At 63.6% G+C, this 57,671-nt stretch carries 46 protein-coding genes and 1 tRNA gene (1 of these 47 running past the window's edge); 23 read left to right on the top strand and 24 right to left on the bottom strand.

Translation table 11 applies throughout. From position 1 onward, the window contains the following. The 4 genes from ACFZAI_RS02870 to ACFZAI_RS02855 all read right to left on the bottom strand — a co-directional run. Positions 1 to 1,139, bottom strand: the 5' portion of a protein-coding gene (locus tag ACFZAI_RS02870; protein ID WP_391565489.1) for a type II toxin-antitoxin system HipA family toxin. Its footprint begins 115 nt before the window's first position; only the first 1,139 of its 1,254 coding nucleotides appear in the window; it begins with the start codon at positions 1,137 to 1,139; the stop codon falls past the left edge of the window. Continuing rightward, positions 1,136 to 1,393, bottom strand: coding sequence for a helix-turn-helix domain-containing protein (locus ACFZAI_RS02865; RefSeq protein WP_391565488.1), 258 nt, complete (start codon positions 1,391 to 1,393; stop codon positions 1,136 to 1,138). The genes ACFZAI_RS02870 and ACFZAI_RS02865 overlap by 4 nt, the downstream gene beginning before the upstream one ends. Before the next feature lie 204 nt (positions 1,394 to 1,597). After that, entirely contained in the window at positions 1,598 to 3,496 is a 1,899-nt protein-coding gene (gene htpG, locus ACFZAI_RS02860; RefSeq protein ID WP_391565487.1) for a molecular chaperone HtpG, read from the bottom strand. A 187-nt stretch (positions 3,497 to 3,683) separates the two neighbouring features. After that, positions 3,684 to 5,051 (bottom strand): DKNYY domain-containing protein, encoded by a 1,368-nt coding sequence (locus ACFZAI_RS02855; protein WP_391565486.1) that lies wholly within the window; start codon positions 5,049 to 5,051, stop codon positions 3,684 to 3,686. A gap of 185 nt (positions 5,052 to 5,236) precedes the next feature. Here ACFZAI_RS02855 and ACFZAI_RS02850 point away from each other — a divergent pair, with 185 nt between their 5' ends. The 6 genes from ACFZAI_RS02850 to ACFZAI_RS02825 all read left to right on the top strand — a co-directional run bounded on the left by ACFZAI_RS02850 (position 5,237) and on the right by ACFZAI_RS02825 (position 9,318). Further along, positions 5,237 to 6,625 carry a uracil-xanthine permease family protein gene (locus ACFZAI_RS02850; RefSeq protein ID WP_391565485.1) on the top strand — a complete coding sequence of 463 codons (1,389 nt, stop codon included), beginning with the start codon at positions 5,237 to 5,239 and terminating at the stop codon, positions 6,623 to 6,625. A 173-nt stretch (positions 6,626 to 6,798) separates the two neighbouring features. After that, a tRNA-Leu gene (locus ACFZAI_RS02845) sits at positions 6,799 to 6,883 on the top strand. Between the two features lie 192 nt (positions 6,884 to 7,075). After that, positions 7,076 to 7,789 (top strand): transcriptional regulator, encoded by a 714-nt coding sequence (locus ACFZAI_RS02840; protein ID WP_391565484.1) that lies wholly within the window; start codon positions 7,076 to 7,078, stop codon positions 7,787 to 7,789. Beyond that, a complete protein-coding gene (locus ACFZAI_RS02835) occupies positions 7,773 to 8,219 on the top strand; it encodes a hypothetical protein (RefSeq protein ID WP_391565483.1) in 447 nt (148 codons plus the stop codon). The genes ACFZAI_RS02840 and ACFZAI_RS02835 overlap by 17 nt, the downstream gene beginning before the upstream one ends. Before the next feature lie 135 nt (positions 8,220 to 8,354). After that, positions 8,355 to 8,810 (top strand): hypothetical protein, encoded by a 456-nt coding sequence (locus ACFZAI_RS02830; RefSeq protein ID WP_391565482.1) that lies wholly within the window; start codon positions 8,355 to 8,357, stop codon positions 8,808 to 8,810. Positions 8,811 to 8,850: 40 nt separating this feature from the next. Continuing rightward, complete coding sequence (locus tag ACFZAI_RS02825; RefSeq protein ID WP_391565481.1) at positions 8,851 to 9,318, top strand: MarR family winged helix-turn-helix transcriptional regulator; 468 nt, start codon at positions 8,851 to 8,853, stop codon at positions 9,316 to 9,318. Between the two features lie 89 nt (positions 9,319 to 9,407). On the opposite strand, the gene ACFZAI_RS02820 is transcribed toward ACFZAI_RS02825, so the two are convergent. From ACFZAI_RS02820 to ACFZAI_RS02805, 4 genes are all read right to left on the bottom strand, one after another. Beyond that, entirely contained in the window at positions 9,408 to 10,724 is a 1,317-nt protein-coding gene (locus ACFZAI_RS02820; protein WP_391565480.1) for an MFS transporter, read from the bottom strand. Positions 10,725 to 10,782: 58 nt separating this feature from the next. Further along, positions 10,783 to 13,929: a c-type cytochrome gene (locus ACFZAI_RS02815; RefSeq protein WP_391565479.1), complete on the bottom strand. Its 3,147-nt coding sequence runs from the start codon at positions 13,927 to 13,929 to the stop codon at positions 10,783 to 10,785. Beyond that, complete coding sequence (locus ACFZAI_RS02810) at positions 13,926 to 14,441, bottom strand: (2Fe-2S)-binding protein (RefSeq protein WP_391565478.1); 516 nt, start codon at positions 14,439 to 14,441, stop codon at positions 13,926 to 13,928. The genes ACFZAI_RS02815 and ACFZAI_RS02810 overlap by 4 nt, the downstream gene beginning before the upstream one ends. Before the next feature lie 94 nt (positions 14,442 to 14,535). Beyond that, the gene (locus ACFZAI_RS02805; protein ID WP_391565477.1) at positions 14,536 to 15,693 is read right to left on the bottom strand and encodes an FAD-dependent monooxygenase; all 1,158 of its coding nucleotides are present in this window, start codon (positions 15,691 to 15,693) and stop codon (positions 14,536 to 14,538) included. A 272-nt stretch (positions 15,694 to 15,965) separates the two neighbouring features. Between ACFZAI_RS02805 and ACFZAI_RS02800 the strand changes: the two genes are divergently transcribed. Genes ACFZAI_RS02800 through ACFZAI_RS02775 form a run of 6 tightly spaced genes read left to right on the top strand, consistent with a single transcriptional unit; the run spans position 15,966 to position 22,721 of the window. Beyond that, positions 15,966 to 16,742, top strand: coding sequence for an Asp/Glu racemase (locus ACFZAI_RS02800; RefSeq protein WP_054427517.1), 777 nt, complete (start codon positions 15,966 to 15,968; stop codon positions 16,740 to 16,742). Further along, entirely contained in the window at positions 16,739 to 17,569 is an 831-nt protein-coding gene (locus ACFZAI_RS02795) for an alpha/beta fold hydrolase (protein WP_391565476.1), read from the top strand. The genes ACFZAI_RS02800 and ACFZAI_RS02795 overlap by 4 nt, the downstream gene beginning before the upstream one ends. A 42-nt stretch (positions 17,570 to 17,611) precedes the next feature. After that, entirely contained in the window at positions 17,612 to 18,685 is a 1,074-nt protein-coding gene (locus ACFZAI_RS02790) for a 2,5-dihydroxypyridine 5,6-dioxygenase (RefSeq protein WP_346551725.1), read from the top strand. Then, positions 18,682 to 19,368 carry an isochorismatase family protein gene (locus tag ACFZAI_RS02785; protein WP_391565475.1) on the top strand — a complete coding sequence of 229 codons (687 nt, stop codon included), beginning with the start codon at positions 18,682 to 18,684 and terminating at the stop codon, positions 19,366 to 19,368. Before ACFZAI_RS02790 ends, ACFZAI_RS02785 begins: the two co-directional genes overlap by 4 nt. A gap of 37 nt (positions 19,369 to 19,405) precedes the next feature. Continuing rightward, a complete protein-coding gene (locus ACFZAI_RS02780) occupies positions 19,406 to 21,694 on the top strand; it encodes a molybdopterin cofactor-binding domain-containing protein (RefSeq protein ID WP_391565474.1) in 2,289 nt (762 codons plus the stop codon). Between the two features lie 22 nt (positions 21,695 to 21,716). Continuing rightward, positions 21,717 to 22,721, top strand: a complete 1,005-nt coding sequence (locus ACFZAI_RS02775) for an XdhC family protein (protein ID WP_391565473.1) — start codon at positions 21,717 to 21,719, stop codon at positions 22,719 to 22,721. Here the strand turns inward: ACFZAI_RS02775 and ACFZAI_RS02770 are convergent. The 3 genes from ACFZAI_RS02770 to ACFZAI_RS02760 all read right to left on the bottom strand — a co-directional run bounded on the left by ACFZAI_RS02770 (position 22,718) and on the right by ACFZAI_RS02760 (position 25,954). Continuing rightward, a complete protein-coding gene (locus ACFZAI_RS02770; RefSeq protein ID WP_391565472.1) occupies positions 22,718 to 23,263 on the bottom strand; it encodes a GAF domain-containing protein in 546 nt (181 codons plus the stop codon). The two genes, ACFZAI_RS02775 and ACFZAI_RS02770, sit on opposite strands and share 4 nt — an antisense overlap. Further along, on the bottom strand, positions 23,263 to 24,615 hold the full coding sequence (locus tag ACFZAI_RS02765; protein ID WP_391565471.1) for an MFS transporter: 1,353 nt from the start codon (positions 24,613 to 24,615) through the stop codon (positions 23,263 to 23,265). Before ACFZAI_RS02765 ends, ACFZAI_RS02770 begins: the two co-directional genes overlap by 1 nt. A gap of 106 nt (positions 24,616 to 24,721) precedes the next feature. Beyond that, complete coding sequence (locus ACFZAI_RS02760; RefSeq protein WP_391565470.1) at positions 24,722 to 25,954, bottom strand: amidohydrolase family protein; 1,233 nt, start codon at positions 25,952 to 25,954, stop codon at positions 24,722 to 24,724. A gap of 248 nt (positions 25,955 to 26,202) precedes the next feature. Here ACFZAI_RS02760 and ACFZAI_RS02755 point away from each other — a divergent pair, with 248 nt between their 5' ends. Next, complete coding sequence (locus tag ACFZAI_RS02755) at positions 26,203 to 27,126, top strand: LysR substrate-binding domain-containing protein (RefSeq protein WP_391566252.1); 924 nt, start codon at positions 26,203 to 26,205, stop codon at positions 27,124 to 27,126. A gap of 49 nt (positions 27,127 to 27,175) precedes the next feature. Here the strand turns inward: ACFZAI_RS02755 and ACFZAI_RS02750 are convergent, their stop codons facing one another. Further along, positions 27,176 to 28,315 carry an FUSC family protein gene (locus ACFZAI_RS02750; protein ID WP_391565469.1) on the bottom strand — a complete coding sequence of 380 codons (1,140 nt, stop codon included), beginning with the start codon at positions 28,313 to 28,315 and terminating at the stop codon, positions 27,176 to 27,178. A 162-nt stretch (positions 28,316 to 28,477) separates the two neighbouring features. Here ACFZAI_RS02750 and ACFZAI_RS02745 point away from each other — a divergent pair, with 162 nt between their 5' ends. From ACFZAI_RS02745 to ACFZAI_RS02735, 3 genes are all read left to right on the top strand, one after another. Next, on the top strand, positions 28,478 to 29,494 hold the full coding sequence (locus tag ACFZAI_RS02745) for an amino acid ABC transporter substrate-binding protein (protein ID WP_391565468.1): 1,017 nt from the start codon (positions 28,478 to 28,480) through the stop codon (positions 29,492 to 29,494). Between the two features lie 124 nt (positions 29,495 to 29,618). Further along, a complete protein-coding gene (locus ACFZAI_RS02740; protein WP_391565467.1) occupies positions 29,619 to 31,754 on the top strand; it encodes a UvrD-helicase domain-containing protein in 2,136 nt (711 codons plus the stop codon). A 150-nt stretch (positions 31,755 to 31,904) separates the two neighbouring features. Beyond that, on the top strand, positions 31,905 to 32,186 hold the full coding sequence (locus ACFZAI_RS02735) for a peptidylprolyl isomerase (RefSeq protein ID WP_006222441.1): 282 nt from the start codon (positions 31,905 to 31,907) through the stop codon (positions 32,184 to 32,186). Between the two features lie 214 nt (positions 32,187 to 32,400). On the opposite strand, the gene ACFZAI_RS02730 is transcribed toward ACFZAI_RS02735, so the two are convergent. The 4 genes from ACFZAI_RS02730 to ACFZAI_RS02715 form a co-directional block, all read right to left on the bottom strand. Then, a complete protein-coding gene (locus ACFZAI_RS02730; RefSeq protein WP_391566251.1) occupies positions 32,401 to 33,144 on the bottom strand; it encodes an ATP-binding cassette domain-containing protein in 744 nt (247 codons plus the stop codon). 22 nt (positions 33,145 to 33,166) lie between these two features. Beyond that, positions 33,167 to 34,129: a sugar ABC transporter substrate-binding protein gene (locus tag ACFZAI_RS02725; RefSeq protein ID WP_391565466.1), complete on the bottom strand. Its 963-nt coding sequence runs from the start codon at positions 34,127 to 34,129 to the stop codon at positions 33,167 to 33,169. Between the two features lie 19 nt (positions 34,130 to 34,148). Continuing rightward, positions 34,149 to 35,090 (bottom strand): ABC transporter permease, encoded by a 942-nt coding sequence (locus ACFZAI_RS02720; protein ID WP_391565465.1) that lies wholly within the window; start codon positions 35,088 to 35,090, stop codon positions 34,149 to 34,151. A 134-nt stretch (positions 35,091 to 35,224) separates the two neighbouring features. After that, on the bottom strand, positions 35,225 to 36,793 hold the full coding sequence (locus ACFZAI_RS02715; protein ID WP_391565464.1) for an FGGY-family carbohydrate kinase: 1,569 nt from the start codon (positions 36,791 to 36,793) through the stop codon (positions 35,225 to 35,227). 207 nt (positions 36,794 to 37,000) lie between these two features. On the opposite strand from ACFZAI_RS02715, the gene ACFZAI_RS02710 reads away from it, so the two are divergent. From ACFZAI_RS02710 to ACFZAI_RS02700, 3 genes are all read left to right on the top strand, one after another. Next, the gene (locus tag ACFZAI_RS02710) at positions 37,001 to 37,936 is read left to right on the top strand and encodes a 3-keto-5-aminohexanoate cleavage protein (RefSeq protein WP_391565463.1); all 936 of its coding nucleotides are present in this window, start codon (positions 37,001 to 37,003) and stop codon (positions 37,934 to 37,936) included. A gap of 44 nt (positions 37,937 to 37,980) precedes the next feature. Continuing rightward, entirely contained in the window at positions 37,981 to 39,180 is a 1,200-nt protein-coding gene (locus tag ACFZAI_RS02705) for an ABC transporter substrate-binding protein (RefSeq protein WP_391565462.1), read from the top strand. Positions 39,181 to 39,256: 76 nt separating this feature from the next. Beyond that, positions 39,257 to 40,060: an SDR family oxidoreductase gene (locus ACFZAI_RS02700; RefSeq protein ID WP_391565461.1), complete on the top strand. Its 804-nt coding sequence runs from the start codon at positions 39,257 to 39,259 to the stop codon at positions 40,058 to 40,060. A gap of 27 nt (positions 40,061 to 40,087) precedes the next feature. Here ACFZAI_RS02700 and ACFZAI_RS02695 read toward each other — a convergent pair whose 3' ends face one another. Together ACFZAI_RS02695 and ACFZAI_RS02690 are read right to left on the bottom strand one after the other, a co-directional pair. Next, complete coding sequence (locus tag ACFZAI_RS02695; protein WP_391565460.1) at positions 40,088 to 41,017, bottom strand: LysR family transcriptional regulator; 930 nt, start codon at positions 41,015 to 41,017, stop codon at positions 40,088 to 40,090. Between the two features lie 4 nt (positions 41,018 to 41,021). Beyond that, entirely contained in the window at positions 41,022 to 42,515 is a 1,494-nt protein-coding gene (locus tag ACFZAI_RS02690) for a DUF1254 domain-containing protein (protein ID WP_391565459.1), read from the bottom strand. A gap of 201 nt (positions 42,516 to 42,716) precedes the next feature. On the opposite strand from ACFZAI_RS02690, the gene ACFZAI_RS02685 reads away from it, so the two are divergent. Beyond that, positions 42,717 to 43,304 carry a hypothetical protein gene (locus tag ACFZAI_RS02685; protein WP_391565458.1) on the top strand — a complete coding sequence of 196 codons (588 nt, stop codon included), beginning with the start codon at positions 42,717 to 42,719 and terminating at the stop codon, positions 43,302 to 43,304. Between the two features lie 53 nt (positions 43,305 to 43,357). Here the strand turns inward: ACFZAI_RS02685 and ACFZAI_RS02680 are convergent, their stop codons facing one another. The 4 genes from ACFZAI_RS02680 to ACFZAI_RS02665 all read right to left on the bottom strand — a co-directional run bounded on the left by ACFZAI_RS02680 (position 43,358) and on the right by ACFZAI_RS02665 (position 48,460). Beyond that, complete coding sequence (locus ACFZAI_RS02680) at positions 43,358 to 43,921, bottom strand: ureidoglycolate lyase (RefSeq protein ID WP_391565457.1); 564 nt, start codon at positions 43,919 to 43,921, stop codon at positions 43,358 to 43,360. Then, on the bottom strand, positions 43,918 to 44,157 hold the full coding sequence (locus tag ACFZAI_RS02675) for an Arm DNA-binding domain-containing protein (RefSeq protein ID WP_391565456.1): 240 nt from the start codon (positions 44,155 to 44,157) through the stop codon (positions 43,918 to 43,920). Before ACFZAI_RS02675 ends, ACFZAI_RS02680 begins: the two co-directional genes overlap by 4 nt. 74 nt (positions 44,158 to 44,231) lie before the next feature. Next, the gene (locus ACFZAI_RS02670; protein ID WP_391565455.1) at positions 44,232 to 44,765 is read right to left on the bottom strand and encodes a DUF6708 domain-containing protein; all 534 of its coding nucleotides are present in this window, start codon (positions 44,763 to 44,765) and stop codon (positions 44,232 to 44,234) included. A 260-nt stretch (positions 44,766 to 45,025) separates the two neighbouring features. Then, complete coding sequence (locus ACFZAI_RS02665; RefSeq protein WP_391565454.1) at positions 45,026 to 48,460, bottom strand: T6SS effector BTH_I2691 family protein; 3,435 nt, start codon at positions 48,458 to 48,460, stop codon at positions 45,026 to 45,028. A 271-nt stretch (positions 48,461 to 48,731) separates the two neighbouring features. Between ACFZAI_RS02665 and ACFZAI_RS02660 the strand changes: the two genes are divergently transcribed. Then, on the top strand, positions 48,732 to 49,112 hold the full coding sequence (locus ACFZAI_RS02660; RefSeq protein ID WP_391565453.1) for a cupin domain-containing protein: 381 nt from the start codon (positions 48,732 to 48,734) through the stop codon (positions 49,110 to 49,112). Positions 49,113 to 49,117: 5 nt separating this feature from the next. Here the strand turns inward: ACFZAI_RS02660 and ACFZAI_RS02655 are convergent, their stop codons facing one another. Next, entirely contained in the window at positions 49,118 to 50,353 is a 1,236-nt protein-coding gene (locus ACFZAI_RS02655) for an MFS transporter (RefSeq protein WP_391565452.1), read from the bottom strand. 356 nt (positions 50,354 to 50,709) lie between these two features. Between ACFZAI_RS02655 and ACFZAI_RS02650 the strand changes: the two genes are divergently transcribed. Together ACFZAI_RS02650 and ACFZAI_RS02645 are read left to right on the top strand one after the other, a co-directional pair. Further along, positions 50,710 to 53,757, top strand: coding sequence for a WG repeat-containing protein (locus ACFZAI_RS02650; protein WP_391565451.1), 3,048 nt, complete (start codon positions 50,710 to 50,712; stop codon positions 53,755 to 53,757). A 2-nt stretch (positions 53,758 to 53,759) separates the two neighbouring features. Then, positions 53,760 to 56,660, top strand: coding sequence for a WG repeat-containing protein (locus tag ACFZAI_RS02645; protein ID WP_391565450.1), 2,901 nt, complete (start codon positions 53,760 to 53,762; stop codon positions 56,658 to 56,660). Between the two features lie 133 nt (positions 56,661 to 56,793). On the opposite strand, the gene ACFZAI_RS02640 is transcribed toward ACFZAI_RS02645, so the two are convergent. Then, positions 56,794 to 57,654 (bottom strand): oxaloacetate decarboxylase, encoded by an 861-nt coding sequence (locus ACFZAI_RS02640; protein ID WP_391565449.1) that lies wholly within the window; start codon positions 57,652 to 57,654, stop codon positions 56,794 to 56,796. Positions 57,655 to 57,671: the final 17 nt, after the last annotated feature.

Genomic DNA, 57,671 nt, shown 5'->3' with positions numbered 1-57,671 from the left:
TGATCCAATGCGGCGGGCAACGCCGTCATCAATGCTCGCGTAACCGTCAAAACATAACGGGGATGGAAACCCAGGTCTGTCGCCATCGCCTCGATCTGGCCGCGCGCGATGCGGCCCGGCAGCCTCTCGCCGCCAATCGACAACGCAAACTTACGCGACAGCCCGGGATACATCGCCGTGCACATCAAGTCATAGAACGGCGCCAGCCGATACCTTCCGTCGGGCAATTGCAGCACCGACAGATTCTTTGCGTGACTATCGTTGTTGCCCACGCACAGATTAAAAATCACCCACTGCAAAAAGCGCTTCAGGTCCGCTGCCCCAACGCTCACCTGTTTGAGCAAGCGAAGGCAGTCAAGCAACGACGGGCCACCATCCGCTTCGTACTTCACATCAGATGGCTTGCCCGCCAATTGGCACAAGTCCAGTTGATGCAAGCGCTGCAAGCCGCCTTGGCCATCCGGCACGCGGTCATAGCGTTTGATCAGGCAGGCCCGCGTATCGGACTGATAATGAGCCTCTGCCACGCCCAAGCCGAGTTGGGCTGCCAATTGCATCACCAAGGTTTCATTCAACGCCGACGCCCATACTCCCTTCAATCCCCCGATATCCGGCTTCAGGATATGGGATGACGGTGCGGAGCCTGCGGGTATCGCGGGCGATCCGTCAGCCAGAACCGTCAACAACAACTTGTCTTGCGCGCCAGCCAAAGAGATACGCGCGCCTTCTGCATTCTCGGCAACCAGCGCTGGCGTGGCGGCGTCCTTCAGCCGTGCGGCAACAGCTTGCCAAGTCGTGGCGCGGTAATGCGGTGGCGCGGGGCGCTCGCCCTGCGACAGAATCGTCAAGCCACTCGCGGTGTCGCCCCCCACGCTGCGCAATAGCCCGAACACGGTCGTCGCATGTCGGCTGATTTGCAGGAACTTGCGAATATGCCCTTCTGGCAGCAGGTTTTCGAAGAAGGCATGCACGGCATCGCTTGCGTGATCACCGCTTGCGAGTGGGATCGCAGGTGAAATCGTACGTGCGTCTGGCAGACTCAACCAGGATTCGTCATACACGAACCGAAGCGGCCGCTCGTCAAACAAGCGGCCCACTTTCCGCTCTGCTTGATACAGATCCAAGGCGCCCATCGTCATGACAGCCTCGGGCGTTTCGGCACCACCTGAACTTCCAGGCCGAGCAGGTCCAACATGTCCAGCACCTTCTGCAATTGCAGCGTCGGCTTGCCGCGTTCGAGTTCGCCGACAAAGCGGTTGCCAGTGCCTGACAAACCGGCCAGATCGGTTTGCAGCAGCCCCTGGGCGCGGCGCACTTCCTTGACCAGTTCGCCGAGCTCGGCGGCCGTGTGGATGGACACGGGAGACGAAAAGCTCACAGGCTCAGTAGACATCGTGGCGCTCCAAAATTACCGTTCGGGAATTTTAGGGCGTTTGAGGGGCGAAATCCATTAAAAATTACCGATCGGTATTTTTATACGCTAAAGAGGGTTCTCCGGAGAAAAACTTACCGATCGGGAATATTCCATCTCCCAGCCCCGCCGACCCCAAAAAAAAGGGTGCCCTCTCAGGCACCCTTCCCTTTAAACCCCTGCCGCTTACTTCAGCAACAAGGCATTCAAGCGCTTCACGAACGCGGCCGGGTCGGCGATTTGCGCGCCTTCGGCCAGCAGGGCCTGGTCCAGCAGCAGGCGCGCCCACTGGTCGAACTCGCTGTCATCCGCCGCGCGGATGCGGGCCAGCAGCGGGTGTTCCGGGTTGATTTCCAGCACCGGCTTCACGTTGGGCGCTTCCTGGCCGGCGGCCTTCAGCATGCGCAGCAGGTGCGGGCTGAGTTCGTTCTGGCCCACCACCACGCACGCCGGCGAATCCACCAGACGCAGCGTGACGCGCACTTCCTTGACCTGCTCTTCCAGCGTCTTTTGCAGGCGTTCGACCAGCGGCTTGAAGTCTTCAGCCACTTCGGCCTGATGCTTCTTTTCTTCTTCGTCGGCCAGTTCGGCCAAGTCCAGGCCACCCTTGGCCACCGACACCAGCGACTTGCCGTCGAATTCGCGCAGGTAGGACAGCATCCATTCGTCCACGCGGTCAGACAGCAGCAGCACTTCGATGCCCTTCTTGCGGAAGATTTCCAGATGCGGGCTGTTGCTGGCCGCGGCGAACGTGTCGGCCGTGACGTAGTAGATCTTGTCCTGGCCTTCCTTCATGCGCGACACGTAGTCGGCGAACGACACCGTCTGCGCCTGGTCGCCTGACTGCGTGGACGCAAAGCGCATCAGCTTGGCGATGCGTTCCAGATTGGCCGAATCTTCGCCCGCGCCTTCCTTCAGCACCTGGCCGAATTCCGACCAGAACGTGGCGTAATCTTCCGGCTTGTTTTCCGCCAGGTCTTCCAAGAGCGACAGGATGCGCTTGGCCGAGCCTTCGCGAATCGCGCGCACATCGCGGCTTTCCTGCAAGATTTCGCGCGACACGTTCAACGGCAGGTCGGCCGAATCGATCACGCCGCGCACAAAACGCAGGTACGACGGCAGCAGCTGGTCGGCGTCGTCCATGATGAACACGCGCTTCACATACAGCTTCACGCCATGACGGCCGTCGCGGTCCCACATGTCCATGGGCGCGTGCTTGGGCACATACAGCAGCTGCGTGTATTCGCTGCGGCCTTCGACGCGGTTATGCGTCCAGGCGAGCGGGTCGTCGTAGTCGTGCGAGACGGTCTTGTAGAACTCGCGGTACTGCTCGTCCGTGACGTCAGACTTGCTGCGGGCCCACAGGGCGCTGGCCTGGTTCACCGTTTCCAGTTCTTCGGTCTTGACCTGCTCGCCCTTCTCTTGGTCCCACTCTTCCTTGGCCATGCGGATCGGCAAGGAGATGTGGTCGGAATAGCGGCGCAGAATCTCGCGCAGCTTCCAGCCGTTCAAGAGGTCGTCTTCGTCGGCGCGCAGGTGCAGCGTCACGTCGGTGCCGCGCGTGGCCTTCTCGGCGGCGGCAATCGTGAACTCGCCCTGGCCGTCGGATTCCCACTGGATGGCGTCAGTGGCGCCAGCGCGGCGGCTCACCACCGTGACCTTGTCCGCCACGATGAACGACGAATAAAAGCCCACGCCAAACTGGCCGATCAGCTGCGCGTCTTTTTGCTTGTCGCCCGTCAGCTGCGAGAAGAATTCCCGCGTGCCGGAGCGCGCGATCGTGCCCAGATTCGCCACGGCTTCTTCACGCGACAGGCCGATGCCGTTGTCGGAAATCGTGATCGTGCGGGCGGCCTTGTCATAGCTGACCGTAATGGCCAGTTCGCCATTGCCTTCCAGCAACTCGGGCTGGTCGATGGCTTCAAAGCGCAGCTTGTCGCAAGCGTCCGATGCGTTCGACACCAGCTCGCGCAGGAAAATTTCCTTGTTGCTGTACAGCGAATGGATCATCAGGTGCAGCAGTTGCTTCACCTCGGCCTGGAACCCCAGGGTTTCGGACGTGGAAGACGTGGCGGTTTGGCTCATAGTTTTACGAGAAGGTCGAAAAAATTAGGGACGAATATCAGGAACAAATATCAGGGACAAACAATGGCGCAATGCCCGGGCGCAACGGCGCTTGCAGTTGCGCTTGCAGTTGCGCTTGCAGTCGCACTACCCGGCAGCCGGGAAACCCTACTGTAGTGGGGGCTATCGCGCACTTTTCAAGGGTTCCTCAAAACAGTGACAGAAAGCCGCGATACCGGGTCTTAGCCTCAAGCAGCTCCTGGCCCGCAGGCGCCTGAAGCTTTCCGCTGCGAATCAGCTTGCGGATATCGTCCATTCTGATGTCCAGCGTCTGCTGCGACCGCAACAGAAAATCTGCCGTCGCGCAGTCCATAATCCGATAGATGGGGCTGGACACCAATTGGTTGTTGCCCGTTTCATCAAAATAATAAAGCCGCTCACCGTTCTGCCAGACCGAGCCGAAGCGGTGATAAACGTCACCCCGTTTTTTCCACTCGCCCGCGGGCGGGTCGTTCAGCCGCATGATCAGCGTAGACCGGGAAATCAAGCCGCCCCCGCCGCCCCGCGACGAACCCCACGACTCTTCCCCCTTTAGATACAGCACCTGCTTGCCATCCGTGTATACAAACGGAGACATCGCCGTAAACCGCCCGGACGCAAACGGATCATCGCCTGCCCGCTCCATGCGCCGCTTTTGGTTGTTGAAGAAATAAATGCCGTCCTTGCCGGCAAACAGCACCTGATAGATATGCTCGCCGCGCTCGCTCAAGAGCCGGTACGGCGCATGCGCCGCATCAAAGGGCTGCGCGCCCACGTAAACCATGCCGTCGCGCGGGTCGTGCAAATAGGCTTCGCGGTCCAGATCGCCCACCTTGAAGGTATTGAGCGCCGGATCATCCGACAGCGGCAGCATCGTGTCATGAAAATACACGCGCTGCCCATCCGCAAAGAAATCATCGCTGGTCTGCTTGCGGCTATCCCGCGTAGCCGGCAAACGCCGCAACGTCGCCGGCTGCGCCTGCGGCATCTCGCGGCCTTCGTAAAAAACACGCGACCCATCCGTTGCCAAATCCCGATCCAGCAACGCCCGATAGGGTTGTGAGCTGGCGGGCAAGGCGGTGAACGGATGCAGATAGGTTTGCGGCTTGGGGCCGTGTCCGGTTCTGAACAGAAGGGTCTGCCAGACCTCGCGCACCGCGCCCAGCTCGCGATTGATCGTGGTGAACAGCGCGCAGTAATACGTGGCGCCGCCGTCGCTGAAATAACTATTGCCCAGAAACTGCGTCGACGCGGGTTTCAGGCCCGGCAAGATCAGATTGCCGCAATAGACATGGCGGCTATCCCTGGCGGCCTGGCGGCCATCATAGGTGGGCGTGTCAAATGCCTTGAAACTGGCCGGGTCGGCCTCATCCATCCGGTAATAGCCATTGCTGGGCACGGCGGCGTAAATCGCGCCTTCATAACGCTTGTAGATGCTGCCCTGATACGATTCCCCGTTATCCGCGGCGGCGTAATCATCGTTGTCCAGCACCAGCAACAACAGGGTCATCGGCAAACCGGCGATAACCAAGGCCAAGATAATTCCGATCCATCTCGTGCGATTCAGCATTGGGCGTTTTTGAATTCCCCGTGGCGGCCCAAAATTCTAGCAAGCCCATGCCGCCATTGCCGGCGGCAATGACTCCCCAGGCAAACCCAGGCCTTCCCCGCTAAAATCCCGCACTTTCCTCTCCACCCCCCTACCTGGCCGGCCTTCCGCCCATGCAACCCGCCTCCCTTTCCCAACCCGCCCCCCACAGCGCCGACGACGACGCGCCTAGCCCTGATCTGGTCTATGGCCCCAACGACCGCCCCGCGCTGCCCGTCGCCTTCGTCGCCGCGTTGCAGCACTTGCTGGCCATCCTGGTTCCCATCGTCACCCCTGGCCTCTTGATCTGCCAGGCGCTTGGCGTCAGCAGCCGCGACACCACGCTGATCGTGTCGATGTCGCTGGTCATCTCCGGCATCGCCACCTACGTGCAGTGCAAGCGCTTCGGCCCCCTGGGCGCCGGGCTGCTCATCGTGCAAGGCACGAGCTTCAACTTCGTGGGGCCACTGATCGCGGGCGGCTCGGTCATGGTCAAGCAAGGCACGCCTGTTGAAGCCGTGATGGCCGCGATCTTCGGCGTCGTCATCGCCGGCTCGTTCGTCGAGATGGGCATCAGCCGCATCCTGCCGTTCATCAAACGCCTGATCACGCCGCTAGTCACCGGCATCGTCGTGCTGTTGATCGGCCTGACCCTGATCAAGGTCGGCCTGATCAGCATGGGCGGCGGCTTCGGCGCCATGGCCAACGGCACCTTCGCCAGCGCGGAAAACCTGACGCTGTCCGGACTGGTGCTGGGCACGATCATCCTGCTGAACCGCGTGCCGGTCGTGTGGATTCGCAGCACCGCGCTGGTCCTGGCGCTGGCCATCGGTTACATCGCCGCCGCCTATATGGGCCGCCTGGACTTCACCGGCGCGCGCGAAGCCGCCCTGTTCCAGATTCCCGTGCCGCTGCACTTCGGCCTGGGCTTCTCGTGGGCATTGTTCGTGCCGATGCTGATCATCTATCTGGTCACGTCGCTGGAAGCCATCGGCGACGTCACCGCCACCAGCAAGGTGTCCAAGCAGCCCGTTGAAGGCCCGCTGTGGATGCAGCGCATCAAGGGCGGCGTGCTCGTCAACGGCGCGAATTCGCTGTTGGCCGGCGTGTTCAACACCTTCCCAAGCTCGGTCTTCGCGCAAAACAACGGCGTGATCCAGCTGACCGGCATCGCCAGCCGCCACGTCGGCGTGTGGATTGCCGGCATGCTGATCCTGCTGGGCCTGTTCCCGGGCGTGGCTGGCGTGCTGCAAGCCGTACCCGAGCCCGTGCTGGGCGGCGCCGCCATGGTGATGTTCGGCGCGGTCGCCGCATCCGGCATCAACATCCTGGCCGGCATCCAGCTGGACCGCCGCGCGCTGCTGATCATCGCCGTGTCGCTGGCCTTGGGCCTGGGCGTGTCGCAAGTGCCGGAAATCCTGTCGCACCTGCCGCACGCCGTAAAAAGCGTGCTGGAATCGGGCGTGGCTACCGGCGGCATCTGCGCGCTGGTGATGAACTGGTTCCTGCCGGAAAAGAAGTAATTGCGGGCTGGGGTGGAGGGGGGTTGCCGGTGGATTGTGATGTTGGTGACGCCCTGATCCACTCCCGTCAGCCCGCCCAAAAAACAGGCCGCCTGACAATTTTCAAAAGTCCGCATATAATCGCTGTCTTCGTTCTCCCGCAGCCGTCATCTGGACGTGTTCGCGACCCCCTTGCCCGGGTGGTGAAATTGGTAGACGCAGGGGACTCAAAATCCCCCGCCGCAAGGCGTGCCGGTTCGATTCCGGCCCCGGGCACCAGAAAGCTCTCAAGTATTCATTCGCCGGTTTTGCTCTGACTGCGCAACGCTAGTTTCCCAGCATTGATTCCGCCCTACGTTCCGCCTTTTACCGGCGTAGAACGATGCGCTTGGACTCGACTAGTTCGTTGTACGAATCGAGAATGCTCTACAGAAAATTTAATGGCCTCTGCGCACGCAGAGGCCATTTTCATTGCTGCATCAGCGCTGCGCATCCAAGCCGCATGTTGAAACATTGAAGATATGCCTTCTTCCCAACATTCCCAATATGGGTACAATCACACCCAATATGGGTATATCAACCAAAGCCCCTTCTTCGCACAGCAGCCTCGCCGATGCGCTTTTTCCTGGCACCAAACAACGTGTGCTGGGATTGTTGTTCGGCCAGCCGGATCGCAGCTTCTACGCCACCGAAGTGATCGGGCGGGTTGCTAGCGGATCGGGAGCGGTGCAGCGCGAATTAGCCACCCTCGCCCAGACCGGCTTGGTCACGGTGAAGGCGGTCGGCAATCAGAAGCACTACCAAGCCAATCCAGACTCGCCCATCTTCGCGGAACTCTGCGCCATCGTGCAAAAGACGATCGGCTTGGCGGAGCCGCTACGCGAGGCGCTCGCCCCCATGGCGCCGAAGATCCACGCGGCTTTCGTCTACGGCTCGATTGCAAAAAACACCGACACCGCTCGCAGCGATATCGATCTGATGCTGCTTAGTGACGACATCAGCTACGGTGATGTATTCGCGGCACTGGAGACTGCGGGTAATACGCTTGGCAGGCCGGTGAATCCGACCATACTGACGCACAAGGAATTCACCAAACGGGTGAAGGCGCAAGAGTCTTTCCTGACTCGAGTGCTGGCGCAGCCCAAGATCTGGATCATAGGAGGAGACGGTGACCTCCCCATTTGAAACGCTTAGCGGCCCAGGAAAACCACTGAAGCCCGAGCCTCCCGACCTCAAGGAATTTGAAGGCCTGAAACGCTCAGGGCATGCAAGGCTGCGCGACGCATGCAATGTGTCGCTCTCGATCGAAAGCCGCTTCGACTTGGCCTATAACGCAGCCCATGCGCTGTGCCTGGCAGCGCTGCGTAGAACAGGTTATCGCTGCACCAATCGCTATCTTGTGTTTCAGCTCTTGCCATACACGCTCGGCCTTGGGCCCGAGGTGTGGCGCGTTTTGTCGAAATGCCATGACATCCGCAACCTGGGCGAGTACGAGGGCGATCTGAACATTGATGAGCGTATCGTCACTGACTTACTGGCCGCATGCCAGATTGTCGCCGCGAAGGTCGATGCACTCGCACCGCTAGAAGCGGGGAATGCAGGCGGCACCGCATAGGGAACACAGCCCCTGAAAGAGGTCACGCCCGTCATCGTCATATACCGCCAAGAGCGCCCGGAGGCCCATCGGCAAACCATGAAGTTCTCACACCACCTATGGGCAGTAGCCGTCAGCGTCATGGCGTCTTCAAGCATGGCGGAACCGTCCGCTCCGGGTGGGCTGGCCGGCGCACCCCGTGCATCGACGCAAGCGGCACCCCATAAGCCGCCAGCTGACAACGCCGCTTCACTCCCCGAGCCCATCCGCATCTACGCCCCATCCCCGCCCTGCCGGGTCCAAACTGTCCGGCCGGGCGCCAAGACGGTTGAACTCTATTGGACAAATGGCCCCGATGGCGCGCGGGTAACGGCCGAAGAAGTTGATCACTACGTGGATCTGAACCTGGTGGTCAGAACGGCGGGCTATCGGTATGGCGACTGCATCGAAGTCAAATTCCATTCTTCGGACGGCGAAGATATTGCCGTGGGGGAAAAGGAGATCGTGGTGCGCGGCAAAGTGAATGAAAGCGGCATCGCCTACTTCAAAGAACCCTTCAGAAACCATACCCTCTGGCTACAGGCACACCCCCCTCAAAGCGTGTACCGTTGACAAAAATCATCATGACCCTTGCATCGCTTCGGATAGGCTTATGCGCAACGTAAAAGGTAAGTCCTCGTCCACCACGGATGGCTATTTGTTTTCTGATCAGATCGGTCACCTGCTGCGGCGGGTTTACCAACGGCACACCGCGCTGTTTCAGCAATACATTCCCGATTCCCAACTCACGGCCGCGCAATTCGTGGTGCTGTGTTCGGTGCGGGACAATGGCGCGAGCTCGTTGGCCGACCTAGTCAAGGCCACGGTTATTGATCAGGCTACGGTGCGCGGCGTGGTGGACCGGCTCAAGCAGCGTGAGTTGGTGCAGGTGGACCACGACCCGGTCGACCGCCGCAAAGTTGTGATCAACCTGACGCCCATCGGGCAGGCGCTGGTTCAAGAAATGGAACCCTTCGCCAAGCAGATCACCGAAAGCACCTACGGCAATCTGAACCCCGCCGAACGTCTGGCGCTGGATTTTCTGCTGACCAAAATGCTGAACGGCGACGAACAGGACTGACCTGTTCATCGCCATTCGTCGTCATTCGTCGTCATTCATCCCCACACTCCGCGGCCCACCGCGGCGTGTGACGAATGATTAAACCAAGCTCAATCCAGCGCCCGGTTGCGTGACTCCACATCCACGGACCAGATTGCGACGGCGCCCGCCACCAGCATGCTCGACAGCACCACCAGCGACATCGTGAAGTGGCTGGTCATGATGGGTGCGATGATGGCCGGCGCGAACAGCCCGCCAAAGCGCGCGACCGCCCCCGCCATGCCCATACCGCTTGCGCGCAGGTCTGTGGGGTAGACCTCGGGCGTGAACGCGTACAGCGCGCCCCACGTGCCCAAGAGCGAGAAGCTCATCAGCAAGGTCGAGCCGATCACCACCGCAGGCGACGTGCCCAGGCTGTACAGCATGCATCCCACCGCGCTCAGGATCAGGAAGCCTATCAGCGTGGGCTTGCGGCCCCAGCGTTCAACGCCATAGGCCGACAGCGCGAAGCCGGGCAGTTGCACCAGCGCCAGCAGCACCAGGAATTCCTGCCCGCGCATGAAGGCGAAGCCTTCGGTGCTGAGCTTGACCGGCAGGTAGACGAAGACGCCGTAGTAGGCGATGGAGATCAGCGCCCATGCCAGGAACAGGCCCAGGCTGCGGCGGCGGTAGCTGGCCGAGAACAGCGCGAACATGGATTTGTGCACCGGCGTTTCGGGTTGCAGCGCGGGCATTTCCACATCACGGCGGTTGACGCGTGCGACACGCTCCAGCACCTTGCGCGCCTGGTCTGACTTGCCGTTCCGATTCAAGTACATCGGCGACTCGGGGATGTAGAAGCGCAGCACCACGCCGATCAACGCAGGCAGGCCGGTGACGAAGAAGATCACGCGCCAGGCGTCATCGCCCCACGACACGGCAGCCAGCGCCAGCAGCGCCAGGAAGATCGTGCCCACGGCCCAGAACGATTCCAGCAGCACCAGCCAGCGGCCACGGCGATCACTGGGCAGAAATTCCGCCATCATCGTGTAGTCCACCGGCAGCGTGCCGCCCACGCCGATGCCCGTCAGGAAACGCAGGAACAGCAGCCACGTGAATTCCGGCGCGAAGGCCGAGGCCACGCCCGCGCAGGCATCGATGACCACGGCGATCATCAGGACCGGACGCCGCCCAATGCGGTCGGCCATCCGGCCGAACACGAACGCGCCAATCAGCATGCCGATAAAGAAGAACGTGCCGCTCTGAAGCGCTTGCGGCACGGTGATGCCGAAGGTCTTCGCGATGGACGGCGCGGAGAATCCGATGGACAGCACTTGCATGGCGTCGGCCATCCAGACCAATCCGAATATCACGAAGAGCCGGTACTGGAACTTGCCGACGCCCGCCACCTGAATGGCTTTGTCCACTGAAACCAATGAAGCTGACATAAATGAAACCCCTTGATGTGATCATCGCTAAAACTGCACGCGTTATGTCCGCGTTTCCTTAGTGCAGCTCCGCATGCTCGCGTAGCCGCTTAATCGTTGCCGTGGGATCGGGCCATGCCGGTTCTTGCGGCGCATGGCGTTCCCGCAAATAGCCGACCAAGTCGGCGACCTGCTGGTCGTTCAGGCTGTCCTTGAATCCCGGCATGTACCCCAGCGCGTCATCGGCGGGCTCCTGAATGCCGTTCAAGATCACCTGGATCAGGTTGTCGGGCGTGGCGGCATGCACGTTGGTGTTTGCGCTTAGCAACGGCCTTGCGCCAAACAACGTGGGGCCGCTGCCTGCGTCATGACAAGCCGCGCAGGCGTTCTGATAGATGCGTTCACCATTGGCGCGGCGGCCCTGAAGGGCATGTATCGTCGCGGCGGCGGGTATCTCGGCGGAGGCAGTGGGTATCTCGGTGGAGGCGGCGGGCATCTTGGCAGAAGCGCCCGGTATCTCGGCGGAGGCCGTCGAATCGCCCACCGCCACGGCAGGCGAGCGCCCCGCTTTGGGCAAGTCCAATAGATACGTCGTGATGGCGCGCACGTCGCTATCCGGCAATTCGGCCAGGCCATGAATGACCGGCGCCATCGGCCCCGCCGCCACGCCGTGCTGCGTCGAATAGCCTGTGCGCAGGTACTGGAACAGCGTATCGCTGCTCCAGGCGCGCGGGCCGCTGGCCAACTGATTCAGCGCGGGCGCGGTCCAGCCTTCGGCCTCGCCTCCTGCCAGATAATGCACGCCGGTTTTCTCGGCGCCGAACGCGTTGCGCGGGGAATGGCATGCGGCGCAATGGCCTGCGCCTTCCACCAGATACGCGCCCCGCAACCACTGCGCGCTGCGCGACGGGTCGGGCGTGAACGGCGTGGCGTCATGGAACAACGCGTTCCAGCCCACCAGCAGGGGACGCATATTGAACGGGAACGCCAGCTGCGTCTTGGGCGGTTCCGACTTCACGGCAGGCTGCGACATCAAATAGCCATACAGCGCCTGCATGTCGGCATCGCTCAGCTTGGCGTAGGCCGTGTAGGGGAATGCGGGATACAGTTGGCGGCCGTCCTGATGCACGCCCTGGCGCATGGCGCGTTCGAACGCCGTGTACGACCACCGGCCGATACCGGTGTCGTTGTCGGGCGTGATGTTGGTGGTGTAGATGGTGCCGAATGGGGTGTCCAGCGCCAGGCCGCCTGCATTGGTTTTGCCGCCAGGCGCCGTGTGGCAGACCATGCAATCGCCCGCGGCTGCCACCAGCCGTCCGCGTTCGATGGCACGCATCGAATACAACGACACGTCCGGCCCGGCCGTAAGCGGCAGCGCGGGCTTCATCGGCCATAACGTCACGGCCAGACCCGCCAGCCCTGCAAGCCCCGCCGCGCCTGCCGCCAGCCACTTCCTGGCGCGCGACAAGGCATTGCGCGCGGGGCGGCGTCCGGCCAGCGCAACGCGCAACGACTCGGCGTCGAAAGGCGCTTGCCGAAGGCGCACGCCGGTGGCGTGGTGGATGGCGTTGGCGATGGCCGCCGCGGCGGGCAAGGTCACCACGCCGTCCACGTCCAGCTGGCCTTGCGTGACGACATCGCCCGCAGGCTCGCGGCGGCTCAGTGCATGCGCAGTTTCGTACGGGGACAACGCGCCGGACGAGTCATCCGCGCCCTGCCATGCCGGGCTGGACCAATCGTCGAAGGCGGGTGGCGCGGCCAGCAAGCGGCGGGCGTTCTCCAACAACCACGGCGATTGGCTTTCTATTTCGGCGCGCACCGGCGCGCTGTGCGCGGCGTGCAAATGCTGGCTGTCATGCCCGGCGACCACGCGGGTCACATCGACGTGGCCGGTCTGGGGCTGCACGGCCACCTCGGCGACCCAGGCGCTCCACACCGTGCGGGCCGCGCCGGATTCGTCCGTGCATTGCACCTGCGCGGTGGCGAAACCGGTGCCTCGCAGGACGCCCGCCTGCGCGGGCGGCGGGTCAGCGGCGGGCAAACCCGCCTGCTCAACGACTTGCTGCGCCAAGTCGCGCGCCCTGCCCTCGGGCAGGTGCCGCAGCCGCCATTGCACGGGGTCTTCGTTCACGGCCAAGGCCTGCTCATGCCACAAGCTTTCCTGCGCAAACACCTGCGCGGCATTCAACGCCTCAACGCTCGCATGCAGCGGCGCGGCAGCCCGCTTGCCGAACGCGATGGGCGCATCGCTGCGCGCCGTGGCGTGCGCCGACGCATTGGCCTGCCCAGGCTGGCTCAACATGCGGGCCAGACTGGGGCGCACCGCCCAGGGCGCATCTGAAGCCCATACGTTGGCTAACGCATCCGCTGCATGCGCGGAGGGCGACATCGCGGCGCGAGCGGACGCCGAATCAGCGGCCGAACTTGCGGCTACATCAGAGCCGACACCAGAACCGAGACCGGAGCCGACAGCGGAGCCGACCTCAGACTCGCCATCAGAACCCACATCAGAAGCCACCGATACCTTCGCCTGCGACACGCGCAGCACGAGCTCATCGGCCGCCCTCGACTGGCAAGGCACGCACACCGGCCGGCCCACGGCCTGCGACAGCAGCGCGGCATCGGCCGCGGCGTCCATCAGGTCCAAGGGATGCAAGGCGTCTGTGGCGATGACGCGCGCGCCATCGCCATCCGCCGTTACCGTGATCGCGGCGTCTTGCTGCATGAGCAGCACCGCAAGCTCGCGCCGGATCAACGCCAGCGTTGCCGCCTTGCAAGCCGGCAGCCACACGCGGGTGTGCCCGTTCACGCTCCATGCCACCACCCCTGCGCCAGCGGGCGGCTCAGATTGTGGCGGTTGCAGTGCATATAGAAGAGCATCAGCATCAGCAACAGCATCAACATCCGCATCCGCATCGGACGCCGGCGAGGACGCACCAGGCGTCAAGCGCTGCCATACCGGCGCCAGCGCCGCCGCCGCTTGCCGCGCGTAGAGCGGCGTCACCGCCACCACGCCCGCGAAATGCGTGCGCTGCACCGCCGCCACCACACCCGCCTGCGCACGAACTTCCGCCAATTGCACCCGCTGCAAGACGCTGCCGCGGTAGCGCGCGCCATCCCACAACACCTCGGGCGGACGCAGCGCCAAGCCGTGCAGCAGATCATCGGGCAGCGCGGCCGGCAGGCTGGCGGCGTGCGAAGGTGCGTCGAAAGGAATGGCGCTCATTGCGTGGGCTCGCCCTTCACCGCCCGCAACTGCACCGCCCGCAGCGCCGCCTGCATGATCTCGACATGCGTGCCGCAGCGGCACAGGTTGTGATGCAGCTCGTTGCGTATCGCGTCTTCGGTCGGATGGGGATTGCGCCGCAGCAGCGCTTCCACCGTCATGATCATGCCGTTCAAGCAATAACCGCATTGCGCCGCCTGGCAGTCGATGAAGGCTTGCTGCGTGGGACCGGGCTGCTCACGCGTGCCCAGCCCTTCCAGCGTGGTCACCGCCCGCCCCTGCGCCGCCTTGACCGGGATGACGCACGACCGCGCCGCCACCCCATCGATCAGCACCGTACACGCGCCGCACTCGCCCAGGCCGCAGCCGTACTTGGGGCTGTTGAGCTCAAGATCGTTACGCAATACGTGCAGCAGCGCCGTGCCGGGCGCGGCCGGCACGGCGCATTCGCGTCCGTTGACGGTCAAGCGGACCGGAGGAATGACGCTGCTTGAATTGGCTGAAGATCCCATGGGGCGTGACGCATGTCGGCAGTTCGGAAGGTACGAAGGTTGCCGCGACGCGGGCTGGGGAGCAAGCCCCTGCGCCCGCGCGGCGGACACGGCCTCAGGCGGCAGCCCGGGACTTGGGGTCTACAAGCGGCGCGCTGAACACGTCGTAGCCAAAGCACCAGGACGGGTCTTCGTTCGTGCGCAGCCACGTGTTGTCGTGCGAAATGCGTTGCACCTTGCTGGCGCGTTCGGCGCGGTTGGCTTCGTACAGCGCAAACGCCAGCTCGTGATTATTCACGCCCACTTCCTTGAAGCAACGCGCCAGCATGGCGCCGTCTTCAATGGCCATGGCCGCGCCTTGCGCCATGTGCGGCTTCATCGGATGGCAGGCGTCGCCCAACAGCACCAGGCGGCCACGGCTCCACAACGGCAGCGGGTCACGCTCCAGCAACGACCACTTGGTCACGTCCACCGTGGCGTCGATCAGCGCCTGCACCGTGGGATGCCAGCCGCTGAACGCGGCGCGCATTTCATCCTTGCTGCTGGGCAGCCAGCGGTCGTTCAGGTCCCAGTGTTCGACGGGAACGCCGGTCACGTAATAGAGCTCGTCCGCCTTGCCGGTGACGAAGTACACCATCATGTGGCGGTCGTCGCTCCACCATTTCACGCAAGCATCGAACGGCAGCATGCCGGCCTTGACCTGCGGCGTGGGAAACACGGCGCGGTGCGCCAGGTAGCCCGCGTACTTGGGCAGTTCCGGCCCGAGCAGTTCTTCGCGGATACGGGAATTCACGCCGTCGGCGCCAATCACGATGTCGGCCTCTTCCGACGTGCCGTCGGCAAAGTGCATCACCACCACATCACCCTTGTCTTCCACGCGCGTCAGGCTCTTGTCGTAGACAACGGCGCTCTTGGGCAGGGCGTCGATCAGCAAGGCGTGGAAGTCGCCGCGGTGCACGGTCAGGTACGACGCGCCGTATTCCTTCACGGCGTAATCGCCCAGCGGAATCTGCGCCAGGATGTCGCCCGTTTCCCAGTGGCGGCTGTACCAGTAATCCGGGTGCGACCCCTGGGCGTTAAGCGCGTCCTCAACGCCGATGCGGCGCAGGATCTTCATGACGTTCGGCCCCACGTGGATGCCGGCCCCTAGCCGCGAAAAACCCGGCGCCTGCTCGTAGACGCGGACATTAAGCCCTTCCTTGAGCAACAGCGCTGCGGTGGCGGCGCCGCCGAGACCCGCGCCGACGATGGCGATACGAGGGGATGTAGACACGGAACTTCTCCTTGCTGTTTTTTGAAAATCCAGAAAAGCGAACGCTTGAAAATTATGAAGTACACGCTTTAATTTTTGGTACCAGAATTTTCAGATCAAGCGTAAACCCCAAGACAGAGCACCAAAATAGTGCCGACATTTCACGCAATTAGGTGAAAACCACTACGGAATGTAGGCTGGTCATCTGTCTAGCTCTTTGCAAGAATAGAGCGTATACGCTTCTTTTGAATTTATCGAAAACCCTAGGACCGACACTTTTCAAGGCTTCCTACATGACGAAGACATTCCGAATTGGCCAGATCGTCCCCAGCTCGAACACGACGATGGAAACTGAAGTGCCCGCCATGCTGCAGGCGCATTCGTCGCTGCGCCCCGCCGACCGCTTTACGTTCCACTCCAGCCGCATGCGCATGAAGAAAGTGCAGAAGGAAGAGTTGGCCGCGATGGACGCCGAGAGCGACCGCTGCGCGCTGGAGCTCAGCGATGCGCGAGTCGATGTGCTGGGCTACGCGTGCCTGGTCGCCATCATGGCGATGGGGCGCGGCTATCACCGCGTCTCGCAAAAGCGCCTGACCGAACGCACCGCTGAAAACGGCGCATCCGCGCCCGTCATCACCAGCGCGGGCGCGCTGGTGGAAGCGCTGCACGTCATGGGCGCCAAGAAGATCGCGCTGGTCGCGCCCTACATGGTGCCGCTGACCGAACTGGTCATGGACTACATCGCCGCCGAAGGTTTTGAAATCGTGGACTGGCGCGCGCTGGAAATTCCCGACAACCTGGAAGTGGGCCGCCATGACCCCGCCAAGCTGCCGGGCATCGTCGCAGGCATGAACGTGGCCGACGCCGATGTGATCGTGCTGTCGGCCTGCGTGCAAATGCCGTCGCTGCCGGCCGTGTCGCAAGTCGAAGCGGAAACCGGCAAGCCCGTGCTCACGGCCTCCATCGCCACCACCTACGCCATCCTGAAGGAATTGGGGCTGGACCCGGTGGTGCCGGGCGCGGGCGCCCTGCTCTCGGGCGCGTACCCCTATTCCCGGAGCGCACAATGACCCTCAGCACCTATCTCTACGGCGGCCAGGTACACGCCAACGGCATCCGCCAACACTATCTGCGCTATGGCGGCACGGCCGATCACCGAGCGCGCCGCGCCGCCGTCATCCTGATCCCCGGCATCACCAGCCCTGCCGTCACCTGGGGCTTTGTGGCCGAACATCTGGGCCGCCAATTCGACACCTATGTGCTCGACGTGCGCGGACGCGGCCTGTCGGCCTCCGGCCCCGGGCTGGACTACGGCCTTAACGCGCAAGCCGCCGACGTCACCGCGTTCGCGCAAGCCTTGAAATTGCAACGCTACGCGCTCGTCGGCCATTCGATGGGCGGCCGCATTGCCGTACGCGCAGCCAGCAAGCAACCGCAGGGGCTGGAAAGCCTGGTCATCGTGGACCCGCCCGTCTCCGGCCCTGGCCGCCGCGCCTACCCCGCCAATCTGGCCTGGTACGTGGACTCCATCCGGCAAGCCACCCACGGCATGACCGCCGAAGACATGAAGGCGTTCTGCCCCACCTGGACCGAGGCGCAACGCCAGCTGCGCGCGCAGTGGCTGCATACCTGCCACGAACCCGCCATCGTGCAGAGCTTTGAAGACTTTGGCCGCGACGACATCCACGCCGACCTTCCCCGCATCACCGTGCCGCTGCTGTTGATGACGGCCGAAAAAGGCGGCGTGGTCGGTGACGACGACGTGGCGGAATGGCAAGGCTTGGCGCCGCAGACGCAGCATGTGCGCGTGCCTGGCGCGGGCCACATGATTCCCTGGGACAACGAAGCCGGCTTCTACGCCGCCTTCGGTGATTTCCTTGGCGCCCGGGTGGACTGACGCGCCCTCTTCCTCTCACTTTGCCGCCTTAAGGAATTCGCCATGTCCGTCAGTGATATCGATTTGATTCACGCCTGGAAGCAGGTGCTAACGCTGTCCCGCTTGGAAGCCGGCCAGATCGTCACGGTGTTGACCGGCGCCGACACGCATCCGCAAACCTTGCGCTGCGCGATTGCCGCGGCCACCGACATGGGCGCCCGCGTCAATCGCCTGGACCTGCCGCCCGTCAACGCCGACAAGTCCATCAGCCGCGACGCCCTGGCGTATCTGGGCACCACGCCGCTTACCGGCAACCCGGCCGCCATCGCGGCGCTGACGGCCAGCGACCTGGTTCTGGATTTGATGACGCTGCTGTTCTCACCCGAGCAGCACGAAATCCTGAAGACCGGCACCAAGATTCTGCTGGCCATCGAACCGCCCGAAGTGCTGTGCCGGCTGGTGCCTACCGATGCTGACCGCACGCGTGTGCAAGCCGCCGCGCGCCGCATTGAAGCGTCCAAGCAGATGCACATCACGTCAGACGCCGGCACCGACCTGCGCTGCGCGCTGGGCGAATTCCCGGCCATATCCGAGTACGGTTTCGTCGACCAGCCCGGCCGTTGGGACCACTGGCCCAGCGGTTTCGTGCTGACGTGGCCCAACGAAGGCCAGAGCAACGGCCGCGTGGTGCTGGACCGCGGCGACATCCTGCTGCCCATGAAAGACTACGTGACCGACCCCATCGAACTCGTCATTGAAAGCGGCTATGTCACGCGCATCAACGGCGGCTTGCAGGCCGACATCCTGAAGGAATACATGGCGGCCTATGACGACCCGGAAGCCTATGCCGTGTCGCACATCGGCTGGGGCTTGCAGCCGCGCGCGCAGTGGTCGATGCTGGCGCACTACAACAAGGAAGCGCATATCGGCATGGATGCGCGCGCCTTCGAAGGCAACTTCCTGTGGTCCATGGGCCCCAACAACGAAGCAGGCGGCAGCCGCAATACCGCCTGCCATATCGACATCCCCATGCGCCATTGCAGCGTCGCACTGGACGGCCAGCCCGTCGTGATTCGCGGCGTGGTGCAAGACGAACCCGGGCTGGCGCGCGCCGCCCGCCGCAAGGACACGCCATGAACCCCTCCACGCAAACGATTCCCGCCGATGCCGTTGCCGGCGACATCTCGGCTTATTCCCGCCAGGGCTTCGGCACGCCGCTGCCGCTCAAAGCCCCCTTCGGCTTGTTGATCGTTGACTTCGTCAATGGCTTTGCCGACCCGGCCGTGCTGGGCGGCGGCAACATTCCCGAAGCCATCGCGCAAACGCGGCACCTGCTGGCGCATGCGCGGGCGCAGGGCTGGCCGGTGGCGCACAGCCGCATCGTGTTCTCGGACGACGATGCCGACAGCAACATTTTCTGCCTGAAAGTGCCCGCCATGCTGGCGCTGAAAGAGCACAGCCACAACAGCGCCATCGTGCCCGAACTGGCCCCCGCGCCCGGCGAATACGTGGTGCGCAAGAGCACGCCGTCCGCCTTCTTCGGAACGATGCTGGCGCCCTGGCTTGCGCAGCGCGGCGTGCAGACCTTGCTGGTGGCCGGCTGCGTCACCAGCGGCTGCGTGCGCGCAAGCGTGGTGGACGCCATGCAGGCGGGCTTTCGGCCGCTGGTTGTGGCCGACTGCTGCGGTGACCGCGCGCTGGGTCCGCACGACGCCAACCTCTTCGACATGGCGCAGAAATACGCCGCCGTCATGCCGTGGAAGCAAGCGCTGTCAGAGACGAACGCCATGGTGGACTCCCTAATGCCGGCGGCTCGATGAACCCGGCATAATCGTCGTCCGGCCTGGACCTGCCCCAATGCCTCTGCCCCAGCCTCACCATTTGTCTCCCGCGCTGCTCGCTCATGCCGACGCATTGCTCGTCGTGCGCGAGCCCACCGCGCCGCCCAAGCCGGCGCCGGGGCAACCCGGCACCGCGACGGATTATGTTCAGGCCACCCCAGAAATCTTCGTCGCGGTAGTGGCCGATGGCAGCCGGGTGTCAGACAGCGGCACCGGTTGGCGGGTGCTGGCCTTCAATGGCCACGTAGACCTGGGCACCGGCATCCGCACGTCGCTTGCGCAAATCGTCGCTGAAGAAATCGACGTGCCGATGTCGCGTCTGGACATGGTGCTGGGCCACACCAACGCCGCGCCCAATCAAGGGCCCACCATCGCCAGCGCCAGCATTCAGATCTCGGCGGTTCCGCTGCGCCGCGCCGCCGCTCAAGCGCGCGAACACTTGATGCTGCTGGCCGCCGAACAATGGAACCTGCCGCGTGACGCGCTGCGCGTGCGCGATGGCGTGGTGCGCCCGCGCAGCAACGATGACCCGCGCCAGTTGGATTACGGTGAACTGCTGGCCGGCCAGCACATCCGGCTGACACTGGCCCCGCCAGATCAACCCGTCCGCTTGAAGCCCGCCAGCGACTACCGCATCGTCGGGCAAGGCGTGGCGCGCGTGGACATTCCCGCCAAAGCCGCCGGCGAACTCAGCTTTGTGCATGATGTGCGCGTGCCGGGCATGCGCCATGGCCGCGTGATTCGTCCACCGCATCCCGGGCGCGACGCCGGAGACTTCATTGGCCGTTGCCTGATCGATGTGGACCGGGATTCCGTCGCGCATCTGCCCGGCAATGTGCAGGTAGTGGCGCAGGGCGATTTCATCGGCGTGGTGGCGGACTGTGAAGAGCAGGCCATTGCTGCGATGCGCGCGCTGAAGGTGCGCTGGAAGCCGGTTCCGCCTGCGCCGCAACTGGACGATCTGGCCGCCGCCATCCGTGCGAATCCGTCAAAGGCGCGGCCCTTGATTGAAGACGGTGACGTGGATGCCGTCTGCGCCCACGCCGCCACGCAACTGCGCCGCACCTATGTGTGGCCGTATCAGATGCATGCATCCATCGGCCCGTCTTGCGCCGTGGCGGATTTTCGCGACGGCCGGCTTACCGTCTGGACCGGCACGCAGAACCCGCACATGCTGCGCACTGATCTAGACCGCCTTTTGAAACTGGGCGAAGGCCAGATCGAGCTGATCCGTCTGGAGGCCGCCGGTTGTTATGGCCGCAATTGCGCCGACGACGTCTGCGCCGACGCTGCGTTGCTGTCGCAGGCCGTGGGCGCACCCGTGCGCGTGCAGCTCACGCGCGAGCAAGAGCATCAATGGGAACCCAAAGGCACCGGGCAGTTGATGGACGTGGGCGCGGCCATTGACGCGCAAGGCGAGCTGCTGGCTTACGACTTCGCCGTGCGCTACCCGTCCAACGACGCGCCGCTGCTGGCGCTGCTGCTGACGGGCGCCCTGCCCGGCGAACCGCGCACGCTGGAAATGGGCGACCGCACCGCCGCGCCGCCCTACCGTTACGCGAACCGCCGCGTCGTCTGCCACGACATGGCACCCATCGTGCGCTCGTCCTGGCTGCGCGGCGTGTCGGCGCTGCCCAATTCCTTCGCGCATGACTGCATGATCGACGAACTGGCCGAGGCGGCCGGCGCCGACCCGGTCGACTACCGCTTGCGCAACCTGGACGACGCGCGCGCCGTTGCACTGATCGACGCCACCGCCAAACGCGCCGAATGGCAGGCGCGCACACCGGGCAGCCGCAGCAAGCCGGATGCGGATGGCGTGCTGCATGGCCGGGGCATTGCCTATGCGCGTTACGTACATAGCAAATTCCCCGGCTTTGGCGCGGCCTGGGCCGCCTGGGTCATCGACCTAAGCGTGGATGCAGCCACCGGGCGCATCCGCGTGCAACGCATCGTCGTGGGGCAAGACACCGGCATGGTGATCAACCCCGACGGCGTGCGCCATCAAATCCATGGCAACGTCGTGCAAACGTTGAGCCGCTGCCTGCTTGAAAAAGTAGCCTTCGATGAAGCCGGCGTATCCAGCCGCGAATGGGGCGGCTACCCCATCATTGGCTTCAAGGATCTGCCCACCATTGACGTGTTGCAGATGCCGCGCCAAGACGAACCGCCCATGGGCGCGGGCGAATCGGCGTCGGTGCCAGGCCCCGCCGCGATTGCCAACGCGCTTTTCGATGCGACCGGGCGGCGCTTCTACGAAGCCCCGTTCACGCCCGAGGCGGTGCGCGCCGTGCTGGCGGGCTGAACGTTCGACCGGAAATCCACGCATGACCGACATCAACCTATTGGTATTGCGCCACGCCGTGGAATGGATGCAGGCCGGCATTCCCGTGTGGCTGTTCACGGTGGCGCGAACGTGGGGCTCATCGCCCCGGCCGCCCGGCTCGATCATGGCGATGAACGCACAAGGCGCGGTGGCCGGTTCCGTGTCGGGCGGCTGCATTGAAGACGATCTGGCCGAGCGCGTGCGAGACATGCACGGCGCCCCGCAGCCGCCCGCCGTGCTGCGCTATGGCGTATTGGCCGATGACGCGCGGCGCTTTGGCATACCTTGCGGCGGCACGGTGGAATTGGTGATGGAACGCGCCGGCCCGCAAAGCCAGTTGCCCGAGCTATTGGACGCCTGCGTTAAGCGGCGCTGCGTGGCGCGCACCTTGGATCTGACGTCTGGGCAGGCCACACTGCAAGCCGGCCCGCCCGACCGCGCACCCAGCTTGACCGCCACAACGTTGACCACGCACTTCGGCCCCACCGCACGGCTTATCGTGATCGGTGCTGGCGACACCAGCCGGTATCTATGCCAGATCGCCTTGACGCTGGGCTTTGACATCATCGTCTGCGACCCCCGCGACTCGCATCCCCACGACTGGACGCATGCAGGCATGACGTTCACGCGTGAAATGCCCGATGACGTCATCTTGCGGCTGCGGCCCGACCGGCGCACGGCCGTCATTGCGCTGACCCATGATCCAAAGCTTGATGACCTGGCGCTGATCGATGCGCTGCAATCCGACGCGTTCTACGTCGGCGCAATCGGCTCGCGCAAGAACAGCTTTCAGCGGCGGTCGCGGCTGCGCGAGTACTTCGATCTGGATGAGGCCGCGCTGAACAAGCTGCACGGCCCGGCCGGCATTTTCATTGGCAGCAAAACCCCCGCCGAGATCGCGTTATCGATCATGGCGGAGGTGGTGGCCGCGAAGAATGGCGCGGCACAAGACACGTGGGAACGCGTGGCCCAGGGCAAGGAACGGCTTGCCCTGGAACGCTTTTAGACGCTGTCCAGACTGGCGCGGTCGACCTCGGCCGCCGCCGATTGGGCAGCGCGCATTTCCTCGATGAAGACCGGCGCGCACACGCCCGCGATCAGCGCCGCCAGATCGTGATCCGCGTGGTCATAGGCATGACGACCGCTCAGCATATTCAACGACCCGATCACCCGGCCCTCGTGACGCACCGGAATATTGAACGCGGATTGCAGCCCGCGATCGATCAGCATCGGCGCTTCAGAAAACACCGTGCGCACATCGTCTTCATTGCTGGCCACATACAGCCGCCCCTGCTCCAGCACATGGCGCGACCACGGGCCGCTGCCGGTGGCCTTGAAGCCGCCCAGCGGGCTGATGCTTTCGTCGGACGTATACAGCCGCTTCATCAGCTGATGCGACTCCAGATACAGCAGCGCCGTGAAGAGCTTGTGCCCGAAGGCTTCTTCAAGCAGGCCGGAGATCACGTTCCACTGCGCCTCGCGGCTGCTGGCCTGCCCCAAGGCCCGCGCATGCCTGGCCCACGGTTCGAATGCCGATGCGGACGTCATCAGTTGATCTCCTCAAGCACCACGCCACGCGTGTTCTTGCCGAAGAACAGAATGCCCAGGCCGCCCACCAGCAAAATGGCCGTCATCATGGCGAACACGCCGGCAAAGCCCAGCACCGGGTACGCCACGCCCACGATGGTGGGCGACGCAATCGAGCCGATCCGCGCAAAGGCCGACGCCGCGCCCATGCCGGTTGCCCGGATGGAAGTCGGGTAGATCTCGGCGGTGTACGTGTACTGGCCCGCGATGACGCCGTTCATGCCGAAAGACAGCAGCATGCTCAGCATGATGATTTGCTGTTCGCCGCTGGCCAGCGCCAGCCCCAAGGCCGACAGGCACGACAGCAGCATGTAGATCAGAATCGTGTACTTGCGGCCGATCTTGTCGTTGAAGTACGCGGCCGAGAAGTAGCCCGGAATCTGCGACAGATAAATCAGGATCGTGTACGAGAAGCTCTTGGTGATCGTGAAGCCGCGCTCAACCAGCAGGCTGGGAATCCACACCAGGAAGGCGTAGTAGCAGAACAGCACGGTGATCCAGAACACCCACACCAGCACCGTCGTGCCCAGATACTGCTTGGAGAACAGCGAGGCCAGCTTGGCCATGGCAGTCTGTTGCGGGGCAGGCTGGGACGAGGCCTTGCGCGTGGAGACGGGCGTGGGCAGCGGACGGCCCAGCTTTTGCTGCACTTCGGCTTCGATGGCCGAGCAGATGCGGTTGGCTTCGGCGGTTTGGCCGGTGTGCTCCAGCCAGCGCGGCGACTCGAACAGCGACTTGCGCCACCACAGCAGGAACACCACCGGCACCGACGCAATGATCATGATCCAGCGCCAGCCATCGTCGCTTAACGGCACGATGAAGTAACCCAGCAGCGCCGACAACACGAAGCCGAACGAGAAGAAGCCCGCCAGCGCGCCCGTGAATCGGCCGCGATACTTGCTGCTGACGAACTCGGCCAGGTACGGCGCGATGATGGCGCCTTCCGCCCCCATGCCGATACCCGCAATCATGCGCAGGATGTAGAACTCGTGATAGTTGCGGGCAAACGCGTTGATGAAGGTCGCCACGCAGAACAGCAGCAACGCCCACATCATGATTTTCTTGCGGCCGTAGCGGTCGCCCAGAATGCCGGAGAACAGCGCGCCGACCAGGAAGCCCACGTAGGTGCTGCTGGCGATCCAGCCGATCTGGCCGGTGGAAAGGCCCCATTGCGTGCGCAACGACGGAATGATGAAGGCAATGATGCCGGCGTCCAGCGCTTCAAAAGCGAGGCCCAGGCCGCCGATCATCAGCAGCCGGAAATGGAAGCTGGAGAACGGCAGCCGCTCTAGGCGGTCCGATACGGAATACATGATGAAGAAAGTTCCGGGAAAAAAGTGAAAGCGGGCGGGGGTGGGCAGACGGGTAGACAGACGTCAGACGCCGTCGGCCTGGCCCCGCAAGGGCGGGGTCCAGTGCTTAGTTCAGCGTGTTCTTGTGCAGCAAGCCGCGGTTGATGATGAGCTTCAACGAATCTGGCTGGGTCAAGAGTTCGATGTTGTCCAGCGGGTTGCCGTCCACCAGCAGCAGGTCGGCATGGGCGCCTTCCACCACTTCGCCCAACAGGCCTTGCTGATTCAGGATCTCGGCGCCAATCAGCGTCGCTTGCTGGATCACCTTGGCGTTGCCCAGCACGCGGGCGCGCAAAGACAATTCGTCCGCCTGCATGTAATGGGTTTCGCCCAGCAGGTCACTGCCGTAGCCCATCTTCACGCCGACCTCGTCCAGAATCTCAAGCGCCTTCAGGCCGTGCGTGCGCACGGTGGCGATCTTCTTCACCGAATCCAGCGGCAAGCCATAGCGCTCGCCGTCATTAGCCAGGCCTTCGTAGGTGATCAGCGTGGGCACCATGTACGCGCCGTGCGCCTTCATCACCTCGGCCGCCTCGCGGTCGACCAGGTTGCCGTGTTCGATGGTGCGTACGCCGCAGCGCACGGCGCGCGAGATGGCGCGCGGCGTGTAGGCATGGGCCATCACATAGGTGTTGGCGTTGCTGGCTTCTTCCACGATGGCGATCAGCTCAGCTTCGGAAAAGCCCAGGTTCTGAATCGGATCATTGGGTGAGGCCACGCCGCCCGAGGCCATGACCTTGATCTGGGTCGCGCCTTTCAGGATTTCTTCGCGCACCGCCAGGCGGCAGTTGTCCACGCCATCCACGACGCGGCCGATGTTGCCGATCTTGACCGAGCACGGGCAGGGGTCCAGTTCGTCGTTGCGCTGGCGGAAGTCGCCATGGCCGCCCGTCTGCGACAAGGCCTTGCCCGAGCAGAACAGGCGCGGTCCATCAACCGTTCCGTCCAGCACGGCTTGCGCCAGCGCCCAGTCGGCCCCGCCCGCGTCACGCACGGACGTGAAGCCCCGGTCCAGCATGCCCTGCATGATGGGCAGCGCGCGCAGCAAGGCCAGCGCATTCGGCAAGGACGCCACGCGGCCCAGGTTGAACGACGACGCCACCACGTGCACGTGGCAATCGATCATGCCCGGCATCAGGGTCATGCCTTTCGCATCCACCACCTGCGCGTCCGGCGCCGACACGTCGTCGGCGCTGATGCGGGTGATCATCCCGTCTTCGATCAGCACATTGGCCGCCGCCTCGAGGACCAGCGATCGGGTATTTAAGATCTTGCAATTCTTAACAACAACCGGCTTCATAAATAAATCACGCTATCTGTTCAACATGCAGGAAATTCAGCATGGCGAACTCTACCGGTACAATCCAAACGTCCGATACCGGGTCTCCCCTTAGGGAATCGACACAAATTTGAACAGCCTTATGAGTAATACTCATACCCTGTATTTTTCGGCTGTGTCATTGCCGCCCCCGGCATTCACCGGCCGAAGTATTCGCTACCGCATGGTTTAACTGCCCCATGAGACGCCGCTGCCCCACCCTCTCTGAATTGAATGCGTTCACCGCAGCGGCGCGCCATCTGTCGTTCTCCAAGGCGGGCAAAGAGCTGTTCGTTACGCAAAGCGCCATCAGCCGGCACATCGCCACGCTGGAAAGCTACCTGGGCCACGCGCTGTTCATTCGCGCCACCAACGGCCTGCAACTGACCCGCATGGGCGCGACTTACCTGAGCCTGATCCGGCCGGCGCTGCACACGCTGGAAAGCGCCACATCGCAAGTGATGGCGACCCAGCAATCCGCCAAATCACTGAATGTTTCGGCCGCGCCCACGTTTGCCGCGCAGTGGCTGTTCCCCCGCCTGAAGACGTTCCGCGAATTCAACCCCGACATCTCCATCAACTTCGTCCGCTACAGCGTGGCGGATTACAAAAGCACCGAACTGGATTTCGATGCGTCCATCCAGTATGGCTATGGGGATTGGCACGACGGCGACGCCAAGTACCTGACGGGCCGGGAAACCCGGCTGGTGTGTTCGCGCGAGTATCTGGACCAGCATCCCATCAGCAGTCTGGAAGACATCAAGCAATGCACGCTGTTGCAGCACATTGAGATTCCGCTGTCGTGGGAATATTGGTTTTCCACGTATCTGGGCGATTATGACCGCGCGCGTTTCGGGCCGGGGTTCAATCTGTTTTCGATGATTATCCAAGCCGCGTCGTCAGGCTTTGGCGTGGCGCTGATGCCGCACTGCCTGATCGAAAAGGAACTGGCGACGGGGCAATTGGTGGATATCTTCGACCGCACGTTCGAAAGCCCGCTTGGCTATTATCTTTGCGCGCCCAACTGGCGCAGCAATATGGAAAGCTACGACCGGCTAAGCCAATGGCTGTCGCATGAATGCCTGCACGGGGCGTCAGCGCCGGCAGCCCCTGAATGCCCCTATTGCGGCGCAGGCGCACCCGCAGTCAGCTGATCCGCAGTCAGCTGATCCGCTTCAGTTGATCCGATCCAGTTGATCCGCTTCAGTTGATCCGCTGGGGCAGCACCGCCCGCATCCAGCGTGACAGCAGCGGCCGGATGCGCTGGTTGTGCAGCAGCACCGCGCCCAGCACGCCAATGAACGCGCCTATCACCGTATCGACGAATCGTGCCTGTATCACCGCCGACGGATACCCCTGGCCCAGATGCGGCGCCTCGGCAAGGAATATCGTCAGCGGCGTAATCAGCGCCACCGCGCTGGCATAGTGCCGCACCACCAGCGTTTCAATTCCGAACGACAGCGCCATCATCACCAGGCTCAACGTCCACACATTCAGCGGCAAGCTCAGTAGCGCCCACGCCACGCACAGGCCCAGCGCCGTACCAAAAATTCGATGCAGCTGGCGGTTCCACGCCGCCCACAAGCTGGCGCCTTGAATAATCGCCAGACAGCTGACCGGCACCCAATACGGACGCGGCAATTGCAGCAGCTCGGCCACCAGCAAGGAAATTCCCACGAACAGCCCGATGATGATGGAGTCATACACAACAAAATCAAAGGTCGGCTTGGGCAGCGGGGTTTCAACCGGCGGCGGCGCCACGCGCGTCATGTGCAGGGAATACGCAAACGCCACCAGGCAGGCGACCAGACACCCCAGCGCCACCATGCCTACACGCAGCGGCACGTCTTCAATACGCCCCGGCGTGTAGGCCGCAATGGCGGTCGCCATAATGAAAAACAAACTGCCCGGCGGGCCAAGCCGGTAGCAGCGGCACACCATATTGACCAGGATGGCGATGATCGTCAGCGCAGCGATCATCGCCGTGGGCCAGAACTGCGTCAGCGCGCCGACCGCAAAGCAGGCCACCATGCCAAACGACGCCGCCAGCAACATCATCATGCGGTGCTGCAAGGACGCATTGGGCAGGCTCAGGAACACCATGCCGCCCAGGCTGGACATCAATCCATAATCCATGCGCCCGAAATACGCGCCCACCATCAGCGGCAGGCCCGACGACAACGCGGCCGCCAGCGGCATTTCCCAACGCCGGTCGCTGGCGTTGACACGGATCAGCTCCCGCCACGCATCGCGCACCTGCTGTTTGACGAAGCCTATCGGCCGCCACAAGCCGCTGCCCCCGCTGTCCCCGCCGGCATCGCTGTTTTCGTCGTCGTGTTTCATCCCTTGCCCCTTGTCGGCATGGCGAAGATTATCCTCCGCAAATTCCGCCCAGTGGATTTAACGGGAATTCCCTGATATTCCCGCCCTGCCCCCCTGGCTACCATTCCGCGCACTCGGCCACCGGCCGACAGAATACCAATGCGCTGATCGCGCGGAGACACCATGAAAGCACTCAAACACGTCGCGGCAGGCACCGCTTTATTCCTTTCGTCCTGGGCCGCCACCGCCGGCGTGACTTTCGATAGCGTCAAGAACAAGGGCTTCGTCCAATGCGGCGTGTCCACGGGCGTTGCGGGCTTCTCCGTCAATGACAGCAAAGGCGGCTGGATCGGCCTGGACGTCGACCTGTGCCGCGCGCTTGCCATCACCATGTTTGGCGACGCCTCCAAATCCAAGATCATGGCGGTCAGCGCCGTGCAACGTTTTACCGCCCTGCAATCGGGCGAAGTGGACGTCCTGCCGCGCAACACCACGCTGTCGCTCACGCGTGACACCACCTTGGGGCTGATCGGCGTCGGCGTGAACTACTACGACAGCCAGGGCATCATGGTGAACAAATCCTTGAACGTGAAAAGCGCCAAGGAACTGGACGGCGCAACCGTCTGCGTGCAGCCCGGCACCACCACCGAACTGAATCTGGCGGACTGGTTCCGTTCGCAGAACATCGTCTTCAAGCCGGTCGTCGTCGAGCGCCTGGACGAAATCATCCGCGCCTTTGCCGTGGGCCGCTGCGATGCCTTCACGGGCGACAAATCCCAACTGGCCGCCGCGCGCAGCAACCTCGAGAACCCGGGGCAGTACGACATCCTGCCCGAGAACTTCTCGAAAGAACCGCTGGGCCCCATGGTGCGGCAAGGCGACGAGCAATGGTTCAACGTCGTGCGCTGGACCATGTTCGCCATGCTGGAAGCCGAGGAATACGGCATCACGTCGAAGAACGTGGATGAAATGCTCAAGAGCACAAACCCCAACGTGCAGCGCCTGCTGGGCGTGACGCCGGGCATGGGCAAGAACCTGGGCGTGGATGACAAGTGGGCCTACAACATCATCAAGCAGATCGGCAACTACGGCGAGAGCTTTGAAAAGAACCTGGGTCCCAGCAGCCCGTTGAAGCTGTCGCGCGGCTTGAACGCGTCGTACCGAGATGGCGGGCTGATGTACGGGTGGCCGGTGCGCTGATCGCGCGTAGCACGCGGCCTGAACGGCCGGCGAGCGGAATCGCGCAAGCGGAACCCAAACCCCGGAGTCGTTACACTGGCGGTTCGCCTCCTGCGACCATTCTGCTCGCGCCTGCCTCGCCTAGATGACCACAACCTCCCCCTCCGCCCAGTTCTTCCCCGCCGGATTCGTGCCCACCGAAGAACAGACCAAGATCCAGACCTCGCGGAGCCGGACCAGCCTTGTCATCGCCAACGCAGGCGCCGCCAAAACCACCACCTTGGCGCTGCGCATCGGCGAGGCGCTGACGCGCGGTTTGCCCCCCGAAGACATTCTGGCGCTGACCTTCACGGACGAAGCCCGGCAAGTTCTGCAAACGCGCCTGGTGGATGTCGGCATCGCCTACAACACGGCGCGGCGCATCAATGTGCTGACGGTTGAAGAGTTTGCGCAGCGCGTCTTGTCGAAAATCGAAGACGGCAAACCCGAGAGCCTGCCGACCACGCGCGAGCAACAAAGCTACGCCTTGTATGCGCTGGAAAACGTCGCCGTGAATCACGCGCAGTATGCGGACGAGCTCGACATTCGCACCCACAACACTGCGGTCAGCCAGTTTCTGGATAATCTGCTGAAACTGAAAGCCACGATGATGTTGTCCGCCGACAATATCGCTGACCCCCAATACACCGCCAACAGCCTGGGCATTCCGCTGACGGATTATCTGTGGGCCATCGAATATGAAAAACAGCGCATCGACGTCTTCGGCTTTATCGACGCGCGCGGTTTCTTCGACGCCACGTACGATCTTGCCTGCCTGATCCGCAACGGCGCCGACGCACGCGACGTGCTGCCCGCCTACCGGCTGGTCGTGTGCGACGAACTGCACGACATCAACGAGGCCTCGTTCTGCATTATTGAAGCGCTGTTAAGCGTGGGCATTACATACTTCGTCGGCGTCGGCGATAAAGATCAGGTGATCTATTCGCACCTGGGCGCAGACGAATCGTTCCTGCAACACCGCATTGCGTCCAGCTTCCCCGACTGCGTGAGCTTTCCGCTGACGATGACCTACCGCCACGGCCCGCACCTGGCCTACGCGATGGAAGCCTTCAAACGAAAACCCGTCGATTCGAATCTTCCGTTGCGCACGGATATACATGAACGCACGTATGCCCCGGCCGTGGGCGCGTGCGGGGCCGAGGTCGTAGGCGCCGTGCGGCAATGGAAGCAAGACCGTAAACCGCTGGACGGCTGCTGCATCCTGCTGCGCGATGCGCATCAGTCTATTGAAATCGAAAACGCGCTGATGAACGCCGGCGTGCAATACCGCACGCTGACGATGAAAAGCTACCTGCTGCGCGAAGAAATCCTGTTCCTGCGCGGCATGATCGCCATCGCGCTTGACGACTTCCACCACGTCGCCAGCCCCGCCACGCGCGAAGCCATCGTCGATGCGCTCACCACCTTTGCCGAAGTGCCGCTGACGCCGCAAGAATTGCGCGAGGCCCAGACCACGCTGGCCAAGGAACCGTCCGCGCTCAAGCACTTTTTCACCGGCCAGATCCAACGCGTCGGCAGCCCGGCGGCCCGTGGCCGGATTTCTGACGCGGTGGCGCATTTGCGTGAGGTATCCGCCGACAGCCCCGCCTTCGCCGCGCTGGAAATAGTCCGCGAACTGGTCGACATGGATAAGCTGGCGACGCGTCTGTACGTGCATCCGTACGAAGCTTCCGTCGTCACCAAATCCGTCACCGGCTTCATTGCGTCCGCCCAAAGCTCCGGCAAAACGCTGCGCGAATTCTCAGAATGGATCGGCGCCGCCGAAGCCTTCGCAGGCGCCCGGCCCGGCAAAAACACGGTGCAGCTGGATTGCATCGTGAACGTCAAAGGCAAGGAATTCGACCACGTCATCCTGCCGTTCCTGGACGCAGGAGAATTCCCGAACCCGCTGCGCAAATTGAGCGAAGAAGAAAACCTGTTCTACGTCGCCGCGACACGTACGAAAACACGATTGACGCTGGTGTCCACGGAAGACGCGGCCCGGCGCAGCGTGTTTATCGGGCAGATGCAGTTGGCAGGCATCCAGCGACGCGCAGATACAGCCGTGCGCCGAAACATGGCGGCGCCGGTGCAGGCGGTGGGGCATCGGGACTTGCGCGTGGCGTATGCCAATCGGGATGTGGTGAAGGCGCTGGGCGCACAGTGGGATAAGACAAGAAAGGTCTGGTACGTGCCGAGCGGGATGGATCTGGAGGCGTTTCGGGAGTGGTTGGTGGAGTAGGCGTTGTTATCTTTTGTAAGATCTCTGCGCCTGTCGTAGCCCCCCGGACACCGGGCCTCGTCCCGCTCCCGTTTATCATTACGGGGTAGTGAGCACGCGCAAATGCGTTACTCTCCCCTCCCCAATCACTCCCCCCTCCAGGAGCCCCACATGGCACAAGCCTCCGCCCGTCACATCCTCGTTTCCACCGAAGCCAAGTGCAACGAACTCAAGACCGCCATTGAAAACGGCGCTGACTTCGCTCAAGTCGCCAAGGAAAACTCCAGCTGCCCGTCGAGCCGTGACGGTGGCAATCTGGGTACGTTTGGCCCGGGCCAGATGGTCAAGGAATTCGATACCGTCGTGTTCAGCGCCCCGGTTGGCGTGGTCCAGGGCCCGGTGAAGACCCAGTTCGGTTATCACCTGGTTGAAGTGACCAGCCGCAAGGACTAAGTCCCGCCGCTGCACGCAAAAAGCCGCCGCCCGGGGTTACCCGGCGGCGGTTTTTTTAGTGCTTATCTCGCTTGTCGAGTTCGCTTGCTGCGCAAGCGTGCCACGCTCCTTAGCTACGAGCGCCTGCGCGGCTTGCTCGCTGCCCGCGCTTACGCGTCAACGCAAGCCCCCGCGCTAGCCCCTCGCGCAAGCCCCCCGGAGCTAGCCCCTCGCGCTAGCCGTCCTTACCCGTCATCACTCGATGCGCTAACGCATCCGCGTCCAGGCCGGCGATATCCCGTTCGATGACCTTGACGCCGCCCTTCAAGATCGCCACACGATCCGCCAGCGCCACCACGTCCGCCATGTTGTGGCTGATCAGGATCACTGTGCGTCCTTCTTCGCGCAGCTTGCGCACCAGGTTCAACACCAGTGCGGTTTCCTTCACGCCGAGCGCGGCGGTGGGTTCGTCCATGATGACGACGCGCGCGTCCCAGCGCAGGGCGCGGGCGATGGCGACGGCTTGGCGTTGGCCGCCCGACATGCGTTCGACGGGGCGGTCCATGTCTTCGATGGGCACCGACAAGCGTTGCAGATAGCCGCGGGCTTCGTCGGCCATGCGGCGCTTGTCCAGCACTTGGAACGGCCCCACGCGGCGCACGCGCTCCGCGCCCATGAAGACGTTTTCCCAGATGGACAGGCGCGGCGCCAGCGCCAGATCCTGGTAGATCGTCGCAATGCCCTGCACCAGCGCGTCGTGCGGCGAGCGGAAGGCGACCGGCTTGCCGTTCAGGCTCAGGTCCCCGCCCGTGGGCGCTTGCGCGCCGGAGATGATGCGGATCAGCGTGGATTTGCCCGCGCCGTTGTCGCCGCAGATGGCCATCACCTTGCCTTCGGGCACGTCCAGGTCCACGCCCTTCAAGGCCTCAACAGCCCCATAGGACTTCCGAATCTGGCGAAGCGACAACGCGGCGGTCATGGTGGTCACGGTGGTTTAACGCTTACTTGGCGGCGGGTTGCAGGAATTTCTGGACGTTGCTGGCGTCGACCAGCACCGAGTCCATGAACAGGTACGGACCCGAGGCCACCTTCTCTTTCGGTTCCTTCTTCACGACAATGCGGTCGATGGAGTCGATGGCGCTGGCGCCCAACTGCTCGAACGGGATCATCATCGTGGCGGTGATCAGGCTGTTGGGGTCGGCGATGCGGCGGTAGGTTTCGGGGCCGCCATCCACCGATACCAAGGTGATGTCGCCCTTCTTCATGCCCTGGGATTGCAACAGGTCATCGATGACATAGGCTTGTCCGTCAAACGAGGCCCACACGCCTTTGAACTGGCCCTGATGGCGCAGGAACAGCGCCTGCATGCCGTTGCGCACATCGTCGCGCCAGCTTTGGGTGCGGGCCATGCTGAACTTGGCCAGGTCTTTAACGGCGGTGTTTTCCGTGAGGACGGCGTCGAGCATCTTGCCGCGAATGCGGGTGCCGGAGTTGCCATCAAAGCGTGCCGACAGGATGTTGCCCTGGTAGCCCATCTTGCCCAACAGATACAGCACCGACTGCGCGCCAGTGGCGTATTCGTTGACTTCCACGTCGAACAGCATGTGCGGGCTGGCGCCGGACATCACACCCACAACGGGGATGCCTTTCTCTTTGGCGGCTTGCAGCTGCGCATCGGTTTCCACGGGCTTGCCCATGGCGATGACGATGGCGTCGACCTTTTTATTGACGAGCGTATCCAGCTGTTCGGCCAGCTTGGGCAGCGAGCCTTCGGCGTTCAGCTGCGTCACGGTCCAGCCTTTGGTGCGGGCGGCTTCGGCCGCCGCGTTGGCCACACGTGCGTGCGTTTCGGACGACATCTGGAACGCGACGATGCCCACGTCAAAGGCGTGCGCGGCGCTGGCGGCCAGGGCCTGGACCGCAAACGCGCTGACAAGCAGCGTGCGCTTAAGCAATGTCTTCATGGTGGTTTCCCCCTTTGGATCAGAATTTGAACGCCGCTTTCTTGAGCACGGCCGATGACACCGCGACGGACGCGATCATGATGAAGCCCAGCACGATGTCCTGCACGTAGTACGGCGCGCCCATCAGCACGAGGCCGTTGCCCAGCACCTTCAAGATCAGCGCGGCAACGAGCGTGCCGGGGATGTTGGCGTGGCCCGGGTTGAACATGGTCATGCCCAGCAGGACGGCGGCGATGGCGTACAGGAAATAGTCGCCGGCCATGTTGGGCGCGGCGGACGACAGGCTGGACGTGAGCAGCACCGCGGCCAGACCGGCGCACACGCCGGACAGCGCCAGGCCGATGCTTTTCATGGCGCGGATGTTGATGCCGGCCAGGCGCGCGGATTCCCCCGCTTCGCCCGTGGCCGTCATGCGCGCGCCGGTGCGCGTCCACTTGATGAGGAAGTAAGCGGCCAGCACGGCGCCCAGCATCCAGAGCACCAGTGCGGGAATGCCGAAGGGTTTGGCGCGCGCCAGATCGGTGAAGGTGGCGGGCCAGCGGCCCACGTAGGACACGCCGTCGGTCAACATGAACGCGAAGCCGCGCGCCATGGCCGCCATGCCTAGCGTCGCAATCAGTGAAGGGACGCGCAGCCGGGTCACGGCAATGCCGTTGACCAGACCGCAGAGCAGCCCGACGCCCAGGCCCGCCGCAACCGCCATTAACACGGGCTGGCCGGTATGCACCAGCGCGCCGGTGACGACGGCAGCCAAGCTCGCGACGTCGGCTACGGACAAATCCAATTCAGCGGTAACCAGCGCCAGCGTGAAGCCGATGGCGATGATGGCCAGGAAGCTGGTTTCCTTGGCGATGTTCAATAGATTGTTCGGCGCCGCAAAATTTGGCGCGGCGATTGCGAAGAAGCCCACCAGGACCAATCCTGCGATTGCCGTGCCGTACTTTTCCAGGATGCCGCGCATCGACTTGACCCTTGCTGCGTTGATATTCGTTGTCGTGCAAGGGTTATCCACCACCTGCCGGGCGTTGGCGCCCTGATGGCGTAGCAGTTTATACCCGGGCGGCGGCCGGCAGGGGCGCGTTGTGGCTAGGGTTTTTACGGCAATCGCAACTCGGCCAAGGCGTGCGACACCGGGGTCAACGCCGCTTCGGCGGCGCGGAACTGGGCGTACAGCGCGCGATAGGCATCCCTGCGCGCGGCCTGCGGTTCGTAGCGATGGGCGGGACGGACGAGTGCATCCTGCGCGGCGGCAAAGCTGCCATAGCGGCCCAGCGCGGTCCAGGCGGCAACCGCCGCGCCCACGACTCCCGGCTGTTCGGCTTGGCCCACGACGACGGCGCGTTCGCAGATGTCGGCCTTGGCCTGGCACCACTGCGGGTTGGACGCCGCGCCGCCGCCGAAACGGATTTCCGCCACGGCGCTGCCCAGCGCGGCTTCGGCGCGTTCCAGCACGGTGCGGTTCAGGAAGGCCACGCCCTCCAGCACTGCCCACGCCAGGTCGCCCGGACCATGACGCCGGTTCAGGCCAAGAAAAGCGCCACGCAGATGCGGGTCCCAATACGGCACGCGCTCGCCTTGCAGATAAGGCAGGAACAGCGCGGGCTGCGGATCTCGCGGCGCGTGCAACAGCGCGTTCATGGCGTGGCCAACGCCCGCCATACCGTCTTCACCCAAGCGGCCCAGCAAGGGCAGCAGCCATGCGATGGTGTCCGCGCCGTTCTGGCCCGGCCCGCCAATCTGGTGATGGCCATTTCCCCAGTCGACCGTCATCAGCCCTTGCGCCTGTACCGGTTCGGCACCCACCGCGCCAAACACTTCGGTGGTGCCCGAGATGTTGTAGGCGTAGCCCGGGCGTAGCGCGCCCAGGCCGGCCACGGCCGCCCAGGTGTCGTTGGAACACGCGACAACGCTGCGGCCGGCCAGCCGCGCCAACGCCCCGGGCAAGCCGGGCTGGACGGCGGCAACGGTCTCCAACGGGTCCAGCAGCGGCGGCACCCAGGCGGGGCCTGCGCCGAGCGCGCTCAACAGGTCAGGCCCGCCCGCGTGCGGCTGCGCGGCCGCTGCCAGCCGCGCCATCGACACGGTGTCGCTGGCGGCACGGCCCGTCAGGCGGAAGTTCAGATAGTCCTTGGGTTCCAGCACGACGCGCACGCGGGCGGCGTGTTGCGGCTCGGTGCGCAGTAACCACGCCAGCCGTGCCCACGGGTGAAAGGCGTTGATCTGTTTACGTTCGGGGTGATCGGCAGGGATGGCCGCCAGCCATTCGCCCACGTCCGCCGCTGTGCGCGTGTCGCGCCATGTAATGGCCGGGCGGATGGCGGCGCCCTGCGCATCGACAAACACTTGCGTGCGCGTGACGCCGCAGATGGCGATGGCGGCAACGGCATCGAACGCCGCGCCCGCTTGCCCCGCCAAGGTGTTGGACAGGGTTTGCAGGCCGCGCCACCATGCGTCGGCGTCGATCTCGTCCCAGCCTGGCAAGTCGCCCGCACCCGCCGGGCTGTCGATGAAGCAGGAATGCGCGATGCCGCCTGTCTCGTCGACCAGCGCCGCCCGAAAGCGCGTGCCGCCGAGGTCCACGGCCAGCACATAGCCCGAGCCGGAGCCCGAAGAGGAAGACAAGGATTCGGAAGCAGACGCGGAGACGATCGATGGGGCGGACATAGCCGGGAATTGTATTTCAGGGCGGGCAGGCAGCAGGGTGTCGGGGTGGCGTTGAGAGACATGAGGGAGGTCGTTGCGCCGCAGCACCGGAAACCCTATCAGTTGATAATTTCTGTTCAGGTGACAAGGGCACACCCCTACGACAGAATGAGCTGCACCCGGAGGAGACAGCCGGGGCCACAAAAAAACATCACACGTCCAAGGCCCATGAAAAAATCCAAGAGCAATGTGATCATCACCTGCGCCATTACGGGGTCGGTGCATACGCCGTCGATGTCCCCGTATCTGCCGGTGACGCCGGACGACATCGCGCAGTCGGCGCTGGACGCCGCCCAAGCCGGCGCAGCCATCGTGCACCTGCACGCGCGCGACCCGCAAACCGGCAAGCCCACCCAAGACCCCGCGCTGTACGCGCAATTCTTGCCGCGCATCAAGGCGGCCAGCGATGTCGTCATCAACATCACGACGGGCGGTTCGCCCGTGCTGCCCGTCAGCGAACGCATGCTGCCCGCCACGCAATTCCAACCCGAAGTGGCTTCGTTGAACATGGGGTCGATGAACTTCGGCATGTACGAATTGCTGGAACGCTTCACCGAATTCAAGCACGACTGGGAACGCCCGTATCTGGAGTCCAGCAACGACTTGATCTTTCGGAACACGTTCAAGGACATCGAGCACATTCTTGCGTCCTGCAACGACAACGGCACCCGCTTTGAAATCGAGTGCTACGACGTGGGCCATCTGTATACGGCCGCGCACTTTGTGGACAAGGGTTTGCTGAAACCGCCGTTTCTGATCCAGTCGGTATTCGGTATTCGCGGCGGCATCGGCACCCATCCCGAAGATGTGATGACGATGCGCCGCACGGCCGACCGGCTGTTTGGCGAGGACTACGTGTGGTCAGTGCTGGCCGCCGGCCGCAAGCAAACACCGCTAGCCACGATGTCGGCCACGATGGGCGGCAACGTGCGCGTGGGGCTGGAGGATTCGCTCTGGGATGGGCCGGGCGAATTGGCGCGGTCCAACGCAGACCAGGTGCGGCGCATCCGCCGCATTCTTGAAGACCTGTCGCTGCGCATCGCCACGCCCGACGACGCGCGCGACATCTTGCAGCTGAAAGGCCGCAACAACGTGGCGTTTTGACCGCGCATCCACAACGATACCTACCCTAGCGGGGAGACAACATCATGAAGAACACCTTGAACGCGGCCGTGGCCGCCGCATTGCTGAGCCTGGCCGCTGCCGCCCACGCTGACGACAACGTGATCCGCATCGGCTTCATCACCGATATGTCGGGTTTGTCGGCGGACGCCGATGGCCCCGGCGGCGCCGAAGCCATCAAGATGGCGGTGGCGGATATGGGGGGAGCCATCGCGGGGAAAAAGATTGAAGTGCTGGTGGCCGACCACCAGAACCGCGCCGACATCGCGTCGTCGCGGGCGCGCGAATGGCTGGACCAGAAAGGCGTCGACATGCTGATCGCAGGCGCGAACTCGGCTGCCGCTCTGGCCATGGCGAAGGTGGCCGAAGAAAAGAAAACGCCATTCTTCGTGGTCAGCGCGGGCGCGTCGGAATTGACGAACGCGCAGTGCACGCCCTACACGGTGCATTACGTGTACGACACGGTATCGCTGTCGCGCGGTACGGCCCGCGCCATGCTCAAGGAAGGCAATAAGGACTGGTACTTCCTGACGGTGGACCACGCCTTCGGCCACGCGCTGGAGCGCGACGCGTCCGCCGTGGTGCAAGCCAATGGCGGCCAGGTGAAGGGCCGCGTGCGACACCCACTGAACACAGCGGACTTCTCGTCATACATCTTGCAGGCGCAGGCGTCGGGCGCCACCGTGTTGGGTTTGGCGAACTCCGCCAACGACACCAGCAATGCCGTGAAGGCCGCCGCAGAATTCGGGCTGACGCCCAAGATGAAGATCGCCGGCCTGCTGGTGCTGATCACCGACATCCACGCGCTGGGCCTGGCCGCTGCGCAAGATATGTACCTGACCACAGCCTGGTACTGGGACCAGGACGACGCCTCGCGCAAATGGGCGGCGCGCTTTGAAGCGCGCATGAAGAAAAAGCCGTCGATGCTGCAAGCGGGCGATTATTCGGTCACGACCACCTACCTAAATGCCGTGAAAGCCACCGGCACGACCGATGGCGACACGATCATGAAGTGGGTAAAAAGCCATCCCGTGAATGACTTCTTCGTTCAGAACGCAACGGTCCGCGCAGACGGCCTGCTGGTGCACGACATGTATCTGATGCAGGTGAAGAAGCCCGCGGAATCCAAGGGGCCGTGGGACTACTACAAGCTGATCGCGAAAATTCCGGGTGACGACATCTACACGTCGCCGCAGGAATCCAAGTGCCGCTTGATGAAGCCCTGAGCCGGTTTCGCCCATTTCGCCCATTTCGCCCGTTTCGCATGCTGCCCCTGAGCCCCACACCCATCCAGGAACACTCATGAACCTGCAAGACTTGACCGCCCTGCCGGTGGACCTGAGCGGCCGCCGCGTCATCATCACCGCCGGTGCATCTGGCATTGGCGCGGCGCTGGCCGACGCCTTTGCCGAGCGCGGCGCGCGCGTGCATCTGTGTGATGTGGACGACGGCGCATTGTCCCGCTGCCGCCACGCCTGGAGCCGCGCCGACGTCAGCCGCCGCGACGACATCGACCGCTACATGGAGACGGCCCTGGCGCACCTGGGCGGGCTGGACGTGCTGGTGAACAACGCCGGCATTGCCGGCCCCACCGCCAGCGTCACCGACATTGAACCCGCCGACCTGAGCGCCACGCTGGACATCAACCTGGCGTCGCAGTTTCACACCGTACGCCACGCCGTGCCCGCGCTGCGCGAAGCCGGTGGCGGCTCCATCATCAACATCAGTTCGGTGGCGGGCCGCATGGGGCTGCCCATGCGCACCCCCTATGCCGCGTCCAAATGGGGCGTGGTGGGGCTGACGCGGTCTTTGGCGGTGGAGCTGGGCGCCTACGGCATCCGCGTGAATGCCTTGCTGCCCGGCCTGGTGGCCGGCCCGCGCATCGACCGCGTCATCGCCGCCCGCGCGCGGACGATGGGGCTCACGGTGGAAGAAGAAACCAAGCTGGAATTGGCGGGCGTCAGCCTTCGGCAGTTCGTGCGCGCCGCCGATATCGCGAACATGGCCTTGTTCCTGGCCAGCCCGTTTGGCGCGATGATCAGCGGCCAAGCCATCAGTATCGACGGTGATCTGCAATCGCTGCCGTGGCAGCCGCCAGCGGACTGAGGGGCGGGGGGTTCTGAACGCCCCGCACTACCCGATCAGCTGAATCGTGTCCGCAAAGACGCCCGCCCGGCGCGCTTGCGCCGTGGCGTGCAGCGCTTCCAGCAAACGCTCAGCCAGCTCCTGGTTCTGCGCTTCCCGGCGGGTGATCAACACAAATTCGAACCACTGCCGCGACGTGAGCGGCAGTGCGACGATGTCGGGATAGACGGACGCAATATCCGATGCCGACAACGCATTGACCAGGCTGATGCCTTTCACGGCGCGCACCGTTCCCGGCACCAAGGTCATATGCGCTTGCATGCTGGAATCCAACGCTGCGGTATCACCAATGTCGCCCTGCGCGACCACGTAGTCGGACCACAGCGGCTTTACGAACGACTCCGGTGAAATATCCGCCACGGCAATCGCCTCGCGCTGCGCCAGGGGATGCTCGCGGTGCACGATCGCCATGACATCGGTGCGCAGAAAAGACGTGAAGTTCAGCCGCGGGCTGTCGCGCCCGACCGCGCCCAGGCCAAAGTCCGCCCGCATGGTTTCGACGGCGCTGATTACCTGCACCGATGATTCCACGTCCACCGAGAAAGGCCGCTTGCCGTGCTCATCCACATAGCGCTTCACGGCCTCGGGCGCATACACCAGGGCCAGCGCAGGCGAGGACGCAATGCGCAAACCGCGCCCGCCAAACTGCTCGATGCTGTGCAGCGCTTCGTCGATGCGCACCAGCTCGTCCAGCACGAACTTCGCTTCGGTGTAGAGATATTGCCCGGCTTCCGTGGGCCGCAGATTCTTGTGCGAGCGGTCAAACAACTGCACGCCCGTGGCGCTTTCCAGGCGCGACACGGCGTGGCTGATGGCGGGCTGCGTCAGGCTCATCACCTGCGCAGCCTGACGCGTCGAACCGGTCATGACGACCGTATAGAAGATGCGCAGATCGTGGATGTTGAAATTGCGCTTCATGCCCCTACTTCGCCACGCGTTCAATTTCTGGCGACACCCACTTCCCGCTCAGCAGATCCGGCTTCGGCCAGTAATACCGCATCGTCACCATGAATGGCCCATCGGGCGCGGGCAGCCAATTCGATTCCTTGGCCTTGCCGGGCGATTGCGCCTGGATGTAAAGCGTCAGCCCGCCGTCCGCGTCTTTCTTCAGCGACGGCAGCATGGGCGAATTGATCAGGTATCGATTGATGGGGTTCGGCGCCAGCAGCTGTTCGGGCAGGCGGTACATCGTCATGGACCAGAACGCGTTGACGGGCGGCAGGCTGCGCGGCGCAAACCGCAAGGTGTACGCGTACTTGCCATCCAGCTCCTGACCGCGGCTGTCTTTCTCCAGCACGGGGTACAGCGCCTCTTCGCGGCTATTGGCGCCGATGCCCACTTGCGTACCCGTCGCCCGCGCCAGGTAGTCGTTTTTCAACGTGCTGCGGTCGCCAAACAGCGTGTCGGTCTTGCCGCCGAGCGCCGTGCGGTTCTTGTCGATATCGTTTTGCGCTGTATGCATGCCTTCCTGCAAGGCGCGGCGCAGCCTTGGGTCCAGGCCTTCCGGCTTGTACGGCTCGCCCGGACGGATACCGATGCTGGCAAAGCGTTCACGCAGCCATTTCTCGGTGGGATGCGTGGGCGCAAATTGCAGCAGAAAGGCCAGCTGGTTATAGAACTCCAGCGACGTGCGCATTTCACCGGGCGGCACCGGCGGTATCCATTCGACGGCCGCAGGCGCTGGCGGCGCGGGCCGCTTGGCAAAGGCTGATAGCGGCTGAATCTTGTAGCGCGACTGGATGCGTTTGACGTTTTCAAGATCGGCCGCGTTGAACAGCTGCGTGCGGCCCACCATGTTGACGAGTTCCGTCTCGGACTTGATCACCTTGGTGATGCCTGCCGGCACCTTACCGTTCCACCGCGGACCCGCGATCAGGAAATTGCCCCCGCCGTTACCCGTGCTGCGGCTGCCGATATACGCAAAATTGTACGTATACAGATCCATCAGTTGCAGCACGAAGTAGCGCCGCTTTTCCATCGGCGGCACGCTGATGACGACGGGTTCCGCCCGCAGATCCAGCACGGCGAAGGAATACGGCGTGTCGGAATTCGGCGTGACAAAGGCGGTGTCTTCCGGCGTGAACACGCGCGCAATGTTGTTGACCGTGTTGAACGGCCCCTTGTACTGCGGGTTGTTCTTGTCGATGCTGAAGGCGTACATGGTCTGGTAGCTGGCGACCATGGGCGTGCCGTATAGATAGGCTTCGCTGGCGATGCTGCGCGCTTGCTGCGCCGTGACGCCGTGAATGCCGACCGACTGTGACCCGGTGGCCTCGTCGGGCGACGTGAAGCTGCACCCGGCCAGCCCTGCCGTCAATCCAGCGGCAACCACGGTGGCGGTGAGCCAACGCGCGGGCGTACGTCGTGCACGTCGTGTCAGGCAGGAAAATCCAGTGATACTCTGGCGGTCGCGCATGGTTGGCTCCAACACGTTCAAGATGTTGGCAACGCCCAGGTGGCGGCAGCGTCGCAGGCAAGGCAGAATTTCCGGGAACGATTCTGGCATATTTCCCGGCAATGAAGAAGAAAGGGTGTGGCGCGTATGCTGCATCGGCGCGCGGACGCCTCCGGCGCGGCGGCCCCCTGCAATCCCTCACTCCCCCCCTTCAGGCACATCATGCAAGACGACACCTCCGCCCGCCACGACCTCCCGGACGCCAATGTGCGAGCCTCGTCGTACTACGTCTTGCAGGCGCAACACCTGTGCAAGCACTGCCAGCAGACCACGCTGGTGTTCGCGCTGGCCGTGCCGCCTAATCACGAAAGCACCGAAGCCGACATCGACCTGGACGAAGACGCCAGCCGTCTCGGCCTGGCGCCTGGCGAGTTTCATGACTGGCTGTTCAGCCCGGAGCAATGGCAAACAATACCCGGCCCGGCCTTGCTCACCCAGATCGGCAGCGTGTCGGCGCCCGTCGCGTTGACGTTGCAACGCTTGGCGTCGGCATTGCGTCAGGATGCGGCGCAGGGCGCACAATGGACCAACTTCTGCGAGCACTGCGGTAATGCGGTGTGGGAAGGCGCGCTGTACCCGACCCCGGGCCAGCCCTTTTGCCCCGAGGACGACGCCACCGCGGCGCAGATTACCGTGCACACGATCGACGCGCCGTTCGACGGCTACGCACGCATGATCTGGACGGACCGCTATCGCAATAAGTGGCCGCTGTTCAAGCGGCTGGGCGTGGCGTGCAGCGAGGCAGATTGATTTGGCATGCTGAGCGTGCCGGGCGCAACCAGCGCGCCAGGCACGCCTTGCGCTTACGCGTCGGCTTCCTGCGCCTGTTCCATCAGGCTTTCCAGGTGATGCAAGGGAATGGCGACGATGGCGCTTTCCGAGGCGCGCGCGTCGGTCGTCAGATGCTGAATCAGATCCACCGTGGTTGAACGGCGCGTCAGCATCAGGCAGGTGACTTCACCATCGACGACGCGCGTCGCATGCCAGCACCCCGGCCGCATGCAAATGCCCTGCCCCTGCGGCACGCGAAACGCGGCAAGCGTCGCCAGATCGGGGCTGCCATCGGCAGCGCTCTGCGCCACCACCTGAATGATCTCGCCCGTCAGCGGCACGATGGCCTGCTGCGTCAGCAAGTGCTTTTCCAGGTTCGTGATTTCGGTGGACGGGCTGCGATAGTTCACCCACAACAGTTCGGCATCGCCGCCCGCGCCCGTGTTGAACACATGCTCCTGCCAAAAATCGGTGGCGGGGTTCGAAAACAGCGGCACGCCGTTACCGTCCGGCATCGGCTTGCCCAGCATCCAGCCGTACGCCGTAAAGGCGTCGGGCGTCAGAACATTGACTTCCAATTGCGTGTTGCTTGTCATGCGGAACCCTGTGATGGCTTGGGCGATGCGCCACGTTTCGGAAACTCGGCGTCGTAATCGAAATCGCCACGGGCAATGGCTTCCAGAATGGCCGCGCGCCGCTCCGCCGCGCGCTTGAGGTTGGCCGCCGTGGGCTTCACGCGGATGCGCTCGACGCAGTGCCGGCCTTCAAAAAAGAAGCCGATCTCGATCGACGATTCCGACGCGGGCCTGACCCCATCGAACCCCTGGCTCATCGCCTTTCCCGTAGTGATTGCTGATGGGCGACATGATATCGCTTCGACATGACGGGTGTAACCCTGGGCGGAAGTCAGGGCGCGCTACGGGATTCCAGGTCCATTGCCGTTGGCCACTCGACCCGAGGCGCCCAACGCAGCGCCAGGTTGTACGCCGGCACGTCGTTCGCGTCCCGGGGCTCGATGCCGCACGGCGGCAAGGCTTGCGGGCCTTGCTGCATATAGGTGCAGACGTAGGCCCATAGGTTGTCCAGGTCTTGGTTGTAGGTGCTGAGGTGAAAGCGTTCGATGACGTCGTGGGTGTTGGGTTTGACGATGGCAATGGACACGCCCCACTTGATCATCAGGCCACCGCCGGATGTGACGCCCCACTGCTCCCAGACTTCGGCGCGGACGTCGTCCCAGGGGTAGCTGGCGGTGGTGACGTACCAACGGGTGAACGGGTTCCACCAAACCATGTGGAAGCCGTAGACATAGATGCGGCGGCGGGCGCGGTTGAAGCGGATGGGGAGGTCGCGGGGTGGGGAGACGTCCAGGCGGTACATATGGAAGGAGAACCACGCCAGGATGCCCGCCGAAAAGAGAACCGTGAAGGCGGACGAAATCATGTCAGCGTCTACATGAACTTTAGAAAGCCCAGTCCGAATCACTGATCCGAGCATCAACAATAGAGAATAGGCAGAGATTGGAATAAAAAAAATCAGGAGTCCACGAATGCTGGACGACCGTCTCGATAATTCCAAGTAGCACTCGTCAACATGGTTAGGGGCGTCCTCCCGCAAGAAAGGCGTGCATTCGATCTCGCTATTGGGACCAGGCAGGTCCCGCCTCCATCCCTCGCAGGGGGGCTTTAGTTTTGCCTTTCCCATTACGCCTCCTCAGAGATCCACAGACGTGCGTAACCCGCCACATCGTCTTTGTCTGGCCAATAAGAAATTTCAAGCGTAGCGGCCTTGGTGGCGTGCATGGGTTCGAGCCAGTACCTACGACTCAGAACAGGGTTTTCATTGCTGGGCAAAATGCCGGGTAGTGGAGTCATGCCTTGAATTTCGCCCGTGCTCGCCGCCGCTCGCGCGCTGTTGTGATGCTTTGATGCAAGCACGAAAGACGTGATCACTGGCGTACGCCGCCCCCCTTTTTCCACGCCAAAGCGCTCAACGTAAAGCGTGAACTCGTAGCAGGATCGTGCTGAATCAAAACCCGGTAGAACAATTCGACAAGCCAGCTCGGTTCCTGACTCAATTCCTCCGGTCTCTTTGATGAGAAGGATGTCCGTCGTCATGAGCACGTCGATATCCATTGGGCGCTTCGCGCTATGAAATCCCAAGGAAGCTTCTACGCCAAGCACTGCCGCGTTCAGGGCGGATATAGCTGAATCCATTTGTTCTGGATGCGCCCAGCGCCTGTCCAGAGAGCCACGTCCGAAATAGGATCTTCTGGCCCAATGCTCCAGCGCACTAGACTCTTGGCCCTTCGCAGCAGCAATCACAATGAATGCTGCTAGTCCAATCACTATTCCTAACCCTAGTGATCCGAAAAGTGCGCCTGATGTGGCGGCCCCATGGGCGCTGAAACCTCCACCAATAATGGAGAGGACTCCACCAGCAAAGTATCGGTTTTGGGACTTTGTGTCGCCCGCCTCGCCAACTCGGATTCCCGTCTCTATACTCCCCACCCCATCCGCTACCCCTCCCAACGCCGCAATGGCTCCCCCCGCCTTGATCAGCGTCTTCCCCATCCCAATCGCCCGCGCCACCGCCCCGCCTTCGGCTGCCGCCACCCGTCGCATAAACGGCTGCACGCTTTCCGCGCCAATCCTCAGCGTCAACCCACCCGCCTCAACGCCAGCCCCCAGCAACCCCACTCCCGCCCCGTACAACGCGGCCATCGCTTCGGGGTGCCTTGCCCCAACAGTCTCGCGCGCCGCGTCCAGGCTGGTGCGCACGCTGTCGTGCAGGAAATACAGGCTAACGAGCGACAGCGCGCCATAACCCGATCCCACCGACAATCGCTTCAAGCTCGTCAGCCCATTCTTGGCAAATTCCTGCGCATGCGCGGCGCTTAGCTCCAGGCCCTTAAGCAATTGGGCAGCCGGAGCTTCCAGGTTCTTCATGCCGGCCGAGATCTTGCGCATTGCGCCGTGAGCCGCTTTTTGCGCCGCATCTTCTGCTTTGCGGACGGCTCCTTCCACTTGGCGCGCAACGCTTCCTACCTGGCGTGCGACGCTTCCGATTTGGCGCGCGGCGCTTTCTACTTGATTTCCCGCGACGGTCGTGAAGGCGTTGATTCGCTTTCTAACGTCTTCCGCGCTGCCTTCGACCCACAGCGTCACATCGATCAATACGTTACGCACCGCTGGATCAGGGATGCTGATCAAGCCTGCGAAGACAAACGCGCGCACGCGCCGGCCGGCGTCTTGTTGTAGGGTTTCGGCTGCGCGTTGCAGTTCTTCCGCGCAGATGGACAGCAGCTCCCCCACCGTGAGTTGAATCACCACCTGGGTCATCTGCGCATTGCGGTACAGCCACGCCCCGCTCATCTGGACCGCGTCGACGGCGGCTTTGGAACCGGCGTTCAGGTGTTGATGCAGACGCTTGCTGGCGCCGTGCATGGCGGTGAGCAGTTGGTCGGCGGCGTCTGCGGCGCGGCGTTCTCGCCATGCGCCGATTTCCTTGCTGCTGATGATGCTTTTGACAGCGTCAAAGTATTTTTTGCCGGCGTCATTGGCCACGGTTACCGCGCCGAAGATCGGAATAAAGGTGGTTTGCAAAAAGGTTTGATGGCCGTTCAAGGCCAGATAGGCGGCGCTGTTGGGGTCGCTTAGCAACGCGCGCCACGCGGTGCCGGTAGGGCCCAGCGTTTCGGGTTCATTCGACTTGGCATCAGACGCCGGCATGGCATCCGTGATGCCGCCGTCCAAACACGCCCCCACCGTCATCAAGCGCAGTTGCCGCGAACGTTCATCGGTGTCGGAATAATCCATCGCCACGATGCGCTTCCACGCCGCGCTGCCGATCACCTGCGCCCAATCCTTGCCATACGCGTCGATGTCGTTTTCAAAGCGCTTGATGTCCCGGTCGTAGCGCGCCTGAAAGCTTGCCCGGCCTTGGCGGCGCGGTTCGGTGGGCGGATTCGTTTCCCAATAGCGTTCCTTCAAGCGTTCTACGCGGTCGGTGATCTTGGCTTGCATGCGCTCTTGCCGATCAAGCTCGGGGTCCCGGAACACGGGCGGCGTGCCGGACTCGCTGGGCATCAGGTCCATCAATGACACGGTGCTAGCCATCGTCTCGGCATCGGCCTGTACGGCGTACAGTTGCTGAATCGCCAGCAGGCACTGCGAGGTCAGATACGCGTAACGGCGTTCCGGCTCCTCGGCCCACAATCGCTTTTGCGTGTAGGCGGCGAGCCGGACGTTGTTGAGCTCTTCCGCCATGCCGATGGGATCAGGCAGGATCAGCGCGCTTACGCCTTGCGGCAAGCGGTGTTGCCGTTCCATCAACGTCAGGTAATTGCGCATGGCTGCGCCTTGCGCCCCGCGCGATGACCAGCCATGCACGCTGCCGAAGTCATCAACGCCGCTGGCGTATTCAGCCACGTGTTCGTTCAACCGATGTGTATGCTCCAAGCCCAGCGCGGTGCCACCGGCCGTGGGATCGTCGCGCAGCTTCGGCAAGTCGACGATGACAAACCGCCGGGGGTAATCAGCGGCCAAGCCCTTGCCGGACTTGTACGCGTCCAGCACGGCCGCTGGCCATGGGTCTTGCGAATACGCGATCCAGGCGATCTTGTACTTATCAATGTCGATGCCGATGAAAGACGCTGGAAGATCGTGCGCGGTCTGGATGCAGCGCTCGGCCAACGGAGCGGGCTCGGCACGCGGCATTTCATAGGGATTGAAATGCCGCATATGGCCTGCGTCAGTGACTTGATACGCATGCCAGACCCTGCGGTCCAGCAGCACGTACACATAGCCCTTGCGCAAGATGCGCAGCGACGCTTGCAGACTGGGATGCGACAGCGCGTGGCGCGCGCGCAAGAACGAACTCTGGGCCACCACCGCCGGGCGCAGCAGCAGGATCGGCACGCCGTTGCGTTCGCAGGCGTTGCAGCTGCCGGGCGGCAAGGGCATGGTTTCTTCGACGATGTCGATAAGCTGTTGGCTGAGCGTCATGTAACGACTCGAAGGCCAAGACGCTTGCGGGCGATGCAGGACGTAGCGGGGGGTGGCATGACGGGCTCCATCGTCGTGGCGCCGGCCGTGGCGGCCGGGATGCTTCCTGAAGGAAGCGCTACCCGCACTCATGCAACATCCATGCCAGGCGTGACGCCATATCAATAATTCCCATGGAATCAATGGCTTGCCGCGCAACTAGGACGCTTACGAAGGAATACTCCGATTCCCCTCCCGGCCAAACCCCCGCTTTTCCCCAGAAACCGGGCCAGTTCTGACTCGAATAAAAAATATCGCTATTGAATCAATGGCTTGTAGCGGGTCAAAATTGGCCCGATCGGGTCAAATCTGGCTCGTGCCCGGATGCATGACCGCAGGCCCCTCTTCCATAAGGATGCGCACCATGGCTCTTGATCTGACTTCGCACTACGTTTTGCTGGACGCTTCCGGCGCCGCGTCAACGGTGAATGGCGGCGATGCGTTCTGGTCGCAGTCGCCTGACGAGCTCGACAAGTTTGGCCGCGGCTGGCTGGTGTCGGAATACACGTTCGCGTCCGATTGGCCGCAATGGGAGATGCATCCGGAAGCGGACGAGATTGTGCGCTTGATGACGGGCGCCGCCGAGCTGCATCTGGAATGGCCAACGGGCAATCAGGTGGTGAAGATGCTGGCGGGTGACGGGTATGTGATTCCGAAGGGCGTGTGGCATACGGTGAAGGTGATGGAGCCCTGCCGGATGCTGCACATCACGATGGGCGCGGGGACGCAGCATCGGGCGGCGTAGCGGCCTCAGCCCCCCACCCGCACGGGGCGGACGCGCGTGATCTCGCGGTCGTCGATGGGCCAATGTAGCGCCGCGGACAAGATGCCCAGCGCCATCGCGCCCAGCCAGATCAAGTCATAGGAATGCGTGGCTTCGAATACCACGCCGCCCAGCCACACGCCCAGGAAGGACCCCAGCTGATGGCCGAAGAAGACGAAGCCGAACAGCGTGGTCAGGTAACGCACGCCGAACACCTGCGCGATCAGCCCGTTGGTCAGCGGCACGGTGCCTAGCCAGACAAAGCCCATGATGGCGGCGAACGCGTAGACGGTCCATGTGGATAGCGGCAGCAGCAGGAACAGCGCGATGGCCGCGGTGCGCAGCAGGTAGATGCCAGCCAGCAGGTATTTGCGGCGATGGCGCGCGCCCAGGACGCCGCAGGCATAGGTCCCCATGACGTTCGTGAGCGCAATGATGGCCAGCGCGGCCACGGCGTCCGACGCACGCAGGCCCTTGTCCATCAGATACGCGGGCAGATGGGTGCCGATGAACGCCAGCTGGAAGCCGCAAGCCAGAAAGCCCAGGTTCAGAAGCCAGAAGCCCGGCTGCCGAAACGCTTCGCCAATGGCGGCGCGCATCGACAGGCTGGCGTCCGGTGCGGACGGGTCCCGCGCGGGCGTGGCGGGTTCGCGCAGGGGACGCGCCAAGGGCAGCACGATGGCCAGCAGCACGGCAAACACCAGTAGCGCGCTGACCCAGCCCCATCCCCCAATCAGCCACTGCGCGGCAGGCACCATGATGAATTGGCCCAATCCGCCGACCGCGCCCGCGACCCCCAGCGCCCAGCCCCGGCGTTCGGGCGGCACCAGCCGGCTCAACGCGCCGTAGATGGCTGCGAATGCGGTACCCGACAGCGCGATGCCGATGCACACGCCCGCCGTCAGCATGAAAGCCGCGGGCGTGGCGGCATGCGCCATGCCCACCAGCCCCAGCGCGTAGAACGCCAGGCCGCCCGCGATGACCTTGGCCGATCCGTAGCGGTCGGCAATCATGCCGGTGAAGGGTTGCACGATGCCCCAGGTGAGGTTCTGCACGGCCATCGCCATGGCGAATGTCTCGCGGCTCCAGCCCCGGTCCATCGACACGGGCAGCAGGAACAGACCCTGCACATGGCGCACGCCCAGCGCCAGGCCCATGACGATGCCACCGGCCAGAACCAGCAACCACAACCGCGAAACATCAGGGGAAGACGGGGAAGACATGGTGAACCCTCCGGACAGGCGCATCGCTTCAATCAAGGCAAGCGCACGCCTGTATTACAGAGGCGCCGGACATGCGCTTCAACTGATTATTTTTTGTCCGCTACATGCTTGGCAAGAATGTGATTGCGGCTGCGTATCGAGTCCGCAAATCGTGGCACTAAATCAGGACGCTAAATCAGGACGCCAAATCGAGGCCCCATTTACGCTTGGTTTTCTATCGTTACATTTCCCGTTTCATTGCTTGCTACTGCTAGTTACAGTGCTGCCTTCCCCATTTTCTGATGCAGGCACCCGACCATGTGGCACGTTCGGCTTGGCTCCTCTTTTCCCGCGGCTCGCGCCCGCGCCCGCACGCAATGAGGACCGCTCTGAAGCCCCTGACGCTGGCCGTGATGCTGACGCTGCCCGGCCTGCCCGCTGCGGCGTACGCGGATTCCTGGTTGGATCAATGCACCACCAGCTACTACGGCCAAGGCGCCGACACGTCTTGCCATCAGGCCTTTAGCGAAGGCCTGGCGGCGGTGCTGACGGGTTCGCGCAGCGACGGCGCGGGCGCGTGGGGCTACATCGACAAGCAAGGCCGCATGGCCATCGCGCCCGCCTACGCGGAAGCGAAGCCGTTTCAGAACGGGCTGGCCGCCGTCAGCCAGGGCGGCTTGTGGGGCTATATCGACACCAAGGGGCAATGGGCCATCAAGCCGCGTTTCGCCAACGCCACCGGCTTTAACGCCGAAGGCACGGCGCTGGCCGAAGACGACGAGCACGATGTGCTGATCGACCGGCAGGGCAAGGTGGTGAAGACCTTCCCCTTGGGCACGCGTACCTGGGGCTTCATGCCCGGGCAGAAGCTGGCGTCGATGGAAGTGCCGACGCCGCCGCGCCTGATCAACACCGCCACCGGCACCGCCGCGAACCTGCCCGACGGCGTGATGATGCTGGCCGCGCCCACGGCGGGCTTTCTGCCCGCGCAGGTGCGTGGATCGCGCTACTCCGGCTGGTGGGGTCTGTTGGACGCGCATGGCCAATGGGCGGTGGCGCCGGACGTGCTGCGCTCGCGTGAAGCGCCTATGCGCGACGGCAATATCGTGGCGGTGCGCCGCGACGACAAATGGCTGTTCGTGAACCCGCGCGGGGAAGCGCTTTCACAAGCCATCTACGACCGCGTGCAGTGGGCCGCGCCAGGCCTGTGGCTGGTTGCGGCCGATGATGGTAAGACGACGCTGCTGGACAGCAAGCTCAAGCCGCTGCACACGTTCTCGACGTCGTACCTGGGGATGCAGGAACGCGAAGGGTGGCGTTACCTGGCGGATGCGTCAATGACGCTGCTGATCAGCCCCAACGGCACCGTGCAAAAGCTGGCGGTGCGCGATGGGCGCGTCGACATTGAGCAAGGGCTGGCCTGGGTTTACGGCGTGCCCGCGTCGTCGGTACCGACGGCGCTGAATCAAGCGATGGATGCCGCAGGCGACGCCATGGATGCGGCAGACGCCGCCATGCAGGGCGGCACGCATGCCACCACGGAAGGCTTGAGCGATGCGGTGAAAGAGGCGGCCGATGCCCCCGTTGCCGTCGACGCCGCGGACGGCGCTGTCGACGTTGCCGAAGAGGCGCACCCGTCGGCCGCCGTGGCTGACGCCGCGGCCACTTACACAACCGACGCGGTCACGCCCGCCACCGACGCGACGGGCGAAGGCGTGCTGGTTCAGATCTATGCCCGTGACGGCCGCGCGCTGCTCGATGCCGACACGGCCGCACAATTGCGCGCCTACGCACTCAGCGCGTTCTCGCCCAGCCGAAGGGCGTTGCGCGGCAATGACAACAGCAAGCGCATCCCCGGCCTGCCGCTGGCGCTGTTGCGGCCTCATGACGCCGCCCAGCCGCTGGCCATTCTGACGGCCGACGGCAAGATCGTCTCGAACCCGGAATGGGAAAACATCGACACCTATGACGTGACGATGCCGCTTGTGGTGCAGGCCAAGAAGAGCAAGCTCGGCGCCATCGACGCCCAAGGCGCGTGGGCAGTGAAGCCCGAGTACGACCAGATCCGCCCCTTCAACGGCGCTTACACGTGGGCGCGCACGCGCGACATGCTGCAACGCGACGCCCTGTTGATCGACGCGCACGGCAAGCCCATGCGGCTGCCGGACAACGTGGATACCGGCGCGTCCAAGCTGGATGGCGACCTGCTGTTCTACCAATCGCCAAACGAAAACCGTGAACGCCGCTATGGGCTGTGGAACATCCGCCGTGGCGCGCCGGCGCTGAAGCCGGAATTCGAGAGCATTGAAGACTTCGAAGACGACTGGGTTCGCGTGCAGCACAACGGCCACTGGGGCGCCGTCAACCGCGACGGCCAATGGATAATCCCCGCCACGCATGACAGCGCCTACGACATGGACTACCTGGGCAACGGCTTCATGCTGGTCAAGGACCCCGAAGGCAAGGGCAAGGCGGGCCGCTATAGCGACAGCCCCTACAAGATGGTCAACCTGCGCACGGGCAAAAGCAGCGACACCATTTACGGCAAACCGGACAAGCTGCAAGACGGGCGCTACATCGGCGCGCTCGCCGACGGCAGCGCTGTGCTGTTCGATGCGCAAGGCAAGGCCACGCGCATCTCAGACGGCCGGCCCGAAAGCAAAGAGCAGCATGGCGACTGGCTCATCGTGCGGCAAGATGAACGCGAAGGCGCGATTGATGCGCGCGGCAACATGAAGGTGCCCGCCTTGTATGGCGAGTTCAACCCCTTCTTCGCACAGCCCGAAGGCCTGGCGCGCGTCAATGTGGGGCCGGGCTACCGCGTCATCGATCAAAGCGGCAAGACCGTGCAGGAAGCCCGCGGCGATGGTTTCCCGCTGGCCTCCATGCAACGCATTTTGTTCAACGACGACAGTTCGTCCACGGCGCTGTTGACCGACCTGCAAGGCCGCGAAGTGGCGCGGCTGTCGGGCAAGTATCCGGTGGAATACCAGAAGGCCAGCGAAGGCGTGGTGCCGTACAGCGAGAACTATGGCAAGTACGGTTTCCTGAACGCGGCGGGCAAACGCGTGGTCGGCGCGCACTTTACCGAGCTGGGTCCGTTGAAGAACGGCTTGGCGAAAGCGCGCCGCGTGGACCGCACCGGCAAGCTTTACGGCTACATCGACCTGAGCGGCCGTTACGCCATCGCGCCCGCCTTCAAATGGGCTGATGACTTCCATGACGGACGCGCCATGGTGATGCACGACTACCTGGTCGAGTTCATCGATACGAAAGGCAAGACCACCACCACATTCGGCGTGCTGTGCGACCAGATCGTGATCTTTGACGCAGAGGAAAACCAGAGCTGGCCGCGCGAAGCGCTGACCTGCGCTGACGCGACGCGCATTGATCCCCCCGCCCTCGACACCGCCAAAGCAGAATAACCATGACGTCACGCGTGATTCGCACTACCCGCCTTGCCTGCGCGCTGGCCGCCTTGGGCGCCTCGTACTCTGCACACGCCCAGACCGGCCATGTGTACTGCGTGGACGAGGCCAATTTCCGCAACGTGGCCGCTGCCGACGACATTGCCGCGCATAGTCCCTACGCCAACGGTTGCATCCGCGATCTGTCCGATGGACGCGCCGCCGTGCTGTTGCCGTCAGCGCTGGAACCCATCAGCCGCGTGCCTGCGAACCAATCCTTGCGCCGCCATGCCTGGGGCTTTCTGGACCAGAATGGCCGGCTGGCGATTCGTCCCATCTTCGAAGACGTGCGCAACTTTCGCCAGGGCTTAGCCGCCGTGAAATGGCAAGGCAAGTGGGGCTTCATCGATGTGAACGGACGCATGGCGGTGCCGCCGCGCTATGACGAGGTGGGCGACTTCGCCCAGATTGGTCTGGCCGTGGTGACGCTGGACGGACGTCAGCAATTGATCAACCGCAACGGCGAATCCGTGGGCGATGCCTTGGATGCCGGCATCCAAAGTCTGGTGCTGAACGACGGCGTGCCCGCGCAGGCCTCGGTGCATTATAAGCAGGAATACCGCTCGCCCAGCGGCGAACGCCGCTTTGCGAAACCCGGCATCACCGTCACGCAGGCGTATGGCGATGGCTTGTACATCGCCATGAACGACGAGCACCGGTACGGCGTGCTGGACCGCGATTGGAACTGGCTGATCGAACCCGTATTCGAAGATGTCTCGAACCCGCGCGACGGCATGCTGGCCGTGGCCTACGGGCGTGACGGCGTGATGCTGCTGGGCCCGGATGGCAAGCTGATCGGCGAAGACCAGCACTATGAAGACTTGAACGCCGTGGGCCGCAAGTTCTGGAGCGCGAACCTGGGCCGCGGCAAGGGCTACGCGATTCTGGATGCGGCAGGCACGCTCATCGTCACGATGACGCAAGACGAAGCGCAGGCGTCGCAGCGCTTCACGGACACCATCGTCTACCCATCCAACAACGCGCTGATGGCGTTGGTGCCGGGCCAGGCCAAACCCGTGACGTTGGGCCAGGGCATCTTGCCCGCCAACGATGAAGGCGGATTCGTGTTGTTCAGAAATGACGCGGGCGAAGGCGCGGGCCTGCTCACCCCCAAGGGCGCGTGGCTGCACGGCGAGTCGGCCCCCGCCTGGCTGGCCGAAGCGGGCGCGTTCGAAGTGCGGCTAGGCCGGCTGTGGATCATGAAGCGCGAAGGCGGCTTGCTCAACATTGTCGACGCTGACGGACAGGCTCTGCTCAAGCCCGCGGCGGTCGAAGCCGTGCAGAGCATGACAATCAAAGCGCTGCCGTTGAATATTCCGGGCGCGCCGCTTGGAACCTTGGGGCAAAGCCATTGCCAATGCGGACCCAATGGCGCCAGCCTGTTGCTCGCTGATGGCAGCCTGGTGACCGATCCGACGTGGACAGACCTGGTGCCGCTGGATGGCGATCCTGACAACAGCTACGGCGATGAGCCGGTGTCGCCCGACACGCTGAAGCCGGAACAGCTGCGCTACGCGGCAGAAACGGCCGACGGCATGCAGTTGCTGGATGCGCAGGGCCGTCCGATGAAGCTGCCGTTGCAGCAGCACATTGGCAGGTTCAACCAGGGCTACGCGCTGGTTTACGCGGACGGCGTCAACCGCATGATCGACCGCGACGGCAAGGTCTACGCATTGCCCGCCGATGTGTTCGATTCGCATGTTGTCGCGCCCGGCGTGATCCGCTACGTGAAGACCGCCAGCGACGACGCGCCGTGGGGCTTGTACGACTTCGTGGCCGGCAAGGAACTGGCCGCGCCCGCGTTCCGGGACATCGGCGAGTTTGAGCATGGCCAGGCCGTCGCCACGCTGGGCGAGGGACGCGCGGGCGTGATCGATCTGCAAGGCAAGTGGATCGTGCCGGCCCGCCATCAACGTGTCGAACGCATCAACGACAAGCTGTGGAAGGTGATGCAGGCGGGCGGGCAGGAAGACGATTACAGCCGTGCCGCGGCGGTATTCAACGACCAGGGCCGCGCGCTGACGCCGTTCGTGAAGCGCTTGCAATTAAGCCAGGCGCCAGATGGCGCCATCACCGTCGATAGCGAGCAACGCCGCTGGATATTTTCGGCCGATGGCGCCGCCGCGGTGGACCTGGAAGACGCCACCTACACGCGCTTGGGCGATTGGCTGGAAATTCGCCGCGCCACACGCTACGGCTATCTGGACGCGCAAGGCAAATGGCAGATTTCGCCCAGTGCGGCGGTGGGCTCGGTGTTTCAAGGGTCGCCCGCCCGTGCGCTGGTCACAGACGAGAACGCCTCGCGCCTGATCGATACGCAAGGCAAGACGGTGGCCACGCTGCCGGAAGGCGACTGGCGCTGGCCGCAAGGGTCGTCGACGTTGCTGCGGTATATCAGCACCCGCGGGCGCGTTCAGACCGAGTACGTCGACATGAACGGCAAGACGACGCTGCAAGTCGAGGGTACGGCGTCGGCGTATTCCGAAGGCCGCGCGGTGACGATACTGGCCACGCGCGCCATGCGCGCCGTGGATGCCAAGGGTACGCTCACCGGACCCGCGTTCGATGCGCTGGGCACGATGCGCGATGGTCTGGCTCCGGCGCTGTCCGACTACAACTTCGGCTATGTAAACCGCGACGGCACGTTCGTGATTCCCCAGCAATACAGCGCGGTGACGCCGTACACTCATCAGCGCGCGGTGGTGTCGACGATGGAAGCCTCGGCACTGATCGACCCTGCCGGACAAGCGTTCGCCCGCGTCGAAATGGTGTGCGGCGTGCGCACGTTGTACGGCAGCGCCGGCCAGCGCTTGTGGCCGAACACGATGCCGGCGCGCTGCGAGCAGCATCGCCCTAAGTAGGCGCGTTCCAGGCCGAGCGCCGCGCGCCTTCCGGCGCGGTGCTTCGGCTTGGCGGTCCCGCTCAGCTTTCCGGCTCGGCTTTTCAGCTTGGCGCCCCGGCTCAGCGCGCCCCACCCTCCCCCGCGCTGAACGCCTATTGCGCGTCCAGCGCCAGATAGCGCTGCGTCTGCACGATGGCTTCGCGTTCCTTGAAGCTTGTCAGCCGGTCGGCCAGCGCGCTGCTGTCGCCGGTCTGCTTAATGGCGGCCAGCGTTGCCTGCATGGCGTGGATGGCGGCGCGCTGCAAGTCAGACGGGATGATGGCCAGGCGGTAGCCCATCGCGGCCAGGTCGGGCAGCGGCACAAGCGGCGTCTTGCCGCCGTAGAACATGTTGATCAGCTTCAGGCCGGGCAAGCGGTCGGCGATGGCGCGAATCTGCTCCAGCGTTTCCGGCGCTTCCACAAAAATCATGTCCGCCCCCGCCTTCACGTAGCGCTCCGCGCGCGCAATGGCGGCGTCGAAGCCTTCCACCGCAATCGCGTCCGTGCGCGCGATGACCAGCGTGTCGGCGTCGCTTAGCGTCTGGCGCGCAATGTGCACCTTGCGGCACATTTCGTCGGCGTCCACCAGGCTCTTGTCATCCAGATGGCCGCAGCGCTTGGGAAACGACTGGTCTTCAATGTGAAAGGCCGCCACGCCCGCGCGCTCCATGATGCGCACGGTGCGCTCGACGTTGGCGGACCCGCCAAAACCCGTGTCCGCATCGGCCACGACCGGCAAGCCGCTGGCGTCGACGATTTTCTCCACGCGGTCCATCACCTCGGTAAAACTCAACAGGCCGATGTCGGGGTAGCCGGCCGCGCGCGCAATCGCGCCGCCGCTGGCGTAGACGGCGTTAAAGCCTGCGGCGGCGACCAGCCGCGCAGACAGGCCGTCGTAGGCGCCCGGCGCCACCACGATGTCGTGGGCCAGATGCTGGCGCAGCAAGGCGCCGGAAGAGAGGGTTGCGGTCATGGGAATTCCTAGGCGGA

Source organism: Achromobacter sp. NPDC008082, assembly GCF_042957345.1.
Classification (GTDB): domain Bacteria; phylum Pseudomonadota; class Gammaproteobacteria; order Burkholderiales; family Burkholderiaceae_B; genus Achromobacter; species Achromobacter kerstersii_A.
Note: the sequence above shows the minus strand (reverse complement) of the source record. Positions and strands in the feature narration are given on the sequence as shown.

Excerpts from the sequence above, each read along its gene's own strand:
- ACFZAI_RS02795 (WP_391565476.1), top strand. The coding sequence starts at position 16,739 with ATGACCCTCAGCACCTATCTCTACGGCGGCCAGGTACACGCCAACGGC.
- ACFZAI_RS02640 (WP_391565449.1), bottom strand. The coding sequence starts at position 57,654 with ATGACCGCAACCCTCTCTTCCGGCGCCTTGCTGCGCCAGCATCTGGCC.
- ACFZAI_RS02715 (WP_391565464.1), bottom strand. The coding sequence starts at position 36,793 with ATGTCCGCCCCATCGATCGTCTCCGCGTCTGCTTCCGAATCCTTGTCT.
- ACFZAI_RS02810 (WP_391565478.1), bottom strand. The coding sequence starts at position 14,441 with ATGGGATCTTCAGCCAATTCAAGCAGCGTCATTCCTCCGGTCCGCTTG.
- ACFZAI_RS02720 (WP_391565465.1), bottom strand. The coding sequence starts at position 35,090 with ATGCGCGGCATCCTGGAAAAGTACGGCACGGCAATCGCAGGATTGGTC.
- ACFZAI_RS02695 (WP_391565460.1), bottom strand. The coding sequence starts at position 41,017 with ATGAAGCGCAATTTCAACATCCACGATCTGCGCATCTTCTATACGGTC.
- ACFZAI_RS02685 (WP_391565458.1), top strand. The coding sequence starts at position 42,717 with ATGCAAGACGACACCTCCGCCCGCCACGACCTCCCGGACGCCAATGTG.
- ACFZAI_RS02730 (WP_391566251.1), bottom strand. The coding sequence starts at position 33,144 with ATGACCGCCGCGTTGTCGCTTCGCCAGATTCGGAAGTCCTATGGGGCT.
- ACFZAI_RS02820 (WP_391565480.1), bottom strand. The coding sequence starts at position 10,724 with ATGTCAGCTTCATTGGTTTCAGTGGACAAAGCCATTCAGGTGGCGGGC.
- htpG (WP_391565487.1), bottom strand. The coding sequence starts at position 3,496 with ATGAGCCAAACCGCCACGTCTTCCACGTCCGAAACCCTGGGGTTCCAG.
- ACFZAI_RS02700 (WP_391565461.1), top strand. The coding sequence starts at position 39,257 with ATGAACCTGCAAGACTTGACCGCCCTGCCGGTGGACCTGAGCGGCCGC.
- ACFZAI_RS02865 (WP_391565488.1), bottom strand. The coding sequence starts at position 1,393 with ATGTCTACTGAGCCTGTGAGCTTTTCGTCTCCCGTGTCCATCCACACG.
- ACFZAI_RS02710 (WP_391565463.1), top strand. The coding sequence starts at position 37,001 with ATGAAAAAATCCAAGAGCAATGTGATCATCACCTGCGCCATTACGGGG.
- ACFZAI_RS02760 (WP_391565470.1), bottom strand. The coding sequence starts at position 25,954 with ATGAAGCCGGTTGTTGTTAAGAATTGCAAGATCTTAAATACCCGATCG.
- ACFZAI_RS02670 (WP_391565455.1), bottom strand. The coding sequence starts at position 44,765 with ATGATTTCGTCCGCCTTCACGGTTCTCTTTTCGGCGGGCATCCTGGCG.
- ACFZAI_RS02680 (WP_391565457.1), bottom strand. The coding sequence starts at position 43,921 with ATGACAAGCAACACGCAATTGGAAGTCAATGTTCTGACGCCCGACGCC.
- ACFZAI_RS02735 (WP_006222441.1), top strand. The coding sequence starts at position 31,905 with ATGGCACAAGCCTCCGCCCGTCACATCCTCGTTTCCACCGAAGCCAAG.
- ACFZAI_RS02770 (WP_391565472.1), bottom strand. The coding sequence starts at position 23,263 with ATGACGTCCGCATCGGCATTCGAACCGTGGGCCAGGCATGCGCGGGCC.
- ACFZAI_RS02780 (WP_391565474.1), top strand. The coding sequence starts at position 19,406 with ATGCCTCTGCCCCAGCCTCACCATTTGTCTCCCGCGCTGCTCGCTCAT.
- ACFZAI_RS02675 (WP_391565456.1), bottom strand. The coding sequence starts at position 44,157 with ATGAGCCAGGGGTTCGATGGGGTCAGGCCCGCGTCGGAATCGTCGATC.
- ACFZAI_RS02740 (WP_391565467.1), top strand. The coding sequence starts at position 29,619 with ATGACCACAACCTCCCCCTCCGCCCAGTTCTTCCCCGCCGGATTCGTG.
- ACFZAI_RS02765 (WP_391565471.1), bottom strand. The coding sequence starts at position 24,615 with ATGTATTCCGTATCGGACCGCCTAGAGCGGCTGCCGTTCTCCAGCTTC.
- ACFZAI_RS02690 (WP_391565459.1), bottom strand. The coding sequence starts at position 42,515 with ATGCGCGACCGCCAGAGTATCACTGGATTTTCCTGCCTGACACGACGT.
- ACFZAI_RS02785 (WP_391565475.1), top strand. The coding sequence starts at position 18,682 with ATGAACCCCTCCACGCAAACGATTCCCGCCGATGCCGTTGCCGGCGAC.
- ACFZAI_RS02725 (WP_391565466.1), bottom strand. The coding sequence starts at position 34,129 with ATGAAGACATTGCTTAAGCGCACGCTGCTTGTCAGCGCGTTTGCGGTC.
- ACFZAI_RS02660 (WP_391565453.1), top strand. The coding sequence starts at position 48,732 with ATGGCTCTTGATCTGACTTCGCACTACGTTTTGCTGGACGCTTCCGGC.
- ACFZAI_RS02750 (WP_391565469.1), bottom strand. The coding sequence starts at position 28,315 with ATGAAACACGACGACGAAAACAGCGATGCCGGCGGGGACAGCGGGGGC.
- ACFZAI_RS02815 (WP_391565479.1), bottom strand. The coding sequence starts at position 13,929 with ATGAGCGCCATTCCTTTCGACGCACCTTCGCACGCCGCCAGCCTGCCG.
- ACFZAI_RS02800 (WP_054427517.1), top strand. The coding sequence starts at position 15,966 with ATGACGAAGACATTCCGAATTGGCCAGATCGTCCCCAGCTCGAACACG.
- ACFZAI_RS02825 (WP_391565481.1), top strand. The coding sequence starts at position 8,851 with ATGCGCAACGTAAAAGGTAAGTCCTCGTCCACCACGGATGGCTATTTG.
- ACFZAI_RS02665 (WP_391565454.1), bottom strand. The coding sequence starts at position 48,460 with ATGAGTGCGGGTAGCGCTTCCTTCAGGAAGCATCCCGGCCGCCACGGC.
- ACFZAI_RS02775 (WP_391565473.1), top strand. The coding sequence starts at position 21,717 with ATGACCGACATCAACCTATTGGTATTGCGCCACGCCGTGGAATGGATG.
- ACFZAI_RS02850 (WP_391565485.1), top strand. The coding sequence starts at position 5,237 with ATGCAACCCGCCTCCCTTTCCCAACCCGCCCCCCACAGCGCCGACGAC.
- ACFZAI_RS02705 (WP_391565462.1), top strand. The coding sequence starts at position 37,981 with ATGAAGAACACCTTGAACGCGGCCGTGGCCGCCGCATTGCTGAGCCTG.
- ACFZAI_RS02745 (WP_391565468.1), top strand. The coding sequence starts at position 28,478 with ATGAAAGCACTCAAACACGTCGCGGCAGGCACCGCTTTATTCCTTTCG.
- ACFZAI_RS02650 (WP_391565451.1), top strand. The coding sequence starts at position 50,710 with ATGAGGACCGCTCTGAAGCCCCTGACGCTGGCCGTGATGCTGACGCTG.
- ACFZAI_RS02830 (WP_391565482.1), top strand. The coding sequence starts at position 8,355 with ATGGCGGAACCGTCCGCTCCGGGTGGGCTGGCCGGCGCACCCCGTGCA.
- ACFZAI_RS02645 (WP_391565450.1), top strand. The coding sequence starts at position 53,760 with ATGACGTCACGCGTGATTCGCACTACCCGCCTTGCCTGCGCGCTGGCC.
- ACFZAI_RS02790 (WP_346551725.1), top strand. The coding sequence starts at position 17,612 with ATGTCCGTCAGTGATATCGATTTGATTCACGCCTGGAAGCAGGTGCTA.
- ACFZAI_RS02655 (WP_391565452.1), bottom strand. The coding sequence starts at position 50,353 with ATGTCTTCCCCGTCTTCCCCTGATGTTTCGCGGTTGTGGTTGCTGGTT.